The sequence below is a fragment of the Ochrobactrum sp. PL_is483 genome (assembly GCF_055816855.1).
Genome location: NZ_JBVPGS010000026.1, coordinates 1 through 57,671, shown reverse-complemented (window position 1 = coordinate 57,671; position 57,671 = coordinate 1). Strand labels below are relative to the sequence as shown.

At 55.3% G+C, this 57,671-nt stretch carries 49 protein-coding genes (1 of these 49 running past the window's edge); 26 read left to right on the top strand and 23 right to left on the bottom strand.

Annotation, left to right across the window (positions count from 1 at the left end; all coding sequences use genetic code 11):
• Nucleotides 1-67: the beginning of a type I glutamate--ammonia ligase gene (gene glnA, locus AC0TNJ_RS04340; RefSeq protein WP_473769042.1), read on the bottom strand. It extends 1,343 nt beyond the left edge of the window; only the first 67 of its 1,410 coding nucleotides appear in the window; it begins with the start codon at nt 65-67; its stop codon lies beyond the left edge, outside the window.
• Between the two features lie 44 nt (nt 68-111).
• A complete protein-coding gene (locus AC0TNJ_RS04335) occupies nt 112-450 on the bottom strand; it encodes a P-II family nitrogen regulator (protein ID WP_002964122.1) in 339 nt (112 codons plus the stop codon).
• 306 nt (nt 451-756) lie between these two features.
• On the opposite strand from AC0TNJ_RS04335, the gene AC0TNJ_RS04330 reads away from it, so the two are divergent.
• A complete protein-coding gene (locus tag AC0TNJ_RS04330) occupies nt 757-2,259 on the top strand; it encodes an NAD(P)H-hydrate dehydratase (protein WP_473770357.1) in 1,503 nt (500 codons plus the stop codon).
• Nucleotides 2,260-2,528: 269 nt separating this feature from the next.
• On the opposite strand, the gene AC0TNJ_RS04325 is transcribed toward AC0TNJ_RS04330, so the two are convergent.
• Nucleotides 2,529-3,230: an HAD family hydrolase gene (locus AC0TNJ_RS04325; protein WP_473769044.1), complete on the bottom strand. Its 702-nt coding sequence runs from the start codon at nt 3,228-3,230 to the stop codon at nt 2,529-2,531.
• Between the two features lie 197 nt (nt 3,231-3,427).
• On the opposite strand from AC0TNJ_RS04325, the gene rpiA reads away from it, so the two are divergent.
• From rpiA to gltX, 7 genes are all read left to right on the top strand, one after another.
• Nucleotides 3,428-4,126 (top strand): ribose-5-phosphate isomerase RpiA, encoded by a 699-nt coding sequence (gene rpiA, locus AC0TNJ_RS04320; protein WP_473770356.1) that lies wholly within the window; start codon nt 3,428-3,430, stop codon nt 4,124-4,126.
• Between the two features lie 25 nt (nt 4,127-4,151).
• On the top strand, nt 4,152-4,688 hold the full coding sequence (locus AC0TNJ_RS04315) for a DUF2059 domain-containing protein (protein WP_122001687.1): 537 nt from the start codon (nt 4,152-4,154) through the stop codon (nt 4,686-4,688).
• 97 nt (nt 4,689-4,785) lie between these two features.
• On the top strand, nt 4,786-6,180 hold the full coding sequence (gene gor / locus AC0TNJ_RS04310) for a glutathione-disulfide reductase (protein ID WP_473770355.1): 1,395 nt from the start codon (nt 4,786-4,788) through the stop codon (nt 6,178-6,180).
• Between the two features lie 208 nt (nt 6,181-6,388).
• Nucleotides 6,389-7,768, top strand: a complete 1,380-nt coding sequence (locus AC0TNJ_RS04305) for a class II 3-deoxy-7-phosphoheptulonate synthase (protein WP_473769046.1) — start codon at nt 6,389-6,391, stop codon at nt 7,766-7,768.
• Nucleotides 7,769-7,977: 209 nt separating this feature from the next.
• Nucleotides 7,978-8,328 carry a diacylglycerol kinase gene (locus AC0TNJ_RS04300; protein WP_122001740.1) on the top strand — a complete coding sequence of 117 codons (351 nt, stop codon included), beginning with the start codon at nt 7,978-7,980 and terminating at the stop codon, nt 8,326-8,328.
• Nucleotides 8,329-8,393: 65 nt separating this feature from the next.
• Complete coding sequence (locus AC0TNJ_RS04295) at nt 8,394-10,073, top strand: NAD+ synthase (RefSeq protein ID WP_473770384.1); 1,680 nt, start codon at nt 8,394-8,396, stop codon at nt 10,071-10,073.
• Between the two features lie 11 nt (nt 10,074-10,084).
• The gene (gene gltX, locus AC0TNJ_RS04290) at nt 10,085-11,458 is read left to right on the top strand and encodes a glutamate--tRNA ligase (protein WP_473770354.1); all 1,374 of its coding nucleotides are present in this window, start codon (nt 10,085-10,087) and stop codon (nt 11,456-11,458) included.
• On the opposite strand, the gene AC0TNJ_RS04285 is transcribed toward gltX, so the two are convergent.
• The 4 genes from AC0TNJ_RS04285 to AC0TNJ_RS04270 form a co-directional block, all read right to left on the bottom strand.
• The gene (locus tag AC0TNJ_RS04285) at nt 11,376-12,110 is read right to left on the bottom strand and encodes a hypothetical protein (protein WP_473770353.1); all 735 of its coding nucleotides are present in this window, start codon (nt 12,108-12,110) and stop codon (nt 11,376-11,378) included. The two genes, gltX and AC0TNJ_RS04285, sit on opposite strands and share 83 nt — an antisense overlap.
• Before the next feature lie 120 nt (nt 12,111-12,230).
• Nucleotides 12,231-14,570, bottom strand: a complete 2,340-nt coding sequence (locus AC0TNJ_RS04280) for an NADP-dependent malic enzyme (RefSeq protein WP_473769048.1) — start codon at nt 14,568-14,570, stop codon at nt 12,231-12,233.
• 195 nt (nt 14,571-14,765) lie between these two features.
• A complete protein-coding gene (locus AC0TNJ_RS04275; protein ID WP_122001693.1) occupies nt 14,766-15,545 on the bottom strand; it encodes an SDR family oxidoreductase in 780 nt (259 codons plus the stop codon).
• A 146-nt stretch (nt 15,546-15,691) separates the two neighbouring features.
• The gene (locus AC0TNJ_RS04270; protein ID WP_473770352.1) at nt 15,692-16,846 is read right to left on the bottom strand and encodes a citrate synthase; all 1,155 of its coding nucleotides are present in this window, start codon (nt 16,844-16,846) and stop codon (nt 15,692-15,694) included.
• 87 nt (nt 16,847-16,933) lie between these two features.
• Between AC0TNJ_RS04270 and AC0TNJ_RS04265 the strand changes: the two genes are divergently transcribed.
• The 3 genes from AC0TNJ_RS04265 to AC0TNJ_RS04255 all read left to right on the top strand — a co-directional run bounded on the left by AC0TNJ_RS04265 (nt 16,934) and on the right by AC0TNJ_RS04255 (nt 20,152).
• A complete protein-coding gene (locus AC0TNJ_RS04265) occupies nt 16,934-18,028 on the top strand; it encodes a citrate synthase/methylcitrate synthase (RefSeq protein ID WP_122001695.1) in 1,095 nt (364 codons plus the stop codon).
• A 199-nt stretch (nt 18,029-18,227) separates the two neighbouring features.
• Entirely contained in the window at nt 18,228-19,094 is an 867-nt protein-coding gene (locus tag AC0TNJ_RS04260; protein WP_473770351.1) for a UDP-2,3-diacylglucosamine diphosphatase, read from the top strand.
• Complete coding sequence (locus AC0TNJ_RS04255) at nt 19,091-20,152, top strand: glycosyltransferase family 4 protein (protein ID WP_473770350.1); 1,062 nt, start codon at nt 19,091-19,093, stop codon at nt 20,150-20,152. Before AC0TNJ_RS04260 ends, AC0TNJ_RS04255 begins: the two co-directional genes overlap by 4 nt.
• Here the strand turns inward: AC0TNJ_RS04255 and dgcA are convergent.
• Nucleotides 20,122-21,102, bottom strand: coding sequence for an N-acetyl-D-Glu racemase DgcA (gene dgcA, locus AC0TNJ_RS04250; RefSeq protein ID WP_473770349.1), 981 nt, complete (start codon nt 21,100-21,102; stop codon nt 20,122-20,124). The two genes, AC0TNJ_RS04255 and dgcA, sit on opposite strands and share 31 nt — an antisense overlap.
• Before the next feature lie 60 nt (nt 21,103-21,162).
• On the opposite strand from dgcA, the gene AC0TNJ_RS04245 reads away from it, so the two are divergent.
• From AC0TNJ_RS04245 to AC0TNJ_RS04230, 4 genes are all read left to right on the top strand, one after another.
• Entirely contained in the window at nt 21,163-22,338 is a 1,176-nt protein-coding gene (locus tag AC0TNJ_RS04245) for an ABC transporter permease (protein ID WP_473770348.1), read from the top strand.
• Nucleotides 22,339-22,449: 111 nt separating this feature from the next.
• Nucleotides 22,450-23,310 (top strand): ABC transporter ATP-binding protein, encoded by an 861-nt coding sequence (locus tag AC0TNJ_RS04240; protein ID WP_473770347.1) that lies wholly within the window; start codon nt 22,450-22,452, stop codon nt 23,308-23,310.
• Between the two features lie 3 nt (nt 23,311-23,313).
• On the top strand, nt 23,314-24,309 hold the full coding sequence (locus tag AC0TNJ_RS04235; RefSeq protein WP_122001701.1) for an MlaD family protein: 996 nt from the start codon (nt 23,314-23,316) through the stop codon (nt 24,307-24,309).
• 23 nt (nt 24,310-24,332) lie between these two features.
• The gene (locus AC0TNJ_RS04230; RefSeq protein WP_473770346.1) at nt 24,333-24,935 is read left to right on the top strand and encodes an ABC-type transport auxiliary lipoprotein family protein; all 603 of its coding nucleotides are present in this window, start codon (nt 24,333-24,335) and stop codon (nt 24,933-24,935) included.
• A gap of 271 nt (nt 24,936-25,206) precedes the next feature.
• On the opposite strand, the gene AC0TNJ_RS04225 is transcribed toward AC0TNJ_RS04230, so the two are convergent.
• Nucleotides 25,207-29,193: an apolipoprotein A-IV repeat region-like domain-containing protein gene (locus AC0TNJ_RS04225; RefSeq protein ID WP_473770383.1), complete on the bottom strand. Its 3,987-nt coding sequence runs from the start codon at nt 29,191-29,193 to the stop codon at nt 25,207-25,209.
• Between the two features lie 1,493 nt (nt 29,194-30,686).
• On the opposite strand from AC0TNJ_RS04225, the gene AC0TNJ_RS04220 reads away from it, so the two are divergent.
• Nucleotides 30,687-31,010, top strand: a complete 324-nt coding sequence (locus AC0TNJ_RS04220; RefSeq protein ID WP_122001742.1) for a 2Fe-2S iron-sulfur cluster-binding protein — start codon at nt 30,687-30,689, stop codon at nt 31,008-31,010.
• A gap of 193 nt (nt 31,011-31,203) precedes the next feature.
• On the opposite strand, the gene AC0TNJ_RS04215 is transcribed toward AC0TNJ_RS04220, so the two are convergent.
• A complete protein-coding gene (locus AC0TNJ_RS04215; protein WP_122001743.1) occupies nt 31,204-31,824 on the bottom strand; it encodes a DUF922 domain-containing protein in 621 nt (206 codons plus the stop codon).
• Between the two features lie 171 nt (nt 31,825-31,995).
• On the opposite strand from AC0TNJ_RS04215, the gene folP reads away from it, so the two are divergent.
• From folP to folK, 3 genes are read left to right on the top strand one after another with little or no spacing between them, the layout of a single operon-like run.
• Nucleotides 31,996-32,844, top strand: a complete 849-nt coding sequence (gene folP, locus AC0TNJ_RS04210; RefSeq protein WP_473770382.1) for a dihydropteroate synthase — start codon at nt 31,996-31,998, stop codon at nt 32,842-32,844.
• A gap of 4 nt (nt 32,845-32,848) precedes the next feature.
• The gene (gene folB / locus AC0TNJ_RS04205; RefSeq protein WP_122001704.1) at nt 32,849-33,208 is read left to right on the top strand and encodes a dihydroneopterin aldolase; all 360 of its coding nucleotides are present in this window, start codon (nt 32,849-32,851) and stop codon (nt 33,206-33,208) included.
• Nucleotides 33,205-33,735: a 2-amino-4-hydroxy-6-hydroxymethyldihydropteridine diphosphokinase gene (gene folK / locus AC0TNJ_RS04200; protein WP_122001705.1), complete on the top strand. Its 531-nt coding sequence runs from the start codon at nt 33,205-33,207 to the stop codon at nt 33,733-33,735. Before folB ends, folK begins: the two co-directional genes overlap by 4 nt.
• Nucleotides 33,736-33,743: 8 nt before the next feature.
• Here the strand turns inward: folK and AC0TNJ_RS04195 are convergent, their stop codons facing one another.
• From AC0TNJ_RS04195 to AC0TNJ_RS04180, 4 genes are all read right to left on the bottom strand, one after another.
• Nucleotides 33,744-34,277: a hypothetical protein gene (locus tag AC0TNJ_RS04195; protein WP_122001706.1), complete on the bottom strand. Its 534-nt coding sequence runs from the start codon at nt 34,275-34,277 to the stop codon at nt 33,744-33,746.
• Between the two features lie 246 nt (nt 34,278-34,523).
• Entirely contained in the window at nt 34,524-35,606 is a 1,083-nt protein-coding gene (locus AC0TNJ_RS04190; protein WP_122001707.1) for a YcjF family protein, read from the bottom strand.
• The gene (locus tag AC0TNJ_RS04185) at nt 35,603-37,063 is read right to left on the bottom strand and encodes a YcjX family protein (protein WP_122001708.1); all 1,461 of its coding nucleotides are present in this window, start codon (nt 37,061-37,063) and stop codon (nt 35,603-35,605) included. The genes AC0TNJ_RS04190 and AC0TNJ_RS04185 overlap by 4 nt, the downstream gene beginning before the upstream one ends.
• Nucleotides 37,064-37,155: 92 nt before the next feature.
• Nucleotides 37,156-37,656 carry a SixA phosphatase family protein gene (locus AC0TNJ_RS04180; RefSeq protein ID WP_473770345.1) on the bottom strand — a complete coding sequence of 167 codons (501 nt, stop codon included), beginning with the start codon at nt 37,654-37,656 and terminating at the stop codon, nt 37,156-37,158.
• A 389-nt stretch (nt 37,657-38,045) separates the two neighbouring features.
• Here AC0TNJ_RS04180 and dksA point away from each other — a divergent pair, with 389 nt between their 5' ends.
• On the top strand, nt 38,046-38,462 hold the full coding sequence (gene dksA / locus AC0TNJ_RS04175; RefSeq protein WP_006466858.1) for an RNA polymerase-binding protein DksA: 417 nt from the start codon (nt 38,046-38,048) through the stop codon (nt 38,460-38,462).
• A gap of 213 nt (nt 38,463-38,675) precedes the next feature.
• Here dksA and AC0TNJ_RS04170 read toward each other — a convergent pair whose 3' ends face one another.
• Entirely contained in the window at nt 38,676-39,953 is a 1,278-nt protein-coding gene (locus AC0TNJ_RS04170) for a flagellar biosynthetic protein FliO (RefSeq protein ID WP_473769063.1), read from the bottom strand.
• A gap of 254 nt (nt 39,954-40,207) precedes the next feature.
• Between AC0TNJ_RS04170 and AC0TNJ_RS04165 the strand changes: the two genes are divergently transcribed.
• From AC0TNJ_RS04165 to AC0TNJ_RS04145, 5 genes are all read left to right on the top strand, one after another.
• Nucleotides 40,208-40,372 carry a hypothetical protein gene (locus tag AC0TNJ_RS04165; RefSeq protein WP_473770344.1) on the top strand — a complete coding sequence of 55 codons (165 nt, stop codon included), beginning with the start codon at nt 40,208-40,210 and terminating at the stop codon, nt 40,370-40,372.
• Nucleotides 40,372-42,945, top strand: coding sequence for a cell cycle histidine kinase CckA (cckA, locus tag AC0TNJ_RS04160; RefSeq protein ID WP_473769065.1), 2,574 nt, complete (start codon nt 40,372-40,374; stop codon nt 42,943-42,945). Before AC0TNJ_RS04165 ends, cckA begins: the two co-directional genes overlap by 1 nt.
• Before the next feature lie 24 nt (nt 42,946-42,969).
• The gene (locus AC0TNJ_RS04155) at nt 42,970-44,190 is read left to right on the top strand and encodes a TIGR03862 family flavoprotein (protein ID WP_473770343.1); all 1,221 of its coding nucleotides are present in this window, start codon (nt 42,970-42,972) and stop codon (nt 44,188-44,190) included.
• Nucleotides 44,191-44,263: 73 nt separating this feature from the next.
• The gene (locus tag AC0TNJ_RS04150; protein WP_473770342.1) at nt 44,264-45,388 is read left to right on the top strand and encodes an NAD(P)-binding domain-containing protein; all 1,125 of its coding nucleotides are present in this window, start codon (nt 44,264-44,266) and stop codon (nt 45,386-45,388) included.
• Between the two features lie 31 nt (nt 45,389-45,419).
• Complete coding sequence (locus AC0TNJ_RS04145; RefSeq protein ID WP_473770341.1) at nt 45,420-46,751, top strand: serine hydrolase domain-containing protein; 1,332 nt, start codon at nt 45,420-45,422, stop codon at nt 46,749-46,751.
• Here AC0TNJ_RS04145 and AC0TNJ_RS04140 read toward each other — a convergent pair.
• From AC0TNJ_RS04140 to AC0TNJ_RS04110, 7 genes are all read right to left on the bottom strand, one after another.
• A complete protein-coding gene (locus tag AC0TNJ_RS04140; protein ID WP_473770340.1) occupies nt 46,723-47,958 on the bottom strand; it encodes a mechanosensitive ion channel family protein in 1,236 nt (411 codons plus the stop codon). The genes AC0TNJ_RS04145 and AC0TNJ_RS04140 overlap by 29 nt on opposite strands.
• A gap of 160 nt (nt 47,959-48,118) precedes the next feature.
• Nucleotides 48,119-48,715 (bottom strand): PRC-barrel domain-containing protein, encoded by a 597-nt coding sequence (locus tag AC0TNJ_RS04135; RefSeq protein ID WP_473770339.1) that lies wholly within the window; start codon nt 48,713-48,715, stop codon nt 48,119-48,121.
• Between the two features lie 194 nt (nt 48,716-48,909).
• Nucleotides 48,910-52,698 (bottom strand): vitamin B12-dependent ribonucleotide reductase, encoded by a 3,789-nt coding sequence (locus AC0TNJ_RS04130; RefSeq protein ID WP_473770338.1) that lies wholly within the window; start codon nt 52,696-52,698, stop codon nt 48,910-48,912.
• A 737-nt stretch (nt 52,699-53,435) separates the two neighbouring features.
• A complete protein-coding gene (locus AC0TNJ_RS04125) occupies nt 53,436-53,924 on the bottom strand; it encodes an NUDIX hydrolase (RefSeq protein WP_473769138.1) in 489 nt (162 codons plus the stop codon).
• A gap of 334 nt (nt 53,925-54,258) precedes the next feature.
• The gene (gene gpt / locus AC0TNJ_RS04120; RefSeq protein ID WP_006470476.1) at nt 54,259-54,756 is read right to left on the bottom strand and encodes a xanthine phosphoribosyltransferase; all 498 of its coding nucleotides are present in this window, start codon (nt 54,754-54,756) and stop codon (nt 54,259-54,261) included.
• 281 nt (nt 54,757-55,037) lie between these two features.
• Complete coding sequence (locus AC0TNJ_RS04115) at nt 55,038-55,883, bottom strand: universal stress protein (RefSeq protein WP_473770337.1); 846 nt, start codon at nt 55,881-55,883, stop codon at nt 55,038-55,040.
• 78 nt (nt 55,884-55,961) lie between these two features.
• Entirely contained in the window at nt 55,962-56,720 is a 759-nt protein-coding gene (locus tag AC0TNJ_RS04110) for a competence/damage-inducible protein A (protein WP_473770336.1), read from the bottom strand.
• A gap of 169 nt (nt 56,721-56,889) precedes the next feature.
• On the opposite strand from AC0TNJ_RS04110, the gene wrbA reads away from it, so the two are divergent.
• Complete coding sequence (gene wrbA / locus AC0TNJ_RS04105; RefSeq protein ID WP_473770335.1) at nt 56,890-57,489, top strand: NAD(P)H:quinone oxidoreductase type IV; 600 nt, start codon at nt 56,890-56,892, stop codon at nt 57,487-57,489.
• Here the strand turns inward: wrbA and AC0TNJ_RS04100 are convergent.
• Nucleotides 57,467-57,671: hypothetical protein (locus tag AC0TNJ_RS04100; RefSeq protein ID WP_473770334.1), on the bottom strand; the 205-nt coding region annotated here is incomplete at its 5' end. The genes wrbA and AC0TNJ_RS04100 overlap by 23 nt on opposite strands.

Here is a 57,671-nt window from a genome sequence, read left to right as displayed (position 1 = left end):
AGCGAAGGTCGACAAACTTGATGTCGTTGTCTTTGATTTGTTTGAGAATATCGTTGGCAGTCGTCATTTTAATTCCCTGTTTGCGCGACGATGGATTGTACGCAGGTCTTGTCAGATGGCATCCACGCCGGATTCACCGGTACGGATACGGATAACTTCTTCGATGTTGGAGACGAAAATCTTGCCATCGCCGATGCGTCCCGTCTGGGCAGCCTTGCGGATGGCTTCGATAGCGCTGTCCACGGTTTCGTCTGCGACGATAACCTCAACTTTCACCTTGGGCAGAAAGTCGACGACATATTCGGCGCCGCGGTAAAGCTCGGTATGACCTTTCTGTCGTCCAAAGCCCTTGGCTTCGATGACAGTGATCCCCTGCAAGCCGACTTCCTGAAGGGCTTCCTTCACTTCATCCAGCTTGAAAGGCTTTATGATGGCTTCGATCTTTTTCATCAGAGAATGGTCTCCGCTCTTCTTCGGAAATGGGCGTCGTGCCCGCTTCACCAGTACAGAAGCATGAAGTGTGCCAGTTTGAAGTCTTGTATGAATTTTCTTTGTTTTCATTCATCCGCAGGCACAGTGGCACTATTAACAACGCTTGTGCAAGCTGCAGTCTGCAGGTCGGCAATGAAATAGGGTCTATTGCCGCAATGCAACTGGCTAAAAATTAGTCATATTGCATCAAAACAGGGCAGGCTTGCATAAAGTCCGGTGCCGCGTATTTAATCATGGCCGTTAGCTGTGTTGAAAAGGGACGCGATGTACGAGTTGCTGACACCGCAGGAAATGGCAGAAGCTGACCAATATGCCATCGAGAGTGGAATCAAGGATGGTTTCTCGCTGATGCTTGCAGCAGGACGTGCTGTCGCAGATGTGGCACAACGGATGTTTCCGCGCAACGCACCTGTCGCGGTTCTGTGCGGGCCAGGCAATAATGGCGGCGATGGCTATATTGCGGCGCAGTTCCTTCTGGAGGCAGGTTTTGAAGTTGTATGCTTTACATCCGCTTCGCCTCGCAACGGTTCGGACGCCATGCGCGCATCGCTTTTCTACAAGGGGCCTGTTTCCAATTTGGGTGAATTTTCAGCCGCGAGTTTTGGCGGCGTGATCGATGCCTTGTTCGGCGCAGGGTTGGCTCGCAGTATTCATGGAGCCGAAGCCGTGGCAATTGACGCTGTCAATGCATCGGACTTACCGATTGTGGCGGTTGATCTGCCCAGCGGCATATCCGGCGCAAGTGGAGAAATTCTGGGTACGGCAATCCGCGCGCGTGCAACGGTCACCTTCTTTCGTAAAAAGCCGGGGCATCTTTTGCAGCCGGGAAGGGCTCATTGCGGCGTTCTTCATGTCGCGGATATTGGTATTCCTGATCACGTACTGACAAAGATCGAACCGCTTGTTTTTGAAAACACTCCTGACCTCTGGGAAAGCGCTCTGCCAGTTTTAGGAGTTGAGGCATATAAATATAGTCGTGGCCATGCTGTTGTGTTTTCAGGTGGCGCCCATTCGACAGGCGCGGCGCGCCTGTCGGCTCTCGCCGCAGCTCGCATGGGTGCAGGGGCGGTAACACTTCTCTCTCCGCCTGATGCGATGGCGGTAAATGCCGCTCATCTCACCAGTATCATGGTTCATGAAACGCGCGGTTTGAGAGATGTTCGTCAATTTTGTGCGGAACGCAGGGTCGCAGCGGCGGCTCTCGGCCCCGGTTATGGCAACCCCTTATTGGCGCGTGAGCATGCTCTGTATCTGGCGGGCGGCGAACTGGCGGGATTTCATGGTCTCGTTCTGGACGCTGACGGGATCACGGCTTTTGAACAGAATCCAGCCGAGCTTTTTGACAAGCGCCAAGGATGCAGGACCGCGCTCGTATTGACGCCGCATGAAGGAGAGTTCCGGCGGCTCTTTCCGGATATAGCAAGGAACCCCGGCTCGAAAGTTGACAAGGCGCGTGAGGCTGCAAAGCGCGCCAATGCTGTCGTTATTTACAAGGGGCCCGATACTGTAATCGCGCATCCAGATGGACTTGCGGTCATCAATGCCAATGGAACACCCTTGCTGGCGACAGCAGGGTCAGGGGATGTTCTGGCTGGTATTGTGTGCGGCTTGCTTGCGCAGGGCATGCCCGCATTTGCGGCTGCCTGCGCCTCGGTATGGATGCACGCCGATGCTGCCCGACGCTTCGGTCATGGCCTGATCGCCGAAGACTTGCCAGCTCAGCTACCTGCCGTCCTGTCGACGCTGGCCCGCGCCAGCCGAAATTAGCGGCGGGACGTGCGACTATTCCCGGTGCCGACATCGACGGTTATGCTGCCCGAAATTGACACGTCGGTATTGCCGATACGAAAATTCTTCCAATCTCCATTCGGTTTCTGATCTGGTTCCGGGACAGGCGGCGGAGCGGCTACGATGGGCCGTTGAGGCTGGACTCCGGGCAGGCCCGGTGATCCGTCATTCGCAGACACCGTTGATGTGATGGCTAAAAGAACGATGCCAAATATCAGAAAATGCTTCGTAATCATTTATCATTCTCCCTATACGGGATCGGCCACCGCATCAATCAGTTGCCCAGCCATTTCGAGAGTGAACTCGTCGAAATGCGAGATAACACGGCTTGGACCGTAATGTTGGACAGGAAGGTCGGTATATCCGAAATCAACGGCAACAACGGGAATGCCAGCTGCCTTCGCTGTGTCGATGTCAGTTCGGCTATCGCCAACCATGATGGCCCGTTCGCGATTGCCGCCTGCGCGTGCGATGGTGTCGGTAAGGTGACGTGGATCGGGCTTGCGATAGGCAAAAGTGTCGGAGCCGCAAATTGCCGCAAACCGTCCCGCTTCACCCATTGAGGTCAGCAGCTTGACCGACAGGGATTCGAATTTGTTGGTGCAGACGGCCAGCTCGTAACCGTGTGCCGTGAAACGGTCCATTGCTTCAAGGACGCCGGGAAAGAAAGTCGAATGTCCCGGCATATGATTGGCATAATGTTCGCGGAATTCCTCCACGAGATTATCGAGTTGGGCTTCGTCAGGCTGTTTCTGCTGGGCGGCAAAGGCACGCTCGATCATGACGCGTCCGCCTTGGCCGACGAATCTCCGCAACGATTCACGATCCGCTGTGTTCAGACCTGAGATGGCGAGGCAGTGGTTGAGGCTGTCGAGAAGGTCGGGTGCTGTATCGACAAGAGTTCCGTCGAGATCAAAAACGATGATGGGCTTGGGATTAGCAGCAGACATTAGCTTCTCGTGTTTGAAGTAGGGACAAAGAAGTTCCTATCTGATTGTCGCCTCGGGCTCAACCTCGCGATCAGATTTGCTTAAAAGTCGAAATTCTGCGTCATAGTTCGATTAGGCGCTTTGTTGTGCCGCGCCCGCATGCTAGAGGCGAACCAGGTGACAATGAGAATCCGCAGGGGACCATCGGGAATTTGGGTATGGACGAAGCTCGCAAGCTGAAAATCGCTGCCGCCGCAGAAGCTCTTTCGCATGTCAAGGATGGAATGCGTCTGGGGATCGGTACAGGTTCAACGGCCGAGGAGTTCGTACGCCTGCTCGCCGAAAAGGTAAATAACGGCTTCAAGGTAATTGGAGTGCCCACTTCCGAACGCACCGCGAAACTTTGCGAGGAACTCGGGGTTCCGCTTACGACGCTTGACGAAACGCCTCATCTTGATCTTACCGTGGATGGCGCCGATGAAGTTGATGCCGAGCTTTCACTCATCAAGGGCGGTGGCGGAGCTCTTCTTCGCGAAAAGATCGTGGCTGCTGCCTCTGACGCGATGATCGTTATTGCTGACAGTTCAAAGGTGGTTGAAACGCTTGGACGTTTTCCTTTGCCTGTGGAAGTCAATCGCTTCGGTCTCGGCGCAACGATGCGCGCGATTGAAGAAGCAGCTGCAAAGTGTGGTCTTGCAGGCCCGCTGGTGCTGCGTTTAAAAGATGGCTCACCCTTCATAACAGATGGTGGGCATTATATCGTGGATGCATCTTTTGGCCGCATTCCCGATCCAAAGACACTATCTGACGCTCTCTTCGCAATTCCAGGCGTTGTCGAGCACGGACTTTTCATCGGACTGGCGCGTGCGGCAGTGATTGCCGGCAACGACGGCATCCGCACCATGAACCGATCCTGAACTGATTGAACGGAGTACTGACCATATGATCCCGGCAACTGGCTTTCGCCGTCTGATTGCACCGTTTTCCGCACTCGTACTGATGTCGGGCATTCATGCGGCATCTGCACAGGAAATCACAGAAGCTCATCTGGAAGCGGCCCGCGCTGCTATTTCCGCGATCAATGCTACCGAGCAGTTCGACGAGATTCTTCCGAATGCTGCCCGCGCACTAAAGGGTGAGCTGATCCAGAAAGATCCGAACCTGGAAGCCCTCATTACCAAGACGGTCGATGACAAGGCTCTTGCTCTCGCTTCGCGTCGTTCTGATCTCGAAACCGAATCCGCTCGCGCTTACGCGAAAGCCTTTTCGGAAGACGAATTGAAGGCTATCGCAGCGTTTTATACGTCGCCTGCGGGTAAGAAGCTTCTGTCGGAAGGCCCGATTGTGACGCGTGAAGTCGTGAAGGCCGCAAATATTTGGCAGAACGGCATCGCGCGGGATCTCGCAACCAGCGTGGCTGAAGTTCTGGCGGCACAGGCTGGCGCTGCTGCTGCTCCGGCGCAGCCCGCACAGCAGTAATTTCTGACGGTAACGCGGAATTTAAAAGCCCGGTCACTTGGCCGGGCTTTTTGTTTTGCCTACATATCGGCCAATGTAATATGGATTGGAGACTCCCATGACCGGCTTCGACTATGATCTTTTTGTTATCGGCGGCGGTTCCGGCGGTGTCAGGGCAGGGCGCCTGGCCGGAGCGATGGGGAAAAAGGTTGGTCTTGCAGAAGAATACCGTATGGGCGGAACCTGCGTTATTCGTGGCTGTGTGCCCAAGAAGCTTTTCGTCTATGCTTCCCAGTTTCCGGAACATTTTGAGGATGCAGCCGGTTACGGCTGGAAGGTTGGTGCTTCCGCATTCAACTGGAAAAAGCTGATAGATGCCAAGGATAAGGAAATCACCCGGCTGGAGGGCCTTTATACCAAAGGCCTTCAGAACTCGCAGGTCGAGATTTTCGCCAGCCGTGCCGAACTGATTGATGAACATACGATCGAACTGAAGGCCGATGGTCGCCGGGTCACGGCAGACCAGATACTGATTGCGACGGGCGGTCATCCAAGCATGCCTGAAACCATGCCGGGGCATGAATATTGCATCAGTTCCAACGAAGCGTTTCATCTCACCGAACTGCCGAAGGCAATTGCGATCGCGGGTGGCGGGTATATCGCCGTTGAATTCGCGAACATATTCCACGGCCTCGGTGTTGAGACGACACTGGTTTATCGCGGCCAGGAAATCCTCTCCCGTTTCGACCCTGACCTGCGCCATCTTTTGCATGAAACGATGGAGGCAAAGGGCATCCGCATCATCTGCGGCGCAGTTTTCGAGAAGATCGAGAAGCAACCCGATGGCGATTTGAAAATTTCGCTAAACAATGGTGACACACTCGAAGTCGGCCAGGCAATGATGGCCATCGGGCGCAAGGCCAATATAACCGGTCTCGGACTTGAGAGAGCGGGCGTGGAGATGGATGAACTTGGTGCCATCCTTGTCGATGATTATTCGCGCACCAATGTCGCGAATATCTGGGCGGTAGGCGATGTCACCAATCGAGTTCAACTGACGCCGGTAGCAATTCATGAAGCCATGTGCTTCCTGGAAACTGCTTTCAAGAACAATCCGACGAAGCCTGACCACGAACTGATTGCGACCGCCGTATTTTCGCAGCCAGAGATCGGCACGGTTGGTTTGCCGGAAGATGAGGCGGCGAAGAAGTATCCTGAAATCGAGGTTTACAAGGCGCTTTTCCGCCCGATGAAGAACACGCTTTCCGGCCGCAATGAAAAAATGCTCATGAAACTCATCGTCGATGCGGCGAGCCGCCGGGTTGTCGGTGCCCATATTATGGGGCCGGATGCCGGAGAAATGGCCCAGCTGCTGGGTATTTCGCTCAAGGCTGGTGCCACCAAGGATGACTTCGATCGCACCATGGCCGTGCATCCGACGGCAGCCGAAGAGCTGGTCACGATGTACAAGCCGACCTATCGTGTCGTGAATGGTAAGAAAGTTGATGACTGAATCTTTCGCAGCCAGTTTCTCCGGTTAACGAATATTGCTGGCATAAAATCCCAGCGTGCATTATATCAGCGCGACCACGCACGCCGGTTTTCCGGGGCAGGCTGTCATCTGTGTCAGATGCGGGTTGCCGCTCAAGGAATTCCGGCTTTCGTGTAAGGAGGATATAATCCGAGAGAAATCGAGCGGATAGAAGCAAACAGGTGCTCAAATGACGAAGAACTGGACCCCGCATTCCTGGAGAAACAAACCGATCAAGCAAGTGCCGTTTTATCCAGACGCACAGGCTTTGAACGACGTTGAGGCCCGTCTTCGTACCTATCCGCCGCTGGTTTTTGCAGGTGAGGCGCGCAAGCTGAAGCAGCAACTGGCCGAAGTGGCGGAAGGAAAGGCATTTCTGCTCCAGGGTGGCGATTGCGCGGAGAGCTTCGCGGAACACGGCGCGGACAATATCCGCGACTTTTTCCGCGTCTTTCTTCAGATGGCTGTCGTACTCACATTCGGTGCTTCAAAGCCGGTTGTGAAGGTCGGTCGTATTGCCGGTCAATTTGCCAAGCCACGCTCGTCGGATATGGAAACGCTGAACGGGGTGGAACTGCCGTCCTATCGCGGTGACATCATCAACGGTATCGAGTTCGATGCGGCGTCGCGTATTCCGGATCCACAGCGTCAGGATATGGCATACCGCCAGTCGGCGGCGACGCTTAACCTGTTGCGCGCATTCGCTCAGGGCGGCTACGCCAATCTGGAGAACGTTCATCAGTGGATGCTCGGCTTTGTCGGCAAGAGCCCGCAGGCGGAACGCTATGCAGCTTTGGCGCAGCGTATCTCCGAGACCATGAACTTCATGCGTGCTATCGGAATTACGGCGGATAGCAATCACTCGCTACGCGAAACCGATTTCTACACCAGCCACGAAGCGCTGCTTCTTGGCTATGAAGAAGCGCTGACCCGCGTGGATTCGACCTCCGGTGATTGGTATGGCACGTCCGGCCATATGATCTGGATTGGTGATCGCACACGTCAGGCTGACCATGCGCATATTGAATATTGCCGGGGCATCAAGAACCCGCTTGGTCTCAAGTGCGGTCCGTCCTTGCAGCCGGATGATCTCATCCGGCTGATCGATCTGCTGAATCCGGAAAACGAAGCCGGGCGTCTGACATTGATTGCGCGCTTTGGCTACGACAAGGTTGGCGATCATCTGCCGCAGTTGATCCGTGCTGTCGAGAAGGAAGGTCGTAAGGTCGTATGGTCTTGCGATCCGATGCATGGCAACACGATTACCGCCGGTGGATACAAGACGCGTCCGTTCGACCGTATTCTCAAGGAAGTGGAGTCCTTTTTCGCGATCCATCGCGCCGAAGGTACGCATCCAGGCGGCATCCATGTCGAGATGACCGGCAAGAATGTGACCGAATGCACGGGCGGCGCGCGTGCGATCTCGGCGGAAGACCTGCATGATCGTTACCACACGCATTGCGATCCGCGTCTCAACGCGGATCAAGCGCTGGAACTGGCGTTCTTGCTGGCTGAACTGCTGAAGAAGGAACGCGACGCTGGTGTCGACAAGCAGGTCGTAAGCGCCTGACCAGATTCGCATATAATGGAGCTTGCAGGGCGGGAGGCGATCCCGCCCTGTTGCTTTTCAGTAAAACTCACCTATTGATTGCGTTGGTGTGTCATACGTCCGAACGGACGTATCAGGACGCTCTAACCTATTGAATCTACGCATCGTGTTTTCCAAAATCGAATCCGATCTGCGGGCTGATGACGTAACCAGTTTGATTGAGGGTAATGATGCAACGCATATTCCTGGCTTTTCTCAACTCGATGCGGGCACTGAAATACCTCGCAGGACATGAAAAGGCAGTTCAACAGGAACTGGTGCTGCTTCTTCTATCACTTCCGGTGGCGTTCTTCTTCGCGCCGACCTGGCTTGCTTTCCTTTTGATGACCGGATCGATCCTGTTTCTCATCCTTGTGGAAGTGCTGAACACCGGTATTGAGGCGACATGTGATGCCGTCTCGCGGGATTTTCATAAGGAAATTCAGATTGCAAAGGACTGCGGATCGCTCGCCGTTCTTATTTCCATCCTGTTCGTCGTCGCGGTCTGGGGCTATATTCTAGCCAGCACGTATCTCGCCTGACAAACAAAGTGGTCGACTGATTGCATCCGTTGCATTTGTTTGCGCAAGCGCGCTAAACCTTGAACATGTTAGCCTCTTACGAGAATCTTGCCATGCTCCGTATTGCCGTTGCGCAGCTCAATCCCGTCATGGGCGATATCGCCGGAAACCTGGCCAAGGCACGCGCGGCGCGCGCTGAAGCCGCCAGGATGCAGGCCGATCTCATTTTGTTTACAGAACTGTTCATCTCCGGTTACCCACCGGAAGATCTGGTTTTAAAACCGTCCTTTCTTGCGGCGTGCGAAAAGGCCGTTCAGGAGCTCGCAAGTGATACCGCCGACGGCGGTCCAGGTGTTATCATCGGTACGCCCCTTAAGCGTGAGAGCGGACTGCATAACTCTATCGCGGTTCTGGACGCGGGGGAGGTGATTGCCGAACGGTTTAAGGTTGATCTGCCGAATTATGGCGAGTTTGATGAGAAGCGCGTATTTGAGGCAGGTCCGATGCCGGGACCGATCAATTTCCGCGGTGTCCGCATCGGCATTCCCATCTGTGAAGATATTTGGGGCGATCTCGGTGTCGCCGAAACGCTGGCGGAGAGTGGGGCAGAAATTTTACTCGTGCCGAATGGTTCGCCCTATCACCGTGCGAAGATGGACCGACGGCATCAGGTTGTCCTGAAACAGGTAATCGAAACCGAATTGCCGATGGTTTATGCCAATCAGGTTGGCGGACAGGATGAACTGGTATTCGATGGCGGTTCGTTCGCGTTCAATGCCGACCGCTCGCTCTGTCTGCAAATGCCGCAGTTCGCGGAACAGATTTCGCTGACCATTTGGAACAAAGAGAATGATGGCTGGCGCTGCGAAGAAGGGGAGAAGGCCATTCTTCCAGAAGGGCTCGAAGCCGATTATTCAGCCTGCATGCTGGGCTTGCGTGACTATGTGAACAAGAACGGTTTCAGGGATGTCGTTCTCGGGCTCTCGGGCGGCATTGATTCGGCAATCTGTGCGGCCTTGGGCGTCGACGCCTTGGGCAAGGACCGCGTTCGCTGCATCATGCTGCCTTACCGCTACACCTCCGACGAGTCGCTGAAAGATGCCGCTGACTGTGCAAAGGCGCTCGGTGTTCGATACGATATTGTTCCAATCGCCGCACCGGTTGAGGGCTTTCTTGAAGCGCTGCATCCGCTGTTTTCGGGAACCGAGAGTGGTGTTACCGAAGAAAACCTGCAGAGCCGTGCACGCGGAACCATTCTGATGGCGGTTTCGAACAAGTTCGGTTCGATGGTTGTCACTACAGGCAATAAGTCTGAAATGTCGGTGGGCTATGCGACGCTTTACGGCGACATGAATGGCGGGTTCAATCCGATCAAGGATGTCTACAAGATGCAAGTCTATGCGATGTCCGAATGGCGTAACAGCCATGTACCGAATGGCGCGCTTGGCCCATCGGGTGAAGTAATCCCCCACAACATCATTTCCAAGGCTCCATCCGCTGAGCTGCGCGAAAACCAAACGGATCAGGACAGCTTGCCTCCCTATCCGGCTCTGGACGATATCCTTGAATGCCTCGTCGAGAATGAAATGAGCAACACCGAGATTGCTGCTCGCGGTCATCCGCTCGAAACGGTTCAACGGATAGAGCATCTGCTTTATCTGGCTGAATATAAGCGCCGACAATCGGCACCTGGTGTCAAAATTACCAAGAAGAATTTCGGACGCGATCGCCGCTACCCTATAACGAACCGCTTCCGCGACCGCTGAAAGACATTGAAATGACCGTAATCGTTCGTTTTGCTCCGTCGCCGACGGGCTATATTCATATTGGCAATACGCGCACGGCGCTTTCAAATTGGCTTTTCGCTCAAAAGAATGGCGGCAAGTTCATACTGCGCTATGACGATACCGATGTTGAGCGATCCAGGGAAGAGTACGCACAGGCAATTGCCGTCGATCTCGATTGGCTCGGTGTCAAACCTGATCGTGTCGAATATCAATCGAAGCGTTTTGATGTTTATGCCAAGGCAGTGGAGAAGCTCAAACAGGCGGGCCTGCTCTATGCTTGTTATGAAACGGCTGAAGAACTGGAGCGACGCCGCAAGTTGCGTCTCGCACGTCGGCTTCCGCCGGTATATGGCCGCGAAGGCTTAAAACTGACTGACGAAGAGAAAGCAGCCTTTGAAGCCGAAGGGCGCAAGCCCCACTGGCGTTTCCTGCTGCCCAATTTTGATGTCGATCCCTTTAACACCAAGCGTACCGAGGTACATTGGGACGACCTGGTTCGCGGTCCGCAAACTGTTGATCTGGCTTCAATGTCCGATCCGGTGCTGGTGCGTGAGGATGGCACATATCTCTATACCCTCCCGTCCGTGGTCGACGATATAGATCTCGGTATTACGCATATTATTCGTGGCGACGATCATGTGACGAATACAGGTGTACAGATCGCGATTTTCGAAGCGTTAGGAGCCAAGGCGCCGGTTTTTGGGCACCATAATCTGCTGACGACGATTTCGGGCGAGGGACTTTCAAAGCGGACCGGCGCTCTATCTGTTGGCTCACTGCGCGAAGCAGGTTTTGAGCCTATGGCAGTCGCCTCACTGGCGATTCTGATCGGTACGTCGGAAAGTGTTTCGGCAGAACCCAATATGGCAAGTCTTGCCGAGCATTTTGATCTGGCCTCGATATCCAAGTCTTCTGCAAAATTTGATCCCGCAGAGCTGGATACGCTCAACCGCGCCCTGCTGCACGCGATGCCATTTTCAGAAGCCGAGCCGCGCCTGGCAGCCTTGGGCATTTCCGGCGACAAGGCCGAACCATTCTGGATGGCGGTACGGGGAAATCTCGACCGTTTCAAGGATGTGGTTCACTGGTGGTCTATCGTTGACGGTGAACTACCTGAAATGCCGGACCTGTCTGAAGAAGATCGTGCTTTCCTGCGGGAAGCATTCACCCTTCTGCCACCTGCTCCTTGGGATCATCAAACCTGGAAAAGCTGGACGGAGGCTGTAAAGGCTGCAACGGGACGCAAGGGCAAGAACCTATTCATGCCCCTGCGGCTGGCGCTTACGGGGCAGGTGCATGGGCCGGAACTGGCTGACCTGCTAGTGCTGATTGGTCCGGAAAGAAGTCTGAGCCGACGACCCTGACTTTTGTGTTTTCCGTATAAGGGCGCTCAACGGGTGGTGTTGATGTGACGGGGGCGACATAGGCCGGAGTGTTTGATGTTTGCACCGTTGAGGCGGGGATATAGTCAACCTTCTCGGCTTTGACGGGGGCCGGAATTTCATAGACAGGCAATGCTATGGCGCTGGCTATTTTGGCCTTGGGCCGGGTTATGGTTTTTGACTTCTGCTGCGGTATAAGCACAGTTTTTGATCGCGGCTTCTTGGGAGTTACGATCCAAGAAGCGCGGCACGATTTGACATGCCTGGATGGCGACGGACGTCCAGCAAGCGCCATATTCAATTCGTGAATGCGCTCGCGTAGAGTTTGCGTTTCAGTTTTCAGTCTATCAGTTTTTGTGAGCAGTTTGACGCACTGCACTGATTTGACGGCCGGTGTAAACAGGCTTCCCATGCAGCGATCCTGAGTTGCAGTCTCTCTCAAACGAGAAAGACTGGCTTCCTTTTTGTCAAGAAGCGATTGGGTCGAGAGAAGATGCTTCTTCAGTTGTTTCTGCTCGGCTGGCGTACACAAATCTCTGGGGGCTGTCGTCGTGCAGCCAGCCAGCGCTGCCGAGGCTATCAAAAGTACTGAATAAAACAGCTTTCTATTAGAACATAATGAAATAATAGACATGATGACCTCGCAAGATATAACTATGCCATCATGTTTGAAAAATATAGTTAATTAAACATTAATGGCGAGTATATTTAAGTATACTCGCCATCTAATATCATTGTTTTAAATAAAGCTAACTTAGCTCTTCTTAATAATCCGCTTGTTGCGAAGGGTTTCTCCAGATTTTTGCAATGCTTCAACCACTGCCAGCGCAGTCATGTTGACGACGCCGCGCGAGGTAACGGAAGGGGTCAGAATGTGTGCAGGTCGCGCCGCACCGAGCAGAATCGGCCCCACGTGCAAAGCATCCGTTACCATTTTGACCACATTCAGCGTAATATTTGCAGCGTCGAGGTTCGGGAAGACAAGAAGATTGGCCTCACCTTTCAGCCGCGAATTCGGGAATACGCGGTCGCGCAACGCTTGGGAGAGAGCAGAGTCTCCATGCATTTCACCATCGGATTCGAGTTCCGGTGCTTTCTCGGCGAGAATTGCGGCCGCTTCGCGCATTTTTTCTGCGCTGGCTGACTCTTTCGATCCGAAATTGGAATGCGATACCAAGGCCGCTTTTGGCTCAATACCGAAGCGGCTGATTTCCTTCGCGGCGAGAATTGCCATTTCGGCGACTTCGTTTGCGCTTGGTTCGACGTTGACATAAGTGTCTGTAAGGAAGAGGGCGCCACGCTGCGAGATCAGCAGGCTCAATGCAGAATAGTCCCGGATGCCTGGAACCTTTCCGATGATCTGGCGCACGACGCGGAGGTGGCGTTCGAACCGGCCTTCAAGGCCACAGATCATGGCGTCAGCTTCATCGCGCATAACGGCCAGAGCGGCAATTGCGGTCGAGTTTGTACGCACGATAGTACGTGCGGCTTCCGGCGTGACGCCCTGTCTGCCGGTATAGGACAGATAGAGGTCGACATAGTCGCGATAACGCGGATCGTCTTCGGGATTGATGAGTTCGAAATCCGTTCCCGGACGGATTTTCAAACCATAGCGACGCAGGCGTGTTTCGATGACCTGCGGGCGGCCTACGAGGATCGGTGCGGCAATCCGCTCCTCGATCACGACCTGAGCAGCACGCAGCACGCGCTCATCTTCACCGTCAGCATAAATAACGCGTTTCGGCTTTTCTTGAGCGCGAGCAGCAGCGAACACCGGCTTCATGATGAGACCGGAACGGAAGACGAAACGATTCAGGCGATCGAGATAGGCTTCCATGTCTTCGATCGGCCGCGTGGCCACGCCTGTTTCCATGGCGGCTTTCGCCACTGCCGGGGCGATGCGCAGAATTAGGCGCTGATCAAATGGCGACGGTATGATGTAGTCCGGCCCGAAAGTGGGCGTATCGCCCGAATAGGCACGCGCGGCGACATCCGAAGGCTCTTCGCGGGCGAGGGCAGCGATGGCGCGTACAGCGGCCAGCTTCATTTCCTCGTTGATTGCTGTCGCTCCGACGTCGAGCGCGCCACGAAAGATATACGGAAAGCACAGAACGTTGTTGACCTGGTTTGGATAATCCGAACGACCGGTACAAATCATGGCATCGGCGCGAGCTGCACGTGCCTCTTCCGGCATGATCTCCGGCTTTGGATTGGCCAGCGCCATGATCAGCGGGTTTTCGGCCATTTGCTTCAGAAGTTCGGGCTTCAGAACACCGGCAGCGGAAAGGCCGAGGAAGACGTCAGCACCACCAATAACGTCGGCCAGAGTGCGGGCGTCCGTCTTCTGCGCGTAAACTTCCTTCCAACGATCCATCAGCGTGTTACGGCCTTCGTAGACAACACCTTCGAGATCGCAGACCCAGATATTTTCGCGCTTCGCGCCGAGATTGACGAGGAGATTAAGGCAGGCAAGAGCCGCTGCACCTGCACCGGAGGTGACAATCTTGGCATCACTGATTTTCTTGCCGGCCAGTTCCAGGCCGTTCAGCACTGCGGAAGCAACAATAATCGCCGTGCCGTGCTGGTCGTCATGGAAGACAGGGATGTTCATTTTAGCGCGAAGCTGCTCTTCGACTTCGAAGCACTCAGGTGCCTTGATATCTTCGAGATTTATACCGCCGAAAGTTGGTTCCAAAGCGGCAACAACGTCGACAATGCGGTCGATTTCATGCGCATCAATTTCGATGTCGAACACGTCGATGTCGGCGAATTTCTTGAAGAGAACTGCTTTTCCTTCCATCACCGGTTTGGAAGCAAGCGCACCGATATTGCCAAGGCCAAGAACTGCAGTGCCGTTAGACACGACGGCAACGAGATTGCCTCGCGCCGTGTATTCGGCGGCGGTTGCGGGGTCTTCGTGGATTGCGAGGCATGGCGCAGCGACGCCAGGCGAGTAGGCCAGCGCCAGATCTCGCTGGTTGCCAAGGGGCTTTGTCGCCTGAATTTCCAGCTTTCCGGGCTTCGGATAACGATGGAAGAACAAAGCTGCTTCATCGAAATCCGAACGGGAAGTGGAAGGTGTTTTCTTGGTCATGGTCGCATCGCTTTCCAAAATCTTTCGCGCAGGGCTGGAGCCATTTGCACGGGAGGGCGCGGATTCGCATACAGGTTCTGCATGACGCTTCCGCACACCGGGCCATTATTGTTCTTAGTCTATCGGCTCAAATCTCAGTAGGCCCGTTTTCGAGAATGAGTTTTTCCAAATTTGCAGTTCTATCGGTTGCTGCTGCTAAAACGCACTCTGATAGGCGCCGCCATCGATAACGAGATTCTGCCCGGTAATGAACCCGGAATGTTCCGAGCAAAGGAAGGCGCAGGCCTGACCGAACTCTTTCGGCTGGCCTATCCGCTTGGCGGGAATTGTCGAGGCCCGCTTTGCGGCTTCTTCTTCCGGTGTTGTACCATTCTTCTGGGCTGAGAACGCAAAACCGTTGCGAAGACGATCTGTGTCGAATGCGCCGGGAAGGATGTTGTTGATGGTCACATTGGATGCCGCGACCGTGCGTGCGACGCCAGCAAGAAACGCCGTCAGGCCAGCGCGGGCACCGGAGGAGAGGTCAAGGCCGGGAATGGGAGCGTATACCGATGTCGATGTGATGTTGACGATACGCCCAAATCGGCGTGCAACCATCCCGTCGATCACGGCTTTGATCAGCTCTATCGGCGTGACCATATTCTGTGTCACGCCTTGAAGAATGGCATCTCGATCAAGAAGGCGAAAATCCTTGAATGCCGGTCCGCCATTATTGTTCACGAGAATATCAGGTGCGGGGCAGGCGGATAGCAGTTCAGCCTGTCCTTCGGGACTTGATATGTCTGCCGCGACCGCATCAACCTTCACGCCAAACGTCTTGCGAATTGTATCCGCCGTTGCAGCGAGCGTTTCTTCATTTCGTCCATTCAGAACGAGATCGCATCCGGCTTCGGCGAGCGCCTCGGCACAAGCTCGTCCGAGCCCTTTACTGGAAGCGCACACAATTGCTTTTCGACCCTTCAGGCCCAAGTCCACGGCTCGATCCTCGCATTCTGTTCAAGTTTTAGAGACATGCCACCAAGCAAGCGGTCCAATCAACCAGATTCTGGTTTACAGGAGCATGTGTCCACTTTTTAGAGCCAGAAGGCGCAATATTCACGAACAATATTTGGTGAACGTCGTTATTCATGAGGCGGAGTGAATTCCGCTCTCGGTCGTATCAGCGATCCATTGTCCACCTGTTCCAGCGCATGGGCGAGCCAACCCGCGATGCGCGCGAGCGCAAAGAGAAGCAGTGGTGCCTCCGCTGGCAGTTCATATAGTTCAGTCACTGCGGCGAGCGCGAAATCAATATTCGGTTTCTCTCCCAGGATGTCCGCAGCACTTCGTTCCAAATCACGATAGATGGCGGGCAATTCCAGTTGTTCCAGCAATGCGGAAGCGCGAACGTCCCCTGTTTCCCTGTAAAGGGGATGACCGAACAAATGAATTTGCGTACCTTGTCTGAGCTGGTCTTTGATGGCGGCTTCGGGACCTATTTCCCGAGCTTGGGCAATAATAGCCGTTGCGGCCGTGGCTGCTCTGCCATGTCTGGGGCCGATCAATGTTGATAATCCGGCCAGTGTTGCTGCAGACAATGGAGCGCCTGTCGAGGCGGCGACGCGGGTTGCGAATGCCGACGCATTGAGTTCGTGGTCTGCCAGAAGCACCAGAATACGCCGAATAATATCGCTTGCCTGCGGCTTTTGCCAGACAGAAGCAATACGCTCATGCATGGGCATATCGGATATAGATACGCCAAGAGCAGTATTGTGGAACAATTGTAGCAGACCGAAAGCCTCTTGCTGCAGGATTGCTGCGGAACGTCCAGAACTGGGCAGGTCGTTCGCTGCTCGAACGGCAAAGGTGGTGAACAGGCGTTCCAACGGCGCAGAGCATGGCTGCTGTCGACATAGCGGCATTTCTCCGCAGGCACCGCCGCTATTGTCGAAATTCATCTGCCATAGCAGGGCGGCCACTTGTTCCAATGTTGCCGTTTCCGACAGCTCAGCCGCATCGCAGCCGCGATAGAGCAAACGGCCATCAATAATGGTCGAAATGCCGGAGCGCATGATCGGAAGCCCCCAGCGAATAGTGTCAGCAGCAACAGTACTATCTCTATTGCGACCCGGACGTCTGCCGGCCAGACGATGAACGTCTTCTGATCGATAGAGGCTGCGTCTGGGATCATCGGGCTGCGGCTTGGAACGGATGCGACCACGACTGACATTGGCATAAAGCGTCTGAGGCTTTGTCTGAAGAATGGATAGCGCTTCTTCCGCTGTAAGCCAGTTCATTATTGCTCCCTACATTGATCGATTTCATCAAGATTGACGTCAACTATACTTGGAGAGAATGTCGAAAGGCAAACAAGGAGAATTACTATGAATAGCGGACTTGAAGACGTGATCGCTGCCGAAACCGTGCTGTCAGACGTCGATGGGCTTGCAGGCAGGCTGGTTATTCGCGGTCGATCGCTGGACGATCTGGTTCCGCACAGCAGCGTCGAAGATGGAATAGAACTTCTATGGGACGGTTTTTTTGAAGGCCTCCCCACAGGAGCAGAACTTCAGCAGGCTCTGGGCGAAGCCCGTTTGCAGGTATTTCATCATACCGATGCGCTTGACGATGCATTGATGGAAATGTCTCCAATAGAAGCGCTGCGCGCATTGATGGCGCGCATTCCAGATGAAGACGACGTGACCGCCGCTTTGCATCTGATGGCCGCACCGGCGGTTTTCACAACAGCCATTCTGCGCGCCCACAAGGGACGGCGGCCTATCCGTCCTGATCCGACGCTTCCGCACAGTGCGGACATACTTCGCATGATGAATGCGGCAATGCCCGATGAAGCAGAAGTTGCCGGGCTGGATACTTACCTTGTGACAGTTTGCGATCATGGATTGAATGCGTCGACCTTCGCCGCCCGCGTCGTGGCATCGACACGGGCTGGCCTGACCTCGTCTCTGCTTGCTGCGATCAGCGCATTGAAGGGACCGCTCCACGGTGGTGCTCCGGGACCGGTACTCGATATGCTCGATGCCATCGGCAGGCCCGCGAACGCCGAATGGTGGCTTGAATCAGCAATTGCCGATGGGGAACGGCTGATGGGGTTCGGTCATCGGGTTTATCGGGTACGTGATCCACGTGCCGATGCCCTGAAAGGTGCTTTGAAGCGTATCGAATCCCTTGGGCATGAACGTGGAAAACACCGGGTTGAATTGGCTGAGGCAGTTGAGAAAGCTGCCATAGCAGTTCTCAAGCGCCACAAGCCGGATCGGCCCCTCGAAACCAATGTCGAGTTCTATACCGCTCTTTTGCTTGAGCAACTGGGTTTCCCGCGTGAGGCCTTCACGTGTGTCTTTGCCATGGGGAGAACCATGGGGTGGATAGCTCACTGCCGGGAGCAGGCTGCAACGAACAAGCTCATTCGTCCGCAGTCGCGTTATGTTGGCCCAAAGGTCGAACTCGTTGCTTGACGCATAGTCCACGAGACCAACACTTAGCTTTAGAAAGAACAGCCGGGAGCGCGGATTTGATTTATTCAGGTCGGCGCTCCTGGCGTATTCGAAGCTACGTGAAGTTGCTTTTCGCACTACAAAAACAGCTGTCATATCGCTGTGACAGGAATCGGGTTTTCTGCGCCCAGATCAGGTTGCCATTGAAGGGGACAACCAAATGAGCGCAGATGCTCCGCAGGCCAGAAAACTCCGAACGCTTTTCATTTCGGATGTGCATCTCGGTTCAAAAGCAGCACAGGCCGAACTGCTTCTGGATTTTCTCCGTTATTATGACGCGGAGACAATCTATCTTGTGGGCGATATTGTTGATGGCTGGCGTCTCCGGCGCAATTGGCATTGGCCGCAAGAGCACAACGACGTGGTCCAGAAACTGCTTCGCAAAAGCCGCAAGGGCGCCAATATCATCTACATCGCTGGCAATCATGACGAGTTTCTGCGGAATTTCCAAGGGACGCATTTCGGCGGCATCGAGGTGATGAACCGGGCGATTCATGAAACGGCGGACGGTCGAAAATTTTTGGTTATCCATGGTGATCAGTTCGATGTGGTTGTTCGTAATGCCCGCTTCATTGCCTATCTGGGCGACTGGGCATATGACACCGCCATTTGGATAAACACGATTATGAGCCGTGTCCGCTCGCTTTTTGGGTTGCGCTACTGGTCATTTTCGGCTTGGGCGAAATTTCGCGTCAAAAAGGCGGTCAATTTCATCGGCCAATTCGAGAATGTGGTTTCAGAGGAGGCGCAGCGTATCGGCGTCGATGGAGTAATCTGCGGCCATATCCACCACGCGACGATCGAAAGCATGAACGGCGTCGAATATATCAATACGGGCGACTGGGTGGAAAGCTGCACGGCTGTAATCGAACATTTTGATGGTCGAATGGAGTTGATCGGATGGACGGAGCGTCGTGACCGCCGCCCAATGACAGGAAACGTCAACTCCGGCAGCGAAGAGTACGACGAGGCGCAGGTAATCCATCTTCCGCGTCCCGCTCGCGAATTGGCAAACTTCAGCCGATGAAGAAAATCGTCATCGTCTCAGACGCCTGGCATCCACAAGTCAACGGCGTTGTGCGCACGCTGACGAAATGCCGTGATTTGATGATCGACCGGGGATATGATGTCACGGTTATATCTCCGCTTGATTATCGATCAGTACCTTGTCCGACCTACCCGGAAATCCGGCTCGCCTTGACCGCGACAAGCGCGCTTAAGCGCCGCTTGAAAGCCTTGCAACCCGATTATGTGCATATCGCAACCGAAGGCCCGCTTGGATTCATGGCACGGCGCGCTTGTGTGAAAATGGGCTGGTCGTTCACGACCAGTTTTCACACACGTTTTCCCGAATATCTGTGGGAGCGTTTTCCTGTCCCAACCAGATGGACTTACGCATTCCTGCGGCATTTCCATAACGCGGCCCAGCATACGCTGGTACCGACGCAGTCCATTCTGGACGATCTCAAGGCGCGTGGCTTTACGCAATTGACCCTTTGGACGCGCGGTGTCGATCAGACGCTGTTTTATCCTCGGCCTGAAGTGCAAAAGGACTTGCCACGGCCGGTGTTCCTCTGCGTGGGACGCGTCGCTGCGGAAAAGAACCTGCCAGCGTTTCTGGAACTGGATCTTCCCGGCACCAAACTGATCGTAGGAGATGGTCCATCCCTCAACGATCTTCGGACCCGGTTTCCCAAAGCGGTGTTTGTTGGGAAACGGGAAGGAGACGCGCTCGCCAAAACTTACGCTGCAGCCGACGTCTTTGTCTTTCCCAGCCGGACGGACACGTTCGGTCTTGTTTTGCTTGAAGCGATAGCTTCCGGTCTTCCCGTTGCAGCCTATCCCGTGCCCGGATCAAGCGATGTTGTCGGAATAACCGGCGCAGGTGTTCTTTCGGAAAACCTTGGGGAGGCGTGTCTGGCGGCTCTGGAAATGGAGCCGTTCGAGCCAGCGCACGTGCTCCGCCAATTCACCTGGGATGTTTGTGCCGACATATTCGAAGGAGCTCTCGCTCCGATAAATGGAATCGCAAGCGAGAGTTGTCGACGTTCTGATCAGCCCCAAACGGCAGCTTCCGGCGGATAAACCAGAGCGCCTTCGTAACGCAGCCCAGGGGCGCGGTCATGGGCAAGTAGCAGTGGTCCATCAAGGTCGACCACGTTGGCCTTCTGGGCAAGCAGCACTGCAGGCGCCATGCCGAGCGATGTCCCAACCATGCAGCCGACCATGATCTGAAGGCCGAGGTCGATTGCCTTGTCTCGCATGAGAAGACCTTCGGTCAGCCCGCCCGCTTTGTCGAGCTTGATATTGACGGCATCGTAGCGCTTGGCCAGTTCCTCAAGGCCAATCGACGTGTGAACGCTTTCATCAGCGCAGATAATGACAGGCCGTTCGATTTCACTGAGAATATGATCGTTATTTGCGGGAAGGGGCTGTTCGATAAGAACAACACCTGCGTCCGCTGCCGCACGCATGTTCAGGGCAATATTGTCGGCTGTCCAGCCCTCGTTCGCATCGATAATGATGCGGCTGTTCGGCGCCGCGCGGGTGACCGCGTGGATTTTTTCGATATCGTTCTCTCCGCCCATTTTCACTTTGATGAGAGGGTAATGAGCGACTTTCGCAGCCGATTCCGCCATTTCGGAAGGTGTGCCGAGCGAGACGGTGATTGCGGTTTCAAGCGGGCGGGTTGGGGTGCTCAGCATCTCGGCGACACTTTTCCCCGTTTCCTTGGCTTCAAGGTCCCATAAAGCGCAATCGACCGCATTGCGGGCGGCACCCGCGGGCATCAGATTCTGAATATCCTGTCGGGTCGCGCCGTTCTCGATGGCGGAGCGGGCAGCCTCGATCTGTGCGCTCACGCTTTCGATGCTCTCGCCGTAGCGTGCATAGGGAACGCATTCGCCGCGCCCCTGATGGGGACCGTTGCCGATCACACACACAACAACGGCAGCTTCCGTCTTGGAGCCTCTGGAGATTGTGAATTTTCCGGCGATGGGATAGCGTTCGACAATGATATTCAAGGTATTGTGCATAGAGATGCCCTCTGGGACGCAGTATTTCGGTCGTTCAACGACTCGTATATGAGGTAGGCCATGTTGACCGACACTGCCGACAAAGCAAGAGCTACCAATAATTCTGCGCCGAAGATTGATCTGGTGGAGGAGGATGGCGCGCGTCGTATCCAACTGAGTGGTCGCTGGGTGTCGCAAAGTGTCAATCTTGTCGACGACAGGATGCGCAATCTCGAGAAAACAGAAGGTCACAAAGCAACGATCATTGATGTTTCTGGCGTATCCAGTCTCGATACGGCAGGCGCTTGGCTGCTTGAACGCCTGCGGCAGCGCCTCGCCGTACAGAAAATGGAAGTTGAGCTGGAAGGCGTACGACAGTCCTGGCTTCCTCTGATGGAGGAAGTGGGGCAGGCCGTCGAGCGCACCCTGGATATCCCACGCCAGAAGAAGCCGTTCTTCTTAATTTCATTTCTGGCCGCGCTTGGCGGCGGCGTTGTTTCCGTGGGTAGTGACTTCAAGATGGCGATGCACATTCTTGGGGCCACCATCCGCGGAGCTCAATTGAAGTATGGGCGCGGTAGTGGCATTCCCTTCGCCGCGATTGTCACGCAGATGGATCGCATGGGCGTGGGTGCGATTCCCATCATCATCCTGATGTCGACGATTGTTGGAGCGATCATTGCCCAGCAGGGTGCGTTTCAGCTGCGTTATTTCGGCGCCGAGATCTTCGTTGTCGATCTGGTGGGCATTCTGGTCTTGCGTGAACTCGGGGTGCTTCTGACAGCTATTATGATTGCCGGTCGTTCCGGCAGTGCGATCACGGCTGAAATCGGTTCCATGAAAATGCGTGAGGAGACCGATGCTCTCACCGTGATCGGTCTCAATCCGGTGGGCGTTCTGGTCTTTCCACGCCTTGTGGCGCTGGTTCTGATCCTGCCATTGCTTACCATCATTTCCGATCTCGCTGCGTTGATCGGGGCAGGCGGCGTCGCCTGGTTTTATTCCAATATTTCACCTGATGCTTTCATCAGCCGTCTGCACGATGCTGTCGCGTTGAACACCTACTTTGCAGGGCTTATCAAGGCTCCTTTCATGGCCATGATCATTGGGATTCTCGCTTCGGTAGAAGGCATGAAGGTAGGCGGAAGTGCGGAATCATTGGGCCGCCGCGTTACCGCTTCCGTTGTGAAGGCAATTTTCGTAGTTATTGTCGTGGATGGTTTGTTTGCCATGTTCTATGCGGCAATTGATTTTTAGATATTGCTTATGCTCCTTGTTTTTAATGGGTTCTTTGAGACACAGTTGCACAGAAAATTGACCCTAAGATTGTGTTCGGCGGTTCAGTCGGAAGCCAAGCTCGGTTAAAGAATGATTATGGAGAACGGCATCGACCATCAGCTGCAACCGCAGGGCGAAGTTACTCAAACGGCCGTGCCGATGATCTCGGTGCGCGACGTGACGGTATCGTTCGGACGTCAAACGGTGCTCGATAAGTTGTCTCTTGAGATTTACCGGGGTGAGGTTCTCGGTTTTATCGGCCCTTCGGGTTCGGGTAAATCTGTTCTGATGCGAACCATTCTTGGTCTCAATAAAAAGCAGTCCGGCGAGATCGAGATATTAGGTCGCAATATCGATCAGTTGAATGAGCTGGAAAAGATGGCCATCGATATGCGTATGGGCGTTCTGTTCCAGCACGGAGCTTTGTTTTCCGCGTTGAATGTTCTTGAAAACATTCAGGTTCCGATGCGCGAATATCTCGATCTGTCGCCTAAACTGATGGACGAACTGGCGCGATTGAAGATTGATCTGGTCGGCCTGAAGCCGGATACGGCAGAAAAATTTCCGTCCGAACTCTCCGGGGGCATGATCAAGCGCGCTGCGCTGGCACGTGCGCTGGCCTTGGACCCCGATATTCTTTTTCTTGATGAACCGACCTCCGGACTCGATCCGATCGGTGCAGCGGAGTTCGATGACCTGATCGCCAACCTGCGGGATACGATGGGGTTGACCGTCTATATGGTCACCCATGATCTCGATAGTCTATTTGCGATTTGCGACCGGATCGCTGTCCTTGGAGGCAAGAAAGTGCTCGTCAGCGGCACCATCGAAGACATGCTGACGGTGGACGATCCGTGGGTTAAATCCTATTTTCGGGGCAAGCGGGCGCGCCAGATCGACCCGTCAGCGCCCACGCGACGGCGGCCAGGCAGCCGCTTGCAGACTGGATAAAATATGGAAACTAAAGCCAATTACGTACTGGTGGGTGTCTTCACGCTGATCGTCAGCCTCTTGGCTTTCGCTTTCGTGTTCTGGATCGCCCGTTTCGGAGAAGCACGCGATTCTCTGGAACTCGATGTTCGTATCCCAGGCTCCGTTACGGGTCTTTCAATTGGAAGTCAGGTCCTGTTCAACGGCATCAAGGTTGGTGATGTTCGGGCGCTGCGTCTCGATCCCACCAATCCGGAAATGGTGATCGTGAAAACGCGGGTCAACGCGACAACACCGATTACTCGTTCGACCACGGCAACCCTTGGGTTTCAAGGGCTGACGGGGCTCGCTTATATCGAGCTGAAGGGCGGTCGCCTTGATGAACCCAATCTGCTGACAGAAGCCGAGAAGGGCGAGACAGTTGCCCGTATCGATGCCGATCCGTCTTCAATCAACAATCTTCTCGCCACCGCGCAGGACATTGCGGCGCGCGCGAATTCGGTACTCAGTCAGCTGGAAGGCTTCGTGAAAGATGCTCGTGGACCGCTGACGGATACGATCAATAATACGAAGACTTTCACTGACGCGCTCGCGAAGAACGCCAACATCGTTGAGGAGCTTGGCAAGAACACTGGGAATATCAATCAGATTGTCACTGATGCTAAGGACATGATGGCTCGTCTGAATGCCGCTTCCGGGCGTGTCGATGCTATCCTGGCAAAGACAGACAGGCTTCTGTCGAGTGACGATAAGGACGGCGTTGTCGCGCAAGCAAAGGCAACACTGGAGTCCATCCGCCAGACATCTGACAATCTCGATAAACGACTGGGTCCGATCGCGGACAACCTTCAGCGTTTCTCCGGGCAGGGTTTGCGTGATGTGCAATCCGTGGTGGTGGATAGCCGCCGGTCCATTCAACGTATAGAACAGGCAATTACCGATCTTGAGCGCAATCCTCAACGCCTCATTTTTGGTGGCAAGGGGAATGTACCCCAGTATGACGGGAGGACGCGTCATTGATTTCCAAAGCCAGCTTTATTGACATGAAATCATATCGCACTCTTCGTCGTACAGCTTCAGCTTCTATCCTCCTCGGCATATTTCTTGCGGGTTGTGGGACAACAACGCCGCTCGATACTTTCAATCTCTCAGCGCCGCAGCCCGGCGTGTCGGCGCCGAGCCGAAAGAATACGCAGTTGCTGGTTCCGACACCAAGTGCACTCAAGGCGCTTGATAGCGAGAATATCGTGGTCAGCTCTACTCCGGGTTCCATTGAGTATCTGAAGGGTGCTCAATGGGGCGACAGGCTGACCAATATCGTGCAGTCACGTCTGGTACAGGCTTATGAGAATACCGGCGTGTTCGGCGGCATTGGCCGTCCCGGAGATGGATTGGCAATCAATTATCAGATACTCACCGATCTGCGTATGTTCGGCATTCAAGCCTATGCCTCACCAAAGCTGGCAGTGGTCGAACTGGCCGTCAGGCTGATGAACGACAAGACTGGGGAGGTGCGTGCGACCCGCGTGTTCCGGACAGCCATTCCTGTGAGCGGCGCCACAAACGCTGCCTATGTGAAGGCGCTTAATGCGGCTTTTGAACGGACTGCCAGCGAAATCGTGAGCTGGACGGTGGCGACGCTCTAAACTGAGGCAAATGGAATGATGAAGGGTCGGTGTGTTTCGCCGGCCTTTTTTATTGGCCAGAATAAACCGTTTTGATCTCTGCGAGACAAACAAAACGCGACCCGAGGGCTGCGTCAGACTGCTGACAAATCTTCGATAGCGGCAAAAGACCAGAATCAAACCATGAACAGATCGGAATCAAAAACCCCTCGATTTTTGACTTATGCCAAAAACGAGGGGTTTGTAATCAATCTGACGCGGCCCGAAGGCCGCGTTTCTTTGGATTCAGCTTTTAGCGGAGGCGACCGCTTGCATGTGCAAGCATGGTGTAAACCTTGCCGGTATCCGACGTGAGATAGGTACGCGTCACCATGTTGTCACGGTCGTTGCGGGCCACATCTTCCAGCAAACGCTGGAAGTCATCCATGTAACGGTCAACCGCGCGGCGGAATTCACCATCCGTCTGATACTTGCGCTTGATATCGTCAAAGGTCTGCTGTCCCTTCAGCGTGTAGAGACGACGGGTAAAGACATTCCGTTCGCCACGGCGATAACGATCCCACAACTCTACCGAAGCTTCGTGGTCGATCGCACGCGCAATATCGACAGAAAGCGAGTTCAGAGATTCTACAACATGGCTTGGCGAGCGGGGCGTTGCGGTCGGCTGCACCTTCGGTTGCGCCGCTTCTTCTTCTTCGCGGGATGCGCGGGCAAGAAGATCGGATACCCATCCACGTGGCTTTTCGGCCTGGGTAGTTGCCTGCGCAGGCTGAGCCTTCGGTGCCTCGAAGGTGCGCTGACGCACTGCAACATCTGCCGGTGCCTGAACAGGCGTCGGGCGAACTGCTGCCGGTGCCGGACGCGAAACCGGACGGTCCGCACGGCTTTCACCGACATCCACCAGTCGGCCTGACTTGTTGACGATTTCCGCGAGTTCCTTGAGCGCGTTGATCTGTTCGCTCACGGCCTTGCGCATTGCTGTTGTCGTTTCCTTGGCTTCAGCAGGCATGTCGAGAACGCCGCGCTTCAGTTCGCCGCGGGTCGTGTTGAGTTCGTTGCGAATTTCGCTTGCGGTGCGGCGGATATCGTCGGTCGCAGCAGAGAACTTCTGTGCGGCCTGTTCCACGATTTCCGAAACGCTTTCGCGCATTTTCTCGGCAGACGTCCTTGTCTGGCCCTCGGCGCGCTGGAATGCGGACGTCACCAGTTCCTCGAAGGACTGCATCAGCTTTTCCACGCCTTCCGACTTCTCGACCAGACCGGATGCCAGTTTGTCGAGCGCCTGATGGCGATCTTCAAGCGTACTGACGAGGCCGTTCTGGGCCGTGTTGATCATGTCGGAAGCTGAGGAGAGAACCTTTCCATGCTCTTCGAAACGGTCGGCGATGTCTGCGATCTGCGACAGGGTGCTGTCGGAGAGTGCGCGCAACGTGCCGATATTGCTGTCGATCAGGCCCGTGGAAGCCTGGAACATCTGCGCTGCACGATTCGTGTTCTCAACGAAGCTCGAAGTTGAGTCTACGAGGCGACCGTCAATATCAGTGAGATTGCGCGTTGCTGCATCAATCAGCTTGCCCAGTTCGCCGTTCGACGCAGCAAGGCGGTCGATCAGCTCGCTGACATTATCGGAAAGACCCGTCTTGGCCTGCTGAACGGCGGCAATGGTTTCTGCCGTGCGGCTTGCAAGCGCGTTGACCAGAGCGGCATTTTCCGAGCGGAGCCTGTCGGTTGCGGCGTGGGTTGCTTCTTCAAGCTGTTGCGCCAGTCCGCGACCGCTATCGGCAAGCCGCTGTACGAGCGGTTCTGCCGTATCGTTGAGGATCTTGGTGATTTCCTGCGAACGGGCCGCGAGGACAGCATTGAGTTCGCGGGTGCGCTCTTCCAGCGTAACCGCGGTCGTATCGGTGACTTGGGCGATACGTGCCTCGACAGAACCCAGTTCCATCGTGATGCGCGAGCCGATGTCGCCCAGACGCGTTGCAATCGCATCAGCACGTTCCGCGAGGCGGGCTTCCGTGCCAGCGAGATTGTCGGCAACGCTGGCCGAAAAGGATTCGCTGTGACCGGCAAGCGTTTCGCTCGTCTTGGAAGCTGTATCCGCGATACGAGACTCGATGGTGCTGAGCTCACCGGTGAGGCGGCTTTCAATTGCCTCAAGACCGCTCGCAATGGCGCTGGCGCGTTCATTGAGGCGTGCTTCCGTGCCAGCCAGATTGTCGGCAACGCTGGCCGCAAAGGCTTCGCTATGACCGGCAAGCGTTTCGCTGGTTCTGCTCGCCGTGTTGGCAATACGGGCTTCGATCGAACCGAGCTCGCCGGTAAGGCGGCTTTCGATCTCGCCGAGACGGCCGGCAATCGCGTCGGCGCGGTCGCCAAGGCGTGCTTCCGTGCCAGACAGATTGTCTATCAGGCGGGCGCTGAATGCCTCGCCAAAACCGTCCAGAGCTTCGCCAGCCTTTGCGGCTTCAGCCGAAAGCGTGCTTGCTGCCTCGCCAATCTTCTCACGCAGCGTACCTGCAACGACACCAGCACTTTGTTCGAGCGCCCGGCGGACATTGTCGACACCGATAGCGAGCGCCTTTTCCATCGTTTGCGTGCGCTCTTCGATAATGCCGGTCTGGCCTTCGAATGCACGGCTGATGGTTGAGCTGCTGTCAGCAATCGCATTGTGCAGATTGGACGTGCGCTGTTCAAGAATATCGCCGTGATCCTGCAGTGTCTGGCTGAGCGAGGCAGTGCTTTCGCTCAGGGTTGCGCGGATTTCCGCTGCACGGGTTTCTATCGTGCGCTCATGACCGTCCAGAATGCCGGCGAGGGCATTGTTGTGATCGTTCAAGACGGTGTGGAGGCCGTTGGTGCGTTCTTCGACCTGGCGAACATGTTCACCCAGAGCGGCGACGAAGGCATCGCGACCGGCACCGATGGATTCGGTCATGCTGCTTGCGCGTTCGTCAAGAATGCGTGCAAGCGTATCCTGGTTGTCGGCAATGAGTGCCTGCAATGCATTAACGCGTTCATCGAAAGTGCGTGCCAGAACTTCACGATTTTCGTTGAAGTTATCGCGCATTGCGGCGGCGCGCTCATCCATCAGCTGAGCGAGCATGGCCTGATTGCCTGCGATGACCCCATGAAGTGCGGTCGCGCGCTCCTCCAAGGAGTTGGCGTGGTCTGCGAAGCTCGCATTGAGCAATGCGGAGTGACTTTCCATTGTCTGGCGGAGCGCGTTTGTCCGCTCTTCCAGAATTGCCGCATGGTTATCGGCAACCGAGTTGAGCGCCGATGCGCTGGCATTCACGGCATTTTCAATGTCGCTCGTGCGGGCGGCAAGCGTATCGGCATGGCCGCGGATAACAGCAGAAACACGCTCGGTCTCGCCTTCCAGCGAAGCAGCCAGAGTATCGCGGCTTTCGGCCAGCTTGCCTGCGAAAGCATCAGCCTTTTCGCCAAGAATGTTGCCGACGCTTTCACCGATGGACGTCAGGTCTTCGCCGATCTTTGTCTTGGTTTCATCGATCATCGCGCTCAAGGACGTGCGGCCGCTGGAGAAGGTCTCAGCGATTTCACGGGTGCGAGCGATGAGATTTTCGTTGATCTGACGCGAGCGGGTCTCAAGGGCAGCATTGAGTTTTTCGGTGCTGCTGTCGAGGGCATGCGCACGGGCTTCGAACTCGGACAAAAGCGAGCGGCCACGTTCGGAGAGCGTGCTTTCGAGATTGGCGAGGCGGGTGTCGAATTCGCCGACCATGGATTGGGTTGCATTGCCAAGCAGACTGGCGATGCCGGTCGTACGCTCGTCAAGAGCTTCTGCGAGACGATCGGATACCGTGCGCGACTGTTCATCAAGCGTCGCGATCCGCGTATCGAGCAGATTTGCGAAAGCTTCGCCCGATGTCGTGATGCGCGAGCCGATGTCGCCCGTGCGGGTCTCGATGGCTTCGGCAATAGCGCCGCCGCTTTCATTGATGCTGCCGATCAGGCGTTCGCCCGATTCGGTGAGCAGGGTGCTCAACTGCTGCGAAGCCGACAGAACATTGTCGCGGATGATGTTGGAAGCGCTCGAAAGCTCTTCCTTCAGCTGTTCATGTGCTCCGGAGATGGACGAGCGCACACGCTCGGCGTGGCTGACCACGGCTTCGCGTTCGTTGCCCAGATCGCTGACGAGCGAACGAATGCGAACCTCGTTGTCGCTATAGGCGCGCTCAAGCTGGTTGACTTCCGATTGAACGAGCGTTTCCAGCTCGACTGCTCGCGCCAGGGTGCGCTCGATGCCTTCGTTCATGGCAGCGACTTCGCGGCGCACGGCTTGGCCAAGCGTCGAAACACGGTCGCCGGATACAGCTTCCGGCTGGAGCAGCCGCATGGCTGCTTCCGACATGCTGCGCGCGGCCATATGCATTTCCTGCGCACGCTTAACGAGTTGCGCGAAGCCCCAGAACATTGCAACCGGAAGAGCCACACCCGCAACCACACCGAGACCAGCAGGCGAGGTGAAGAAGTCCTTCGTGGCCTGCAGGCTCGAAAAGACATCAGGATTGATGGCCTTGCTGAGAGCAACGCCGCCAGCAGCCCAGAGCACGCTAATCGCGGTCGTGGTCCAGAACAGCTTCGACGAGTTTTCCGTCACGCGGCGTGGAGCTGCGATGATTGCTTTTTCACTGCGGGAATCGTCGTTTGCAGGCGTGAAGGTAGAGGAGGCGACATTGGCAGCGGTCGCAACAGGCGCAGCGGAAACAGGCTTGCTGACAGGTTCTGGCGCTGGCGTTGCGGCCTTGGAGGTATTGGCAGGCTTGTGCTGAGTATTGGCCGTTGCTTGCGCAATAGGTCCGGCGGCTTTCACAACAGGCGGGACTGGCGGTGCTGCAGGCGTCGCTATTACCGAGGCAGTGGTGATGGTGGCCACTTTCGTAGCCGCTTCCACTGGCGAAACAGCGGCCGGTTCGGCCGTTTTCGTCTTCTGCTCGGCAACCAGCTCTTCAGCCGCGCGCGAAATCTGCTCTTCCAGATCATCGACGGAGAAGCCTTCATCGAGCGCACTCAAGTCCATGTCGATATCAAGATCATCGCCGAAATCGATGTCGAGCGCTTGTTCCAGTGCCTTTTCAACCTCAAGGTCGAGCTTCTGTGCCTTGGATTTGGAAGCCATTGTTTGCCTACCTCGTACTCATTACTGTGACGGCCGGACCACAAAAATAGCCGTTACAAACTTTCTCCGCCATTTTGCATCGTATCGGCTAGCGTCTGTTAAGGAAATAGGCGTCTTTTGCCGATACCTAAAACTTTAAATACAAGGTTAACGGAAGCCGTATCAATTCGTGAAAATTCGACATTTCCGGGCTTCGGGGCTTTACCAGCAAGTTGTGGAAATCGATCGTTGCTGTTTCCCTGATCCGAAAAATCTCTGCAAGATTCTTAACAAAATTACCCGTATTGCGTGTATACAGCCTATTTTCGAAAGTCTGGATTGTGGAGGAGGGACCAAGGGATTCTATCCCTTATCCCTACTCTCCCTTACGGCATATCATATGATGCACTTTCGGCTGACGGCAAGGAAGAGTTTTCCTGTTGTGAAGACAACTGTCGGATTTCTCAGGCATGGTGTCCAACACATGATGCTTGACATAAAAGCGCAATCCTAGCCTTGGTTGGGAGGAAGGTTGAAACTATTTGCAGAACGCCGTATCTGCCATTCCGAGTTTATTTGCGTTTTCCGCCGAACCACTGATGGATGCTCAAATTAAGGATCGCGGAATTTGCGTATTTCAAGGAATGAAGATGACGAAGATCGTATTCGTATCAGCTGATGGCGCGACACGGACCGAGGTTGAAGCCGATAACGGGTCAAGCGTGATGGAAGCTGCCATTCGCAATGGCATTCCCGGTATCGATGCGGAATGCGGCGGGGCCTGTGCCTGCGCAACCTGCCATGTCTATGTAGACGGCGACTGGGCCGACACTGTCGGTGGTCCGGATGCGATGGAAGAGGACATGTTGGATTTCGCCTATGAAGTTCGCCCTACCTCGCGCCTCTCATGCCAGATCCGCGTCTCGGATGATCTTGAAGGTCTTGTCGTGCAGGTTCCAGAGCGCCAGAACTAATGCATGTCTCCCAAAAGTGGGAACCGATTTTGGGAGACGCATGAAAACAAAAACTTAAAGCGCGTCATATGCGTAAGATAAAATGCAACGCGCTTTAAGCCCAAAGAAAAGGTGATAGGTTGGGCGTTGAACCGCAGATTGACGTTGCAATTGTCGGGGCTGCGGACCTATCGCACATAATTTCAGGCCCGTTCTATTTGGACGCCTGTTGGGCGCGTTCAAGGCGGTAAGTCAACAAACGCGTGAAACGATTTTCGAAATTGATCGTTTCAACCCGGTCAAACTGCTGCTGCTGCTTGTCATGCGCCTCCATGAGACGCGCGGTCACCTTATCTATGTCGGCGCGCAAAACCGCACAATCCGGACGAGTACGCAAACCGCGTATTTTTCGTTCCATCTCGCTCGCGAAACTGCGTGCGATGACGATGTGGCTTTCTTCGTGACGGCGAATATCCTGCAACAGCGTATCCCAGATCAAAGCCAGTTCCGGCGTTGCCTTGCGACGTTGTTTCCAGCGGGGCAGGGATACCTTCGCGTGAACATTTACATAGACATCCTGCACCTTGCACGCCGTTCCTGGCGCACGACCATAGCGCACTTTGGCATCGAAACGGATTTCAGCAGCACCCGGATGATGTTGACCAGTTTTTTTTAGGAAAGGCCCGTTACGGGAAAGAGCCTTGTCGAGGTCGGCTGCTGTTTTGCCGCTCACGGTATAATAGTTGAATTTGCGAAAAATCGCTGCTGCTTCTGCCTGCGGGGTCAAGAGAGAAAGAATTGCACTGAGAGCCAGAACCTTCTTCTTTAAATTCATGTCCTGACACCTCTTTCTAAAACCGGTAAGAAATTCGCTTTTTTCTGCCGCGAGCATGGCATGCAATCGTCAAGAGAACTATAACGCCTCCGACAAAATGACTTTAGGCGAGGTTGGTTGCAACCTCGCCACAATCTAATGCCCGAAGAATTGGCACAGGAACATTTCGCTATGACGAAAGAATGGCATCTTGCTCACGGACGAAGTCTCCGATTAGGCGACAAGTCAGTGATCATGGGCATATTGAACGTCACGCCCGATTCTTTTTCTGATGGCGGCCATCATAACGACCTGGAGAAGGCCGTTGAAGCGGCGGGGCAGATGCTCGCTGATGGCGCGACAATCATCGATGTGGGAGGGGAATCGACCCGCCCCGGAGCTGCTGCCGTTGATGCCGAAACGGAAATCTCTCGTGTTGTTCCTGTCATCGAGGTATTGGCAAAGAAATATGATTGCATCATTTCCGTCGATACTTACCGCGCGGCGACCGCGCAGGCTGCGGTCAATGCCGGAGCACATATCGTCAATGACGTCTGGGGACTCCAGCGTGAACCGGAAATTGCTCATGTGGCCAAAAAGAGCAGCGCAGGATTGGTCATCATGCACACCAGCAGGGACCGGCTGGTTCTCCCCGATGTCATCGAAGATCAGTTTTCGTTCCTGAATATTTCGCTGGACATAGCGCGAAAGGCCGGCATCGACCCGTCCCATATCGTGCTCGATCCCGGTTTCGGTTTCGGCAAGAACAAGGATGAGGATGTTGCGCTGTTGGCCAGAGCGGATGAACTACAGAAACTCGAATTTCCGTTGCTGGTCGGCACATCGCGCAAACGTTTCATCGGCGGCATGACCGGCAGGGAAAATCCACTCGACCGTGACATAGGAACAGCGGCAACGTCGGTCGCATTGCGTTTGGCCGGTGCCGACATCTTCCGTGTTCACAATGTCGCTTTTAATAGAGATGCACTTGCCGTTGCAGATGATATCCTGCAATCCCGACGCAGTGAAAACAGAAAGTGAAGCCGTGTACACGATCCGAATGATGAATTGCGCATTTTTCGCGCACCACGGCGTTTTCGATGAAGAGCACAAGCTGGGACAGCGCTTTTACGTCGACGCCATTCTGGATGTCGATCCGGGAAACGCGCTGGAAAATGACGATATCGAGGGAACCGTACATTACGGTATCGCTTTCGCCGTCATTCAGGATATCGTCACAGGCCGTCAGCGCTATTTGATCGAGACGCTGGCTCTTGATGTCGCCAAGGCACTGGCTGCCCGGTTCCCGCAGGTAAAGCGCGCTGAAATTACTGTGCGCAAGCCGAACGCACCGGTTCCGGGTGTGCTGGATCATGTTGAAGTGACCGTGGTTTATCCGCAGTGACCACAGACAGACATTATCGCGCCTGGCTGGGGCTCGGCGGAAATATCGACGATCCGGTTGCTTCGATGGGTAAGGCCCTGCGCATCCTGAACGAACGAGCAGACACGAATATCGTCGCAGTTTCGCCGGTTTATCGCACGCCGCCATGGGGAAAGACGGACCAGGCGTGGTTTCACAATGCCTGCGCTGAAATCGAAACTGCGTTGCAGCCTTTGGATCTGATTGCGATCTGCCTCGACGTTGAGCGTTCCTTAAAGCGCGTCAGGCTCGAGCGATGGGGGCCACGCATTATCGATATCGACATATTGGCAATGCAGGACGATGCCGGACAAGCCATTAACATGGCAGACGCCAAGCTTGAGTTACCGCATCCGCGCATGCACGAACGGGCTTTCGTTCTGGTGCCTTTGAACGATATTGCACCGAGCCTTGAAATTGCGGGCCAGTCTGTTGCAGCCTGGAAAGCGAGGATCGAGCAATCCGGAATAGAAAAAGCCCGCACGGATGCGGGCTGGTGGCACGAATAGACTTCTTGTCAGTTCTTGGCGATGCTGCCGACAGCGATATTATCGACGCGCTTGAGATTCATGCCGATGACGGGAACCAGTTCCTTGTCGACGCGAACGGAAACCGTCACATTCATCGTGTTCGGATCGGAGATGCGCGCGAGCATTGCGCCATTGAGCTGCTTGCGGTTCAGGCCGAAAACCACCTTGTTGCCGCTGACAGACCCAGATGTAACGTCGAGCCCTTTGCCTTCCGCGCCATCATTGAACTTGCCGGAATAAGCCGAACCAACACGCGTTACAGTAGCTTTCATTGGCTGCGAGAAGACGCCGACGCGGCAAGTGCCGTCCAGTGTCATTCCGATGTTTTCATCCGGTGTCGAGCCAGCAAGATTGCAGACAAACTTCGTGCCCTTGTATTTTCCAGCGACGATTTCACCCGGACCTGACCATTGGCCTTCGATCGATTGAAAAAACTGCTTGTCCTTGTCGGCGGCCAGAACCGGCGCGGCGGAAAATGACACGGGCAGCAGCGTCAGGCAGGCGGCGATGCAATTCTTCATATTCAGCTCTGTCCCGGATTCACGACCTCAATCGGACGTCATTCCTAATCGTTGTTTTTCAGCATGTCACGACCAAAAGCCGGTCGTGCCTCGCAAACTGTCGGAAATTCCGACGCTGCCATAAGCCGGTCGATGGGGAAGGGCACGATTAGGAGAGTGTGCCGATACACCGGATCGCTCGATTCTGGCGCAGATTTCTATCTGTCCATAATCGTCGCGAATGGTTAATGCTTCGGAAAGATGGCGCTATTTTCCAGAATGCTTTTTATCGGTCCGTTCGCCGCTTAATCTTGCAAGATCACCGATAAAGTCGCCGATGCCAGGGCGTTTTTCCGCATTGAACGGAAATGGGCGCACGACATCCATCGCCGCTATTCCGATACGGGCGGTCATGAGACCGTTGACGACGCCTTCGCCCAGCTTGGCAGAAAGCCGGGAGGCGAGGCCATGACCGACAAGCTGTTGTATAACGCTGTCGCCCATGGCCAGCGTTCCCGTCACGGCCAGATGAGCGATGACCCGGCGGGCTAGTTTCACGAAGCCAAGCGTGCCGGGGCGCCCGCCATAGAGTTGCGAGAGCCGGCGGATCAGTCGCGCCGATTCGAAAATGACATAGCCAATGTCGACCAATGCACGCGGGCTGATTGCGGTGACGATTGAAACACGTTTTGAGGCATTCAGAATAAGCGCGCGCGCCTCGCGGTCGAGGGGGCGGAGAATTTCCGTTTCGGCGAGCTGGATCAAGTTCCGCCCATCAATAATATCGTCGGTCAGGCCATCCAGAAGCTGTCGTCCGCGCGCAGTTTCCGGCAAGCCCGCCGCAATCGAGCGCAGCGCATCCACGGCTTTTCTGGCTGCTGCCATATCGTCACGTTCCGCCGCATCTGCCGCATTTTTACGAAGATGCTGCACGGAAGCGAGACGACGGAGCGCAAATAATTCGCGAACGACGATAGCAATAAAGGCGGCGAGCGCGATCATAGCGACACCCAAGGCCGTCCAGCCGAGCCAGTCCGCGCGGGAAAACAGCGCCCGGATAAGGTCTTCGGTCCAGATGCCGACAGCGAATGAAACAAGGATGCCGAGTGCCCCGAAAAGTATTGTGCCGAGCGACCAGCCCTTGCGTTCAGGCACTTCTAATGACGGATCGAGAATTTCCAGTTCCGCGGCTTCCTCATCACTCAATGCAAAGACATCCGGTTGTGACACTACCGCGTCAAGGTCGCGCACTGCACGAGGACGGCGAGGTGTTTCTTCCACTGCTTCAGGGCGGGCCGAAGGCTGGTTTACCGCAAAGGATACTGGTTTGCGCGGCGTCTTATCAGTCATGCGAGACGGTCCCCAATCAGAAACTGCAAGGCGCGATCCAGCCTTATATGCGGAAGGGAAAGCGTTATGCCTTCGGCCGTACGCTCAAGCCGGGGCGGACGAAAACGCACGAAGCGAATAGTCGGCTCGTTTTCAGCAAAGGACTGCTCGAAGATTGCATTGGGATTTTTTGGCAAGTCACCGGGAAATATGGCGGTTTCACTTTCACCATCGAATAGCTGGCCGTCGATCTTTTCGCCTTTCAGCGGCGTGCCGACGATGACAGGTAGGGTCTCCTTGCCCTGCGTCACCGTTGCCTCGCGGGTGGCGCGTACTGCCGCCATGGCCAGAACATCAATATCCGCGCCGGAAAAATCGGCACGTTCGATGGCTCGTTCCACCAGTCGTCGCACGATAGCTTGCAGACGGTCGTGACTTTCATGATGCAAGTGGTCGGCTTTGGTTGCGGCGACAAGAATGCGCCCGATACGGCGCTGGATCAGGCCAGTCAGCAGGTTCGAACGGCCGGGCCGGAAGCAGGACAGAATATCGGTAAGGGCGCGTTCCAGATCGGCAACGACCGCGCCGCCCGCATTCATCGCCTGCATGGCATCGATAAGCACGATTTGCCGGTCGAGCCGCGCAATATGTTCGCGAAAAAACGGCTTGATGACATAGGTTTTATAGGCTTCGTAGCGCCGTTCCATCATGGCGCCCAAGGAACCCGGCTTCAGATCGTCAGGTTTCAGGTCGGGAAGTGGAGCAAATGTCAGGGCAGGTGAGCCCTCAAGGTCACCCGGCATCAGGAAACGCCCGGGCGGCAGGGTGGATAGTGCACGCTCATCAGCTTTGCCTGCACGCAAGTAAGCTGTGAAGCTTCTGGCAAGGCGCTGTGCAGTCAGTTCATCTGCTTTTTCAGACGCTTTGACGAGGGAAGCTTCAGCGATCCATTCCTGAGCCAAATCCTTGTGCGTCGGCTCGTGAGCCAGAGCAAAGGAGTCCGCACTGAATTCGGCATAGGATTTGCCAAGCAGGGGCAGGTCGAGCAGCCACTCGCCGGGATAGTCGACAATATCGACAGAGAGTTTGCCGGGCGACAACCATCGTCCCCAGGCGGAGGCGGATTCATATTCGATAGTCAGACGCAATTGCGAAATTGCGCGAGTGGAGTCTGGCCAGATGCGCTCATCGATCAATGCCGACAGATGCTCTTCATATTGAAAGCGAGGGACCGCATCGTCCGGCTGCGGTTCGAGCAGTGCACGCGAAATGCGGCCTGATTTATAGGCTTCGAACATCGGGAGCCTGCCGCCGTGCAGCATATTATGGACGAGGGCTGTGATGAAAACCGTCTTTCCCGCGCGAGACAATCCAGTGACGCCAAGCCGCAATGACGGAGATAGAAGTCCGGTCGCACGATCTGCCAGCGTATCCAGTGCGATCTTTGCTTCGTCGCCAATACTCGTCAGCTTAGCCAATTATCCCTCGCCGAATTCGGTGCTCTGTCAGAGCTATAGATAGGGGCGAGCCAGTCGTCTTGGCAAGGAAGGTCACTGCACTTACGGAAAATCTATTGGGGCAGGATGAAGCTTGCGAGATAGCCTGTGCCGCGCTCAAGCTCGCCCAACGACGCGGGGAATGTGATGTTCGCCAGTGCTGCTGTTGGAAAACCTGCGCGAAGTTTCAGAAGACCGTCCTTGTTGCCATCGCTACACAGGGCGAGCGAGAGATCTTCAATGCTGGGATTGTGCCCGACGAGCAGGAGGGTGGGCACGTCGCCATATCTGCGTATTGATTGCATATAGTCGGCCGCCCCGCCGCTATAGATCGCGTCATCAATGATGGGTTCCGCCTCGATCTTCAGTCGTTCCATGATGCCGTAAGCAGTTTCTCTGGTCCGACGCGAACCGGAAAGAACAACCATATCAGGGTAGAGGCTGACAGACTTCATAGTCCTTGCAAGCCGGTCGAGTGATGTTTTTCCTTCCTCATCCAGTGGGCGGTCGAAATCCTTCATTCCAGGTTTTGCCCACATGGCTCTGGCATGCCTTAGGAGAAGCAAACGACTCATCTGTAACGTTCCAATTTGTGTGATTGCGAATTTTCCTGCCGCATTTTGAGCGAAAATGGGCGCTGTTGGCGTTCATTCTCGCGATTTTTTGATGTCTGTCAGCAATATTCACAGCCTCGGTCTGCCTAATTGTTGGGCGGGCCATGCGTCCTAAGGTTGATGTTCGTTTCGTCTGGAATTTATATGCGATTTGCCTGTAATTGTTTGAAGTCATTTCCAAAGTCTAACCAATGAATTTTTCCGGAGAATTTTGAATTGCTTAATTTTCATGCAAAATCATACAAAACTGATGCACTAAAAAGTAGTGAGATACGCTTGTTTGATGTTGTGTCCTTGTTGCTATGGAACTATATAACCGCTCGCGTCTCCTAGATGTGGGGTGATTCAGAATGAGTGAATTGATCGACCTTGACTATAGGCCCACTGAAGACGAGCCGTTCATGAATGAGCGGCAGAAGTCTTACTTTCGCGCGAAACTGATCGCGTGGAAGAATGATATTCTGCGAGAAGCGCGTGAAACGCTTGAGGCGCTACAGCAGGAAAATGCTAACCATCCCGACCTGGCGGACAGGGCATCCTCCGAAACGGATCGGGCAATTGAGCTACGAGCTCGCGACAGACAGCGCAAATTGATATCCAAAATTGACGCAGCCTTGAGCCGCATCGATGAAGGAACATACGGCTTCTGCGAGGAAACGGGAGAACCTATCAGCTTGAAGCGGCTTGATGCGCGTCCGATCGCTACGCTTTCCATCGAAGCGCAGGAGCGTCATGAGCGTCGTGAGAAAGTCTATCGCGACGATTAGAGCCTTAAGGCTGTATCCTCGCGTCTTACCTTTCAAAAATCGGATCTGATTTTTGGGTAGATGCGGCTGGGGCGTTTCCGGTTAAAACAGAATAGTTGGAAACCGGTTCCCATTTTGAGGGACATGCTTCAGTTTCGAGACGGTTTGAAAAATTTTAGGCTGCGGTTTCCGCAGCCTATTTTCTTAGTATCGAGATAAGCTTTAACGGAAACATCAGTTTCTGCGAATTTCATCCTTGGTCAATTCACCGAGAAGCTTTTCCATTTCATCCTCGATATCATTCCCGGTTTTCTCTTCAGCGGCGTCATCCGCTGCGGAAATATCAAGCGAACTGAGAAGCTCATTTTCGAAGAATTCAGTATCGAACGAAGCCTCTTCCTTGGTGGTCTCGTTGGTAGTGCTCTGCGATCGGATGTCTGCCGTGATTGCGTCATGCAATGCGTCGCCGAGATCGAGCAGATCGTCGTCTGCCGTTTCTGTCGAGGCAGCCTCTGGTTCCAATGAAGCGGGGGCTGCCCCCGCAATTTCCGGCTCGATCCGCTGGGGTTCGGCGGAGGGAGTGAAGGCTGGCGTGGCAGTCGAGGAGACTGTCGGGCCCGTTACGTCAAGCGTTGTGGATTTGTCGGCAACAGTCGTTTCGCGTTCTGGAACGATGCTGCCGAGATTTGCAGAAGCGACCGAAGCCGTCGTCGCAACGCTGGCTGCGGCGGTGGCCGTGCCCGATGAGGTTGAGCTCAGAACGCCGCGGGAAACTTGGCTCAACGGATAAGCAGGATGGGCGCGGGTTGATTGCGGTTGGGATTGTGCGGGGCGGGGCGGTAATACCGTCCGTGGCTGCGGCGGATAGTTCGGTGCCGGGCGCGGTTGTGGACGCTGCTGGACCGGTTGGCTGGATTTCGGCTCTGCAGCTGGCCGCGGCGGGACAGGTGTGGTTGGGGCCTGCGGAGTAACACGAACAGGCGAGGCGGCTTGCTGCACGGGCGCCTCCGGCTGTGCTTCAGGCTTGCGATAAACCGGCGTTTCGATTGCCGAAGTCAGCTGGATTGCTTCATCATTCCCTTCAGCCTGTGGTGTGTGCAGCGAAAGAGCAGGGCGCTCCGCCTTTTCGTTCGTCAGGGTCGCCTCATGCTGCTTGAAGCGCTCGATGTGTTCGGGTTCTATACGTGAGGTCTGGATGCGGGCATGGGCGCGCGATTCCATGATGATGTTTTGCTCGACCACCACATCGGTGGGGCCGCCAATAAGCAACAGGTGTTCCACATCATCACGACGGATCAGAACAAGCTTGCGCTTGCTGTCGACTGCTGCGGCGTCCATCACCGAAAGACGCGGCTGGCGCGTGCGCCCGTTAGCGACGAAAGTTCCCCGGCTGAAACGACGAATGATACTGAGAACAACGAAAATTCCGCCAAGAATGATCGCAAATATCAGGACGAAGCCAACAATATTAGCCGTGCTCTCTCCAACGATGCCGGTGAGCCATTCCTTCATGCGGATACCCTCTTATACAATAAACGAAAAACTTGCGATGAGCGGAGACTGCGTTTCCCCTACACTCCGCGTCATCATGTGGCTGGTACAGTAGTTGAATTTTTCTGGCTTGGGAATGTTTGTTCGAATTGCGGGAAATATATGATCCCCAGGCAAAACAGTGCAAAAAAGTCCAATTTGCGCTGTTTCGGTGCACCAATGCTTGTGCTGCTCGCCGATTAAAGCATTCTGCGAATCGGATATACCCAGACATATTGGCTGAGCCGCGCCACGCGGCAGCTGAAGCGCGCAGAAAAGTGCATTCGAGAAAATCGGATATGCGGATGATTGAAATGACGTCCTGGCTGATCGAAAAAACAAATGGCTTGCAGCAGCCATTTGTTACCCAGCCACGCAACATGAAAGGGCAACTGGCTTGATGTCGCGACAGACGGACAACGCCTATCCGAAACCCCTTGTAATGCCAAAGCGCAACCGCAGCGGAGCCCTTCGACTGCTGATCGTCGGCGTTCTCCTGACTGTCGCAGCAATCGCCTATTTTCTGTTTCGCGATCAAGTTGGAGATGGATTTGCTCTTGTCCTTATGGGCATTCTGTCCATGGTCGGCGTCTTTTATCTCTTCGGCGCGGCAACAGGCCTGATCCAGTTCAGCCAGAAGAACGGCGAGCAGGATCTGGCTCATTCCTTCATGGATTCGCAGCCGGAAGGAACGGTCATTTCCGATGCGCGGGGGCAGATCGTTTACGCCAATCAGGCATATGCCGTGATGACCGGCGTTGCGAATGCGGAAGGCGTTCGCTCGCTCGATAATGTGCTGACGGCGGAACCGGCAGCATCGGACGCCATTTATCGCCTGACCAATGCAGTTCGCGATGGCCTGTCGGCACAGGAAGAAGTGCGTCTTTCCGGCGGTCTTTCCCGAGAAGGGCATGGTTCGCTGGCACCGGTCTGGTATCGCATCAAGGCGCGCCCCATCGAGGCGGGGCAGGAGTTTAAAAGTCCGCTCGTCGCCTGGCAGATCGCGGATATTTCCGACGAGCGTGCGGAGCAGGAGCGTTTCTTTCAGGAACTTCAGGAAGCGATCAATCATCTGGACCACGCGCCGGCCGGCTTTTTCTCCGCTGATCCTTCGGGCCGGATCATCTACCTCAATGCGACGCTTGCCGAATGGCTTGGCGTTGATCTGACCCAGTTCACGCCGGGATCGTTGACGCTCAACGATATAGTGGCGGGCAGTGGAATGGCGCTCATCAAGGCGGTGAAAGCCGAACCGGGTACAAGCCGCAACACGGTCATCGATCTCGACCTCATCAAGCGCAACGGACAGAGCCTCGCCGTTCGCTTCTATCACCGTGTTCAGGCCGCACGCGATGGAACACGCGGGACGAGCCGCACCATCGTTCTGGATCGTGCGGAGGGGGAAGATTCGTCAATGGCGCTGCGCTCCGCCGAAGTGCGCTTCACGCGGTTCTTCAATTCGGCTCCGATGGCCATCGCGGCAGTTGATGCGGGCGGGCATATTTTGCGCACCAATGCACGCTTCCTCGATATTTTCGCGCCCGTTGTCGATCGCGATGCGATTGACGGCAATGCGAAACTTGAAATCGTTGTGCATGAACGCGACCGCGAAACTTTCAATAGGGCGCTGGCTGCCGCCTTTGCAGGGCAAGCCAGCATTTCCCCCGTCGATACGGTGTTGCCGGGCAATGAAGAGCGGCACATCCGCTTTTATATGAGCCCCGTTACCGACCTAGGCGGCGAGCGCGCCGAAGAGGCAGCGATTATCTCCGCCGTCGAGACGACCGAGCAGAAAGCTCTCGAAAACCAGATGGCGCAAAGCCAGAAAATGCAGGCCGTCGGCCAGCTAGCAGGCGGTATTGCGCATGACTTCAACAATGTCCTGACTGCGATCATCATGTCGTCGGACCTGCTGCTGACCAATCATCGTGCGTCCGATCCGTCTTTCCCGGACATCATGAACATTAAGCAGAACGCCAACCGCGCCGCCTCTCTTGTGCGCCAGTTGCTGGCGTTCTCGCGCCGTCAGACGTTGCGTCCGGAAGTCCTCGACCTGACTGACGTTCTGGCCGATCTGCGCATGCTTCTCGCGCGTCTGGTGGGCAAGGATATCGAGCTGAAGATCGATCACGGACGCGATCTGTGGCCGGTCAAGGCCGATCTTGGACAGTTCGAACAGGTTGCCGTCAATCTGGCGGTCAACGCGCGCGATGCCATGCCGGAGGGCGGTGAAATCACGCTTCGTACCCGCAACGTGCCGATGCAGGAAGCTGCAAAGCTTCAATATCGCGATCTGCCGGAAGCGGATTATGTTGTGTTTGAAGTCGAAGACACCGGAACGGGCATACCCGCAGACGTGCTTGAAAAGATTTTTGAGCCGTTCTTCACGACGAAGGAAGTAGGCAAGGGCACAGGCCTCGGTCTGTCGATGGTCTATGGTATCATCAAGCAGACCGGCGGCTTCATCTATTGTGATTCCGAAGTCGGAAAAGGCACGACCTTCAAGATATTCCTGCCGCGCCTCATCGAGGAAAAGCGCGCCGACGATGCGCCTGTCGTCGTGAAGGAAAAGAAGGTCGAGAAAGCAACCGATCTTTCCGGTTCCGCAACAGTCCTTCTTGTGGAAGACGAGGATGCAGTCCGCATGGGCGGGGTACGTGCGCTCCAGTCGCGGGGTTACACGGTCCACGAAGCGGCTTCCGGCGTCGAAGCGCTTGAGGTGATGGCTGAACTTGGCGGCGAGGTCGATATTGTTGTGTCGGATGTGGTCATGCCCGAAATGGATGGCCCGACGCTTCTGCGCGAGTTGCGCAAGACGCATCCGGACATCAAGTTCATTTTCGTGTCGGGCTATGCGGAGGACGCTTTTGCACGCAATCTTCCAGCCGATGCAAAATTCGGATTCCTGCCGAAGCCGTTTTCGCTCAAGCAGTTGGCCACTACGGTTAAGGAAATGCTGGAGAAGCAGGATTAATGCTTCGATGGGGCTTCGATCATAATGCCTGAGGGCAATATTGCTATTCTCGGCGGCGGCCCGTCTGGCCTGATGGCTGGCGAAAGACTGTCGGTGCAGGGATATCGTGTGACAGTGTACGAGCAGATGCCCACGATTGGCCGCAAGTTCCTGCTTGCGGGCAAATCTGGTCTTAATATTACGCATTCGGAGTGTTTTGCGGCTTTCGCAAAGCGCTTCGGCGCCAGTAGTGATCGGCTTCTTCCAGCATTGACTGCTTTCGGTCCGACGGAATTGCGAGCCTGGGCGGATAGTTTGGGTGCCGATACTTTTGTGGGTTCATCCGGTCGCGTTTTTCCCAAAGCAATGAAGGCGTCGCCGCTTCTGCGGGGCTGGGGAAAACGTCTTGAAGAACAGGGCGTTCGGATACTCAAACGGCATCGCTGGGTTGGTTTCAAGGGCAACGACCTTCTGATCGAGACCCCGGATGGCGTTGAGGCGATTGCATGTGACGCCGCGCTTTTTGCTTTTGGCGGTGGAAGCTGGCCGAAGCTCGGCTCGGATGGACACTGGATCGACGAGTTTCGACGCAAATCAATAGACATCGCGCCTTTCCGTCCTGCCAATTGCGGTTTTGATGTTGCCTGGAGCGATTTTTTTGCTGAACGCTTTGCCGGGGAACCGGTGAAGTCCGTTACCGCTACATCCGATGCAGGTACGATACAGGGCGAGTTCGTCATTACGCGCGGTGGAATCGAAGGAAGTCTCGTTTATGCGCATTCCGCAGCACTGCGCGACAGCTTGGAAGAAAACGGGAGAGTGTCTTTGACGCTCGATCTTGTTCCGGGGCGAAGTCTGGAGCGGTTGGAAAACGATATTGCCCGGCAGGATGCGAAGCTCAGCTTTGGCAATCTCTTGCGCAAGAGCGCTGGCCTGACAGGTGTGAAAGCCGCCCTCGTGACGGAATTCACGCGTAACAAGAATCCGAAAGAGCTGGCCCGTGCGATCAAAGCGCTTTCGGTACCGCTTCTTCGTCCGCGCCCGCTTAGTGAGGCGATTTCATCGGCAGGTGGTATTCGCTGGCACGAAATCGACGAAAATTACATGCTTCCAAAGCTGCCCGGCATCTTCGTCGCCGGCGAAATGATTGATTGGGAAGCTCCGACGGGCGGTTATCTGCTGACAGCCTGTTTCGCGATGGGGCGCGCTGCAGCCGATGGAATTGATGCATGGATCAAGGCCGGAAATACGCGTAGCCCAAGTTAAGTCAACGCGATCTTGACCGGCCGCAGGCTAATGGCATTGAATGCATGTCGTCCGGGAAGGGAAAACGCGCGCTATGTCAGACACGCAGTCCGACGATCAACAAGCTGGTGAGCTCCATGTCAAAGTCGCCCGCAAGGTCGACATCGTGGTTATTGGAGCAGGGCAGGCCGGGCTTTCTTCGGCCTATCATCTGAACAAGCTCGGACTGGACGGCGAGCGGCAATTCGTGGTTCTCGATAAGGCTCCAGGACCAGGCGGAGCATGGCAGTTCCGCTGGCCGTCGCTGACGCTCAGAACAGCGAATGCCATTCACGATCTTCCCGGCATGAAGTTGGAGGACGTTGTCGAACCGACCAATGGCGAGGTGCGGGCATCGGTCGCCGTCCCGCAATATTATCGCGCATATGAGGAAGCGTTCGATCTTCCCGTGCACCGGCCCGTCAATGTCAAGGTCGTTTGCGATCGCGGCGAACGGCTTCGCGTGGAAACGGATCAGGGCAACTATTCCGCACGGGGGATCATCAACGCAACAGGCACCTGGGAATCCCCTTACATCCCATCTTATCCGGGTGCAGAGCTGTTCAAGGGACAACAGCTTCACACGCGCGATTATCAGTCGGCGGACGTCTTCAAGGGCAAACGTGTTCTGGTTGTTGGCGCGGGTATTTCTGCTGTGCAACTTCTGGATGAGATATCGCGCGTGACTGAAACCGTGTGGGTTACACGCAAAGAGCCCGCTTTCCGGGAGGGACCATTTACCCCGGAGCTCGGTCGTGCCGCCGTCGCCTTGGTTGAAGAGCGTGTGCGTCGAGGTCTGCCGCCGGGATCAGTTGTTTCGGTAACAGGTCTGCCATTGACGCCCGCAATCGAAGCGGCCCGCGCTCGCGGCGTGCTGGACCGACTGCCGATGTTCAGCGAAATCACCGAAACGGGCGTTCGTTGGGAAGATGGAACCGAACAATCCTTCGACGTGATTTTGTGGTGCACTGGATTTCGCAGTTCGCTGGATCATCTGGCGCCGTTGCAGTTGCGCAATCTTGAAGGCGGGATTCTCATGACCGGACGTCTGGCGACACAGGTGGCTGCCGATCCCCGGGTTCATCTGGTTGGCTATGGTCCGTCAGCTTCGACCATCGGGGCAAACCGGGCCGGAGGCGCTGCTGCCCGGGAGTTGGCAAGCTATCTTGGCTTGGTATGATCTGATGCAACGATTATGTGCGAGGGGCGGCATGAAGCGCATCTTGAAGTTTGTCGGTGGTCTTCTGCTTGCCATCGTGTTGGTTGCAATGCTCTGGCTTTCGATTCGACCGCCTGAATTGCTGCGCGTTGGCACCGGTTACGCCGCCAAGATCATCTGTTCGAATGTTTTCATTGCTGGCCGGGATGCCGAGACCGTAATGGCAGACGATGTCCAGGCGCCGGGGCATCCGCTGCTGCGATTTTTGAATGTTTCCGTCGACAAGAATAGCAACAGCGTGACGGTGCGGATTTTCGGCTTTTTCGCACCGAGCACCGCTACCTATCGGCAGGCACTTGGATGCGCGAATATTCAGCAGGATGACTTGCGGCCAGAACTTCCAACCGGGCCGCAAGTGCCCGCGGAACCTCTCCAAGTTCAGGCCGATCCGGCAGTGCAGACCGTGATCGAGGATCAGGCTCTGGCTGGCCCCGGCATGCGGGCGATAGCTGTTATCCGCGATGGCAAACTGATCGCCGAGAATTATGGTGCGGGTTTTAGCGCCGATACGCCTTTGCTCGGCTGGTCAATGACCAAATCCGTCATGGCGACACTGATCGGCATGCGCATTGCCGAAGGACGTATGGCGATGGAAAGCACCGGCCTGCTGCCGGAATGGAAAAGCGATGATCGGGCAAAAATCTCGCTTGCCAATCTGATGGCGATGGCCAGCGGCCTGCGCTTCGATGAAGACTATGGCACCGTGGCAGATGTCACGCGCATGCTCTATCTGGAACCGGATATGGCCGGCTTTGCTGCATCCTTGCCGCTGGAGGCAACGCCTGGCACGAAGTTCAACTATTCAAGCGGAACCGCCAATATCTTGTCAAAGCTCTTCATGGATAGTTTCGACAGCCGTGAAGAAGCTCTCATTTATCCGCGGCTGGCGCTTTTCGGCCCGCTAGGGATGCGCAGTACCATTCTGGAGGCGGATCAAACCGGTATTTTTGCCGGTTCTTCCTATATGTACGCGACGGCGCGTGATTGGGCTCGCTTTGGCGCGTTTCTCGCGGATGACGGAAAGCTCTACGGAAGGCAGGTTCTGCCGACCGGTTATGTTTCGTTCATGCGAAAGCCCACGCCAGAGTCGGAAGGGCGTTATGGTTCGGCGCAGGTCTGGTTGCAGCTCGGCGGTGTGAAAGCGGGTGAGAACGGTATTCCGGAAGATGCATTCTGGATGTCCGGGCATGACGGGCAAAGTGTCATGGTCGTTCCTTCGATGCATCTTGCGGTGGTTCGTCTCGGCCTGACGCCATCACGGTCAGGCTACAACGTCCAAAAGCTGAACGCCAAGATTATTGAGGCTGTCCAACAGGGGCGTTGATCGTCAGTTTGCGGAAATCATTGCCGCTCGGATTCTGGAACGCGCTAAGGCCAAATTCCGGCATCACCGCATAGAGGTGATCGAAAATATCTGACTGGATCTGCTCGAAGGACGCCCAGACAGTTGTGTTCGTGAAACAGTAAATTTCGAGCGGCAATCCGTCCGGAGTCGGGTCCATCTGACGCACGAGTAGGGTCATTGCCTTGTGCACGCCGGGATGATTGCGCAGGTAGTTTTCCACATAGGCGCGGAACGTGCCGATGTTGGTCACCTGCCGTCGATTGACAGGATTCCTGGCGCGATCGCCAAGCCTTTCGTTCCATTCGGCGATTTCCCTTGCTTTCTTCGGCAGGTAATCGGCGAGCCAGTCGACCGAAGCGAGTTTTGTCTGTTCCTCATCCGACAGAAAGCGGATCGTATTCTGATCGATGTAAAGCGCGCGTTTGATCCGTCGCCCGCCGGATTCCTGCATGCCGCGATAATTCTTCATCGGTTCGGTGATGAGCTTGCGGATCGGAATGGTGGTGATCGTCTTGTCGAAATTCTGCACCTTGACGGTATAGAGCGCGATCTCCGTAACGTCGCCATTGGCGTCGAGGTTTTTCATTTCGATCCAGTCGCCGACACGAACCATGTTGGACGAAGCGATCTGCATACTGGCGACGAGCGAAAGCAACGTATCCTGGAAAACGAGGATCAGGACTGCCGCCATGGCGCCAACGCCTGAAAGAAGGATAACTGGCGATTTGTCCAGCAATGTCGCAATGATAAGTACCGTCGCGACTATATAGACCGCTAGCTTGGCGACCTGAATATAGCCCTTCATGGGGCGGAATCGCGCCTCCGGGCGACGGTGATAGAGCGTATCGACAAGCCCGAACACCGAATTAATCGCGAGTGCCAGCGTCAATATGATGAAGGCTATCGCGACATTTCGAATGACGGTGATGACACCTTCCGGCAGCCCCGGCACAGCCATGATCCCGGATGAAATGATCAAAGCGGGCACAATATTGGCAAGCCGGCTGATGACACCATGCTTTTTAAGCTCTTCGTCCTGTCCGAAAGATGTTTTCTGGACAATACGATCCAGAAGTTTCAACAGGATGGCTTTGATGAGAAAATTTGCAATAAATGCTGAAAGGAATAATCCGCCGAGAGCAGCGAGCGTTTCCGCCCAAGGATAAGCGATCAGGAAATCCGACAATATTCTTTCCCGTTAAATGGTTTGATACGGACTTTTATTGTTGCGTAGCGTGGTTGCGTGCTGAATTCAACCATAGGGATGCGTTTTGCTCACGCGAAAACCCCGGCTGGAGCGCCGGGGATTTGGGTTTTAGCCTGTTATGGCGGAATTTGTCGGCTTCTTACTGTGCAGGCGGTGGTGATGCTGGTGCGGGCGTTGTGCCATTTGCAGGCGCCTCCGTGGCCGGAGCGTTCGTCTCGGTTGCAGCAGACGGGTCGGCTACGCCATCGGCAAAGAACTTCGAACGGTCAAAGGCCGGTGCGTCATTCAATTGCTGCTTGTTGGCCTTGATGACCAACCATGTTTTTCCGTCACTGCGCGTGGCGAGTTGAAGTTGGTCAGGGCTGACCGCCACATCTTTTTCACCGACGCCAAGGAAACCGCCTACACCGATGACAGCTGCTTCGATCTGCCCATCAGGGCTGGCGATCAGGTCATTCAGCTTGCCGACCGATTGGGCGTCGGGTGCATCGCTTTCATAGACGCTTTGCCCGATGAATGAGGAGACAAGAAGTTGGCCTTCCTTGGGTTCCACAAAGCCAACCTTGCCGGTTTCTCCGGTCATCGGCTTGCCGAACATGTCCTTGGATGAAACCGGCATGTCTTGCGTGGCTGCAGGGGCTTCCGCCGGAGCAGGCGAAGGAGCCGTTGTTTGGGCGAGAGCCGATCCCCCAATCAGCAATGCACAGGTCGTTGTCAGAAGTGTAGTTTTGAACATAACTATCTCCTTGATACGTTCCGGTTACATTATCCGAACGCTGAAATAGTCACTTCGTTCCAAAATTCATTCCAATCCAGTGGCTGTTCCAGTTCTGCTTATGGGGGAAGATCTTTCCTCTACTACCATTTGACAAGCCAAAAGCCCGCGCGAGGCGGGCTTTCAGCATTGCTGGTTTTACCGGCGATTGAGCTTTAGCTGCAGCCGCTCGTTGCGCCGCAGGTGTCGCACTTCAGGCAAGTGCCGTTACGCACCATGGTGAAGTTCTGGCACTCGGTGCAGCTGTCGCCCGTATAGCCCTGCATCATTGACTTGATGCGGCGGTCGGCTTCCAGCTTCTTGGCGGCGCTGGCGGTTTCGGCACGGGCCGAAGCGGCATCCGCGGCAGCCTTGTCCGAGAACAGTTCGGTAGCCGATGCGCTCTCCTGCTGTTGCGCCGGTGCAGGCTGTTCCTCAAACTCACGCTTGAAGGCCGTTGCGCCATCCGTGACCAAGCCGATTGTTGCCGGGCGATTGCCCGCCGGAGCGGATGATTTCAACGTGGTGACGTTGGAAGCCTGCGGCGCGGAGCTCGTCGATCCTTTGGCTTCGTTAGACGAGTTCGTCACCAGAGTAGGCTTGTAACCGCGCGTCCACCCGGTGGAAACCAGATTGGTCTTGCCTTCCTTGATGCCCTTGCCGAGCGCCGTATTGCCGAAATCGCTGGTATCGACATGGGCGAGGTCATTGCGACCGAGATAGGACACAGCCAGTTCGCGGAAGACATAATCGATGATCGACGTCGCGGTCTTGATGGCATCGTTGCCGATAACCATGCCAGCCGGTTCGAATTTCGTGAAGGTGAAAGCCTCCACATATTCTTCCAGCGGCACACCATATTGCAGGCCGAGCGATACGGCAATGGCGAAGTTGTTCATCATTGCGCGGAAGGCGGCACCTTCCTTGTGCATGTCGATGAAGATTTCGCCGAGGCGCCCGTCACCAAATTCGCCCGTGCGCAGATAGACCTTGTGTCCGCCGACGACTGCCTTCTGGGTATAACCCTGACGGCGGTTCGGAAGCTTCTCACGTTCATGGACGATCTTCTCGACAACCTTCTCAACGATGCGCTCGGTAACCTGGACAGCACGAGCGGCTGCCGGTGCTTCAATCAGCGCCTCGATGGCGTCGTCTTCGTCCTCATCATCTGCAATCAGAGAAGCATTGAGCGGCTGGGACAGCTTCGAACCGTCACGATAAAGCGCGTTAGCCTTAAGTGCCAGCTTCCAGGACAGCATATATGCGTCCTTGCAGTCCTCGACGGTCGCATCGTTGGGCATGTTGATCGTCTTGGAGATCGCGCCGGAAATGAAAGGCTGGGCGGCAGCCATCATACGGATATGGCTATCCACCGACAGGTAACGCTTGCCGATCTTGCCGCATGGGTTGGCGCAATCGAATACGGCGTAATGCTCTTCCTTCAGGAACGGTGCGCCTTCCAGCGTCATCGCGCCGCAAACATGGATATTGGCGGCTTCGATTTCCTTGCGGGTGAAGCCCAGGGCAGGCAGCATTTCGAAGGAGAAATCGTTGAGCTGCTCATCCGTGAATTTCAGCACGTCCTTGCAGAAATCTTCGCCCAGTGTCCACTTGTTGAAAGCGAACTTGATGTCGAAGGCGCTCTTGAGCGCGGCATTCAGGGCTTCGATTTTTTCATCGGTGAAGCCCTTGGACTTCAACGACGACGGATTGACGCTCGGTGCCTGATTGATATTGCCATGACCGACAGCATAAGCTTCGATTTCGGCGATCTGGCTTTCCGAGTATCCGAGCGTGCGCAGCGCTTCCGGCACGGCGCGATTGATGATCTTGAAATAGCCGCCGCCAGCAAGCTTCTTGAATTTCACCAGAGCGAAGTCCGGTTCGATGCCGGTTGTGTCGCAATCCATGACGAGGCCGATCGTGCCGGTTGGCGCGATAACTGTTGCCTGTGCATTGCGGTAGCCATGTTTTTCGCCGAGTTCCAGCGCCTTGTCCCAGGCCGCGCGGGCATGGAGGATCATATCCTGATCCGGGCAATCTTCGGCAATCAGCGCGACCGGGTTGACGGCAAGGCCTTCATAACCCTGCGTTTCACCATGTGCGGCGCGGCGATGGTTGCGGATAACGCGCAGCATGTGCTGGGCGTTCGGCTCATAGCTCGGGAAGGTTCCGAGTTCCTTCGCCATTTCGGCGGAGGTGGCATAGGCCACGCCGGTCATGATCGCCGTCAGCGCGCCGCAAATAGCGCGACCTTCGTCGGAGTCATAAGGAATGCCGGAAGTCATCAACAGGCCGCCGATATTGGCGTAGCCGAGGCCGAGCGTGCGGTATTCATAAGAGAGGCGGGCGATTTCCTTCGACGGGAACTGCGCCATCATCACCGAGATTTCGAGAACGATGGTCCACAGGCGCGCCGTGTGCTCGTAAGCCGCAATGTCGAACGAACCGTCCTTGTTGCGATAGGTGAGCAGGTTGATCGACGCCAGATTGCAGGCCGTATCGTCAAGGAACATATATTCCGAGCACGGATTGGAGGCGCGGATCGGACCAGCCGTCGGGCAGGTATGCCAGTCGTTCATGGTTGTGTTGTAATGCAGGCCCGGATCGGCGGAAGCCCATGCGGCATAGCCGATCTTTTCCCACAGGTCGCGCGCCTTCAGCGTCTTCATGACGCGACCGTCGCGACGCGCCGTCAGGTTCCAGTCGCCATCGTTTTCGACGGCGCGCAGGAATTCATCCTTGAGCGAAACGGAGTTATTCGAATTCTGGCCCGAAACCGTGAGATAGGCTTCCGAATCCCAATCCGTGTCGTAGGTCTTGAACTGAATGTCAGTATAGCCCTGACGCGCAAACTGGATCACGCGCTTCACGTAGTTTTCAGGAACCTGGTTCTTCTTCGCGGCCTTGATCTCGCGCTTCAGGGCAGGGTTCTTCGCCGGGTCGAAGCAATCGTCCCGAGTGGCTTCAGAGCCGGCTTCGCAGTTGACGCAAGCTTTCATGATCGCGGTCAGATGCTGCTTGACGATCTTGGAACCGGTGACGAGCGAAGCGACCTTCTGCTCTTCCTTCACCTTCCAGTCGATATATTCCTCGATATCCGGATGGTCGATGTCTACGACCACCATCTTGGCGGCGCGGCGCGTCGTGCCACCGGACTTGATCGCGCCCGCAGCGCGGTCGCCGATCTTGAGGAAGCTCATAAGGCCGGAAGACTTGCCGCCGCCAGAAAGCTTTTCGCCTTCGCCGCGCAGATAGGAGAAGTTGGAGCCTGTGCCTGAACCGTATTTGAACAGTCGCGCTTCACGCACCCACAGGTCCATGATGCCGCCTTCATTGACGAGATCGTCGCCAACCGACTGGATGAAGCAGGCATGCGGCTGCGGATGTTCGTAAGCGGACTTGGACTTGGTCAGCTTGCCGGTCTGCCAGTCGACATAGAAATGGCCCTGGCCGGGACCATCGATGCCGTAGGCCCAATGCAGGCCGGTGTTGAACCATTGTGGGCTGTTCGGTGCCACGCGCTGCGTTGCAAGCATATAGGCAAGCTCGTCACGGAAGGCGAGGGCGTCTTCCTCCGCATCGAAATAGCCGCCCTTCCAGCCCCAGTAGGTCCAGGTGCCAGCGAGACGGTCGAACACCTGGCAGGCGTCCATTTCGGAGCCATAGCGTTCGCCTTCTGGCAGCTTGGAGAGCGCGTCCTCGTCGGCGACGGAGCGCCAGAGCCATGAGGGAACGTCGTTCTCTTCGACTTTTTTCAGCTGCGCGGGGACGCCAGCCTTGCGGAAATACTTCTGTGCGAGAATATCAGCGGCTACTTGGCTGAACTGCGCAGGTACATTGATGTTTTCAAGGCGGAACACAACGGACCCATCGGGATTCTTGATCTCGCTGGTCGCAGTCCGGAACGCGATGTCCGCATAGGCCGACTGATTCTCTTTCGTGAAACGGCGTTCGATCTTCATCTGTCCCATCCAAACGTTCTATATATAGTAGCTCTAGTGACGGTTTTCAGCCACGGCCTGTCTGTATCGCGTCTCTGTCAAAACAGCTCCTCTACGGGGAGGAGCGCCTTGTTGGGGAGAAAACTCCCATAAATCCGCTTCCGCCTCATCGGAACTCGTGAAAAAGGGCCTCAGGAAGCTTGCTCGCAACCTTGCTGGCACTATCACGATCACAAATCAGCAGAACGAGAAATACCTTATCTTGTAACCAGCATGAGCGCAAATACTAAATCTAGTGTTAATGCGGTTTTTGCTCGATGCTGCATCAGCTTCCTCAGAGAAGAATGCACCCAGAATTTAGGCGCAAAAAAGCACCGAGCGAAAACCGCGCTTTCAAAGCGCAACGCCCGTTCGATACTCAACTTGACCGAAAAAAAGACCGGCAGATTACAACGCCCGATCACGCCACTTACGCAACGATAGCATCATAAAAAACGACTCGGCTGTGAGCGTCAAGCAATGGTTTGCGATAACGCTCCGGCATCTAGATATTGTGCGTAACCGGTTGGGGCAAATGTGGATAACGGGGAGAAGCGACGCTTTTGCGAACCAAGCCGGCTATATGATTCAAGAAGAAGAGCCGCTTGCTATCAGCGCTATCTGCAACAAGTCCGGCGGCTTGCCGTGTTCGGTGAGGAATTCCCTGCGAAAGCGCCCATATGTGAAATATGTCGCCAGCGAGGCCATGTCGGAACTGCTTATTCGGCGGCGGCAGCGATGCCCGAATCACCAAACTGATTCAATATCTGCTTCAATTCAGTCTCTTCGACGCGCTTTGCTGCTTCCTGCGGAGAAACCCACTCGCAGATGCGCTGATCCCGTTCGGGCCAGTCTTTTTCCTGGCTGGTGAACTGCACAGCAAATACAGCTGCCGTGAACTGATTTATCCGTTCTGGCGGAAGGTCCGTCTTGCAGTAGCAGAAACTGCCGATTGGCTCTGGAGAGACTTCGCCGCGAATACCAGCTTCTTCATAAGCTTCACGGAGCGCTGTCTCAGCGAGCGTCCGGCCAACTTGCGGCCAGCCCTTGGGTATGATCCAGCGGCCTGTACCGCGGCTCGTTATGACGAGAACCTTGAGAGCTCCCATGTCGCGACGATGAACAAGTGCCGCAACCTGCTGCAAACGGCCTGAAGGCGTAAGAATACGCTTTTCGGTTGCAATCAGTTGTTTTACCTGCGATTTCACCGCGAAAATCCCCTCTTTTCTTACAGCATGATCCGATTCGTCAAAATAACAACTGATTAGTTCGGCAACGGACCTTTGAAAATTTTTCAAAAAATCTTTTATTTTAAAGGCATTACTGAAATTGCGCGGTGGGTCGGCGACCCTGGAAAGGCACTGTGCCCTCTATCTGCGTTACTTGAAGGCACTTTCTATAAGGTGCGATTGCGGCGGAAATATCGCCGCAATCGCATTCGTTTATTTTCGTTTCGCAGCGTTCCGATACGACACGCATGAAGGCCGCCGGTTCCAACGTAAGCGGCTTCGAAAAGGTTTAAAGCATCGGTTCGCTTGGGTTCTAGCCCCGCTTTCCGCCTGCAATCGGTTCCTGATATGTGAAGCCCATGTCCCACGGGAAGTAAATCCACGTGTCCTGCGATACTTCCGTTACAAAAGTATCGATCAGGGGGCGGCCTTTCGGCTTGGCGTAGACCGTTGCAAAATGAGCCTTTGGCATCATTTCGCGCACAATGGCTGCGGTCTTGCCGGTGTCGGTCAGATCGTCCACGACGATGACGCCTTCGCCGCCATTTTCCAGAAGCGTTTCGCTCACGCCCTTGAGAATCTGCATGTCGCCCTGCGACGTGTAGTCATGGTAAGAGGCGATGCAAACGGTTTCGATGAGGCGAATGCCGAGTTCGCGGCAAACGATGGCCGCCGGAACGAGACCGCCGCGTGTGATCGCGACAATGGCGTGCCAATCGCGATTCATGCCGGCAATCCGCCAGGCGAGGGCGCGGGCATCGCGGTGGAACTGATCCCAGGAAACGGGAAAGGCTTTATCTGGCAAGGACATCGAAACGCTCCGTGGAACGATCCGGAGTTTGTGCTCCGGACCTTTAAAAACCAAAAATGCGCTATGACGGGTTGCCAAGCGCTGTAACTGTCAGGATCTGCAGCTCTTCTTCATCCGCACCCATTCCGGTGGGCGGCGGGAGAGGAAAAGGCTCTCCACCCGGCACAGTCAGCGCCGGGTGATGCTGATAACCGCAAAAATGGTGTTCTTGCAAGCGTGTCGTGTCATCTGACGCCAGTTGTCGGCTGGTTGCCGGATCAAACTGGCTTGTGTCGTGGCTTTTAACGCGAGAAAAGCGTGAGAATGGGTAATTCGTTCAGCATGGATCGCGTCACGCCGCCAAAAACCAATTCGCGCAGCCGGGAGTGGCTGTAGGCTCCCATGACAAGAAGGTCAGCGCGTGCGGAAATGATATGTTCCCGCAATGCATCCTGCGCATAGCGTCCGTTGGATGCGATTGCGGCCGGCGTTATGTTAATGCCATGTCGCGAAATCGACTCCGCAATATCGTCGCTCGCCAAAGCCTGATTCTCGCCTTCGATTTCCGGCGGATCTACCCAGACGATTTCCGTTCTGTCCGCATGCTTCATTAAAGGGAGGGCATCAAATGCCGCGCGGGCTGCTTCACGCTTGCCGTTAAAGGCGACCACGATGTGATCGAGCGAAACCATCGGCAGAACCGGCGCATAGGGAACAAGAATAACCGGGCAGCTGGAATTGAAAACAATCGTATCTGCTGTTTCGTCATTCGTGGCTGGATCGTCGGGATCAGGCTGACCGGCGACCAGCAATTCCGCTCCCAGACACGCGGTGAGTACGCCATCAGCAGCCGTGCCGGTTTCAGAACGGGTAATACGGTATTCGCAATTGATGCCCTGACGGCGCATTTCCTCTTCAAAAATGCGTTTCAGCCTTTCGGAAAGTTCTTTGTGCTGCTTGTCATGCAGCTCGAACATTCCGGGATCGATGAAGCCGTTCGGGTCGGCGTAAACGATGGGTGAAGGAATGGAGTAAAGCCCGATGACGTGAATATCGGGCACTTTCTGCTGCAAAAGTCCAACGGCAGACATGACCCGCTTCAACTCGGATTCACTGCGAGAATAGGCAACCACCGTCTTGTAGGACATGACCGAACTCCTTCCGGCTGTGTGTTTTTATTTTAGCATAGAATGCAACGAGTTGCGCGGGCAAAAGGTTGCAGAGGATTAAGCTGCCCCCTCAGTCTCCAGCGATGCGATCATTTTCTCGATGGCCTGGATCGCCATATCTATTTTTTCCGGATCGCTCCCGCGGACAACCAGCTCAGTGCTGAAACGCCCGTTCTCGAATTTCGGATAGGAACCGATGATGGTTTCCGGGTTTTCCTTCTGGATTTCGGTCAAGGGGGTGCCGATGACACCTTCGCCAAAAGGACAATGGACCGATCTCGATAGAAGCTTGCGTCCGGTCTTCAATGTAGGCAGCACATTGTCGAGCATCGCCTGAAAAACGGATGGCACGCCGGCCATCACATACACATTGCCGATATGAAAACCGGGAGCGGCGGAGATAGGGTTCGCTATATGCTCCGAGCCTTGCGGCATACGTGCCATACGCTTGCGTGAGTCCGTGAACTCCAGCCCGCGTTTCGCATAATTGTCGCCAAGCAACTTCATGGCTTTTTCGTCGTAGATGCACGGCACGCCGAAGGCGGCAGACACCGCGTCGGCGGTGATGTCATCATGGGTCGGGCCTATTCCGCCAGACGTGAAGACGTAATCATAGTGCGGCCGCAGCGCGTTGAGTGCGGTTACGATGGCGATCTCGTCGTCCGGAACAATCCGCACTTCCTTAAGATCAATGCCTGCTGCAGTCAGGACATCAGCAAGATGCCCGATATTCTTGTCCTTGGTGCGTCCTGAGAGAAGCTCGTCGCCAATTGCGAGCATGGCTGCCTTGACGGTTTGCTGCGGATTGTCGGCCATATTCAGACTCCATTTCTGGCATCAGTTAAGCGCCAGCAAGACAAGGCTGCAACTGCTTTATTTCGGCATTTCATTCGTTTGGGAGAAGTTGCGCCTTCCCAAAAAGAGATGCTCCCCTAATTGAGACTGTCGAGGTTGGGCCTCACAAAACGGGATATGGAGACGTCACATGGTTAAGGTGCTGGTGCTATATTATTCGGCCTACGGCCATATGGAGAAAATGGCCAAGGCTGCGGCAGAAGGGGCGCGGGAAGGCGGCGCGGACGTTACTCTCAAGCGTGTGCCCGAACTGGTTCCGCCTGATGTCGCTAAGGCGTCGCACTATAAGGTGGATCAGGATGCCCCCATCGCCACGCCAGCTGAACTGGCGGATTACGATGCAATCATCATTGGCACCGCAACTCGCTATGGGATGATGGCGGCCCAGATGAAGAATTTTCTCGACCAGACTGGCGGGCTTTGGGCTAAGGGGGCCCTTATCAACAAGGTTGGATCGGTGATGGTATCAACAGCGACGCAACACGGTGGCGCAGAACTGGCACTGATTTCCACACAATGGCAGATGCAGCATCACGGCATGATCATCGTTCCGCTTTCCTATGCCTATCAGGGGCAGATGGGCAACGATGTGGTGCGTGGCGGCGCGCCCTACGGGATGACAACTACTGCCGATGGCGACGGTTCGCGCCAGCCGTCGGAACAGGAACTCGACGGTGCCCGGTTCCAGGGGAAACGCGTTGCCGAAATTACCGCGAAATTGTACGGTTGATGGAATCAGCGCCAACCAAAAGCCGCCGGTAAAACGGCGGCTCAGGCCGCTGACAAACCCGTCGATATTTTTCGGCGGGTTTTGTTTTTGGGAGGGGGTCGCGTTTTGTGACTGTACTGGCGAGGCGTTGCAAACGGCTGCAGCCGCTCATGCGCTGGCTGCCTTTGGCGTCTTTGTCAGGA

Coding starts and splice junctions, on each gene's coding strand:
- AC0TNJ_RS04335 (WP_002964122.1), bottom strand. CDS start 450: ATGAAAAAGATCGAAGCCATCATAAAGCCTTTCAAGCTGGATGAAGTG.
- AC0TNJ_RS04330 (WP_473770357.1), top strand. CDS start 757: ATGTACGAGTTGCTGACACCGCAGGAAATGGCAGAAGCTGACCAATAT.
- AC0TNJ_RS04325 (WP_473769044.1), bottom strand. CDS start 3,230: ATGTCTGCTGCTAATCCCAAGCCCATCATCGTTTTTGATCTCGACGGA.
- rpiA (WP_473770356.1), top strand. CDS start 3,428: ATGGACGAAGCTCGCAAGCTGAAAATCGCTGCCGCCGCAGAAGCTCTT.
- AC0TNJ_RS04315 (WP_122001687.1), top strand. CDS start 4,152: ATGATCCCGGCAACTGGCTTTCGCCGTCTGATTGCACCGTTTTCCGCA.
- gor (WP_473770355.1), top strand. CDS start 4,786: ATGACCGGCTTCGACTATGATCTTTTTGTTATCGGCGGCGGTTCCGGC.
- AC0TNJ_RS04305 (WP_473769046.1), top strand. CDS start 6,389: ATGACGAAGAACTGGACCCCGCATTCCTGGAGAAACAAACCGATCAAG.
- AC0TNJ_RS04300 (WP_122001740.1), top strand. CDS start 7,978: ATGCAACGCATATTCCTGGCTTTTCTCAACTCGATGCGGGCACTGAAA.
- AC0TNJ_RS04295 (WP_473770384.1), top strand. CDS start 8,394: ATGTTAGCCTCTTACGAGAATCTTGCCATGCTCCGTATTGCCGTTGCG.
- gltX (WP_473770354.1), top strand. CDS start 10,085: ATGACCGTAATCGTTCGTTTTGCTCCGTCGCCGACGGGCTATATTCAT.
- AC0TNJ_RS04285 (WP_473770353.1), bottom strand. CDS start 12,110: ATGTCTATTATTTCATTATGTTCTAATAGAAAGCTGTTTTATTCAGTA.
- AC0TNJ_RS04280 (WP_473769048.1), bottom strand. CDS start 14,570: ATGACCAAGAAAACACCTTCCACTTCCCGTTCGGATTTCGATGAAGCA.
- AC0TNJ_RS04270 (WP_473770352.1), bottom strand. CDS start 16,846: ATGAACTGGCTTACAGCGGAAGAAGCGCTATCCATTCTTCAGACAAAG.
- AC0TNJ_RS04265 (WP_122001695.1), top strand. CDS start 16,934: ATGAATAGCGGACTTGAAGACGTGATCGCTGCCGAAACCGTGCTGTCA.
- AC0TNJ_RS04260 (WP_473770351.1), top strand. CDS start 18,228: ATGAGCGCAGATGCTCCGCAGGCCAGAAAACTCCGAACGCTTTTCATT.
- AC0TNJ_RS04255 (WP_473770350.1), top strand. CDS start 19,091: ATGAAGAAAATCGTCATCGTCTCAGACGCCTGGCATCCACAAGTCAAC.
- dgcA (WP_473770349.1), bottom strand. CDS start 21,102: ATGCACAATACCTTGAATATCATTGTCGAACGCTATCCCATCGCCGGA.
- AC0TNJ_RS04245 (WP_473770348.1), top strand. CDS start 21,163: ATGTTGACCGACACTGCCGACAAAGCAAGAGCTACCAATAATTCTGCG.
- AC0TNJ_RS04240 (WP_473770347.1), top strand. CDS start 22,450: ATGATTATGGAGAACGGCATCGACCATCAGCTGCAACCGCAGGGCGAA.
- AC0TNJ_RS04235 (WP_122001701.1), top strand. CDS start 23,314: ATGGAAACTAAAGCCAATTACGTACTGGTGGGTGTCTTCACGCTGATC.
- AC0TNJ_RS04230 (WP_473770346.1), top strand. CDS start 24,333: ATGAAATCATATCGCACTCTTCGTCGTACAGCTTCAGCTTCTATCCTC.
- AC0TNJ_RS04225 (WP_473770383.1), bottom strand. CDS start 29,193: ATGAACGAAGGCATCGAGCGCACCCTGGCGCGAGCAGTCGAGCTGGAA.
- AC0TNJ_RS04220 (WP_122001742.1), top strand. CDS start 30,687: ATGACGAAGATCGTATTCGTATCAGCTGATGGCGCGACACGGACCGAG.
- AC0TNJ_RS04215 (WP_122001743.1), bottom strand. CDS start 31,824: ATGAATTTAAAGAAGAAGGTTCTGGCTCTCAGTGCAATTCTTTCTCTC.
- folP (WP_473770382.1), top strand. CDS start 31,996: ATGACGAAAGAATGGCATCTTGCTCACGGACGAAGTCTCCGATTAGGC.
- AC0TNJ_RS04195 (WP_122001706.1), bottom strand. CDS start 34,277: ATGAAGAATTGCATCGCCGCCTGCCTGACGCTGCTGCCCGTGTCATTT.
- AC0TNJ_RS04190 (WP_122001707.1), bottom strand. CDS start 35,606: ATGACTGATAAGACGCCGCGCAAACCAGTATCCTTTGCGGTAAACCAG.
- AC0TNJ_RS04180 (WP_473770345.1), bottom strand. CDS start 37,656: ATGAGTCGTTTGCTTCTCCTAAGGCATGCCAGAGCCATGTGGGCAAAA.
- dksA (WP_006466858.1), top strand. CDS start 38,046: ATGAGTGAATTGATCGACCTTGACTATAGGCCCACTGAAGACGAGCCG.
- AC0TNJ_RS04170 (WP_473769063.1), bottom strand. CDS start 39,953: ATGAAGGAATGGCTCACCGGCATCGTTGGAGAGAGCACGGCTAATATT.
- cckA (WP_473769065.1), top strand. CDS start 40,372: ATGTCGCGACAGACGGACAACGCCTATCCGAAACCCCTTGTAATGCCA.
- AC0TNJ_RS04155 (WP_473770343.1), top strand. CDS start 42,970: ATGCCTGAGGGCAATATTGCTATTCTCGGCGGCGGCCCGTCTGGCCTG.
- AC0TNJ_RS04150 (WP_473770342.1), top strand. CDS start 44,264: ATGTCAGACACGCAGTCCGACGATCAACAAGCTGGTGAGCTCCATGTC.
- AC0TNJ_RS04145 (WP_473770341.1), top strand. CDS start 45,420: ATGAAGCGCATCTTGAAGTTTGTCGGTGGTCTTCTGCTTGCCATCGTG.
- AC0TNJ_RS04135 (WP_473770339.1), bottom strand. CDS start 48,715: ATGTTCAAAACTACACTTCTGACAACGACCTGTGCATTGCTGATTGGG.
- AC0TNJ_RS04130 (WP_473770338.1), bottom strand. CDS start 52,698: ATGAAGATCGAACGCCGTTTCACGAAAGAGAATCAGTCGGCCTATGCG.
- gpt (WP_006470476.1), bottom strand. CDS start 54,756: ATGTCCTTGCCAGATAAAGCCTTTCCCGTTTCCTGGGATCAGTTCCAC.
- AC0TNJ_RS04115 (WP_473770337.1), bottom strand. CDS start 55,883: ATGTCCTACAAGACGGTGGTTGCCTATTCTCGCAGTGAATCCGAGTTG.
- AC0TNJ_RS04110 (WP_473770336.1), bottom strand. CDS start 56,720: ATGGCCGACAATCCGCAGCAAACCGTCAAGGCAGCCATGCTCGCAATT.
- wrbA (WP_473770335.1), top strand. CDS start 56,890: ATGGTTAAGGTGCTGGTGCTATATTATTCGGCCTACGGCCATATGGAG.